Here is a 57671-nt window from a genome sequence, read left to right as displayed (position 1 = left end):
GTAGATGGTAGGAGAGCGTTCCGTAGGCCTGTGAAGGTGATTTGTAAAAATTGCTGGAGGTATCGGAAGTGCGAATGCTGACATGAGTAGCGATAAAGGAAGTGAAAAGCTTCCTCGCCGAAAACCCAAGGTTTCCTGTGCAACGTTAATCGACGCAGGGTGAGTCGGCCCCTAAGGTGAGGCAGAAATGCGTAGCTGATGGGAAACTGGTTAATATTCCAGTACCTTTACATAATGCGATGCGGGGACGAAGAAGGTTAGCTCAGCCAGGTGTTGGATGTCCTGGTTGAAGCGTGTAGACATGCTGCTTAGGCAAATCCGGGCGGCTAAGTTGAGACGTGATAACGGAACGCCCTTCGGGGCGCCAAGTGAGTAATACCATGCTTCCAGGAAAAGCCGCTAAGCTTCAGTTATGTAAGGACCGTACCGTAAACCGACACAGGTGGGTAGGATGAGAATTCTAAGGCGCTTGAGAGAACCCAGGAGAAGGAACTCGGCAAATTGACACCGTAACTTCGGGAGAAGGTGTGCCTTTAGTAAGTGAATCGTTTCGCACGAGGAGCTGAATGAGGTTGCAATAAAAAGATGGCTGCGACTGTTTAATAAAAACACAGCACTCTGCAAACACGAAAGTGGACGTATAGGGTGTGACGCCTGCCCGGTGCCGGAAGGTTAAATGATGGGGTGCAAGCTCTTGATTGAAGCCCCGGTAAACGGCGGCCGTAACTATAACGGTCCTAAGGTAGCGAAATTCCTTGTCGGGTAAGTTCCGACCTGCACGAATGGCGTAACGATGGCCATACTGTCTCCTCCTGGGACTCAGCGAAGTTGAAATGTTTGTGAAGATGCAATCTACCCGCGGCTAGACGGAAAGACCCCGTGCACCTTTACTGTAGCTTTACATTGGATTTTGACAATACTTGTGTAGGATAGGTGGGAGGCTATGAAGTATGCTCGCTAGAGCATATGGAGCCGACGTTGAAATACCACCCTGGTGTTGTTAGGATTCTAACCTAGGTCCATAAGCTGGATCGGGGACCGTGTATGGTGGGCAGTTTGACTGGGGCGGTCTCCTCCCAAAGAGTAACGGAGGAGTACGAAGGTACGCTAGGTACGGTCGGAAATCGTGCTGATAGTGCAATGGCATAAGCGTGCTTAACTGCGAGACTGACAAGTCGAGCAGGTGCGAAAGCAGGTCATAGTGATCCGGTGGTTCTGTATGGAAGGGCCATCGCTCAACGGATAAAAGGTACGCCGGGGATAACAGGCTGATTCCTCCCAAGAGTTCATATCGACGGGGGAGTTTGGCACCTCGATGTCGGCTCATCACATCCTGGGGCTGTAGCCGGTCCCAAGGGTATGGCTGTTCGCCATTTAAAGTGGTACGTGAGCTGGGTTTAAAACGTCGTGAGACAGTTTGGTCCCTATCTGCCGTGGGCGCTGGAAATTTGAGTGGGGCTGCTCCTAGTACGAGAGGACCGGAGTGGACATACCTCTGGTGTACCGGTTATGACGCCAGTCGTATTGCCGGGTAGCTAAGTATGGAAGAGATAACCGCTGAAAGCATCTAAGCGGGAAACTTGCCACAAGATTAGATTTCCCGGGGAGTAAATCCCCCTAAAGGCTCGTTGAAGACTACAACGTTGATAGGTCGGGTGTGGAAGCATAGTAATATGTTAAGCTAACCGATACTAATTGGCCGTGAGGCTTGATCCTATAATTTTGAGAATAATGAGAAATTCTTGTCACAGATAAAATCTACTAAAAGTTTTCTGTTTTAATGTATTTAAAACAAAAGAGTTATGCTTGGCGGCAATAGCGCTTCGGAACCACCTCTTCCCATTCCGAACAGAACCGTGAAACGAAGTAGCGCCGATGATAGTGTGTTTTCGCATGTGAAAGTAGGTCACCGCCAAGCTCAATTATCAAAATGGTTGGTATGGTTAAAGTACTATGAGACTAAAGCCATACTCAACATGCGTGTTAAAATAACACTCTCAAATCCGATACTGCTTAGTATCACTTCTTGTGTTGCGTATTATCAAAGATATATATGCACTTTCTAAATATCAATTGTGCCAATTCAATAATATTGATGTATTTATCTGATGTTATATGGTTTGGGAAGATTGATTCTGAATAAAAAATCAACTCTGAGAAAGAATGATAGTTGGCTGATGGTGATGTTTACAAGTACTGCATCCGAGGATGGATACGGATTGGGTTATTTCCATAGTTTGTTTATTGTGGGTTTTTTTGCAATAATCTGCTACTCATTCGTCAGTTGTTACAATTCCTGATTGTATATAATGTACATGGTTTGTTAAATAGGACGTGCTGGAATTACTGTAACTATTCAGCGTAGTTTTTCCCTTAAAAATGCCTCAAGTCTGATTGGTAGACTCATTTGATCTAAACGTACAGAAATAGCTATTAAAAGGGATTGGTTGGCATTTACGTTAGGTAAGCAGATTTGTTTTCATCAAAGCTGTTGCGTTAGCCATGCTAAGAAAGTGTTGGCAGTTTATCGGCATTTTTCTTTTCGATTAAAGCCACTAAATTCTTACCGGACTTGAACAGCTATCCCTGGTTTGAGCCACTTGCTGAGCTTATCAATTTGCGCATTGGTTAGTGCAATACAGCCATTGGTCCAATTGAACTGCTTATGAACCTTGTGATCTCCCTGCCCTAGCCCATGAATACCCAAATGACCACCCAGCGGCGTATCCTGAGGAGGAGTTCGTCCCGTTTCAATTGCATTGATAATGGATTGCCACGTTTCTTTAGTAATCCGGTTTTCTGCCAGAGCGAGATCAGCAGTCTCTCGATTTGGATAATCAAAGACAAAGAAGCGGTGATAACGGCTTGATTCTTTGATCCTGCCAATCCGGAAACTACCGAGTGGCGTTCTGTTATCGCCCATCATTCTGGCATTGCTGGCACCAAAGCGTCCGATCGCAATATTGTCAAAAATAACTTCTACCGCCTTTCCCTTCATGACCGATAAGGTCAAATTCTGGGTATCCACATTAATCCAGATATCGTTATGTGCGTTGACTGGATTGAAAGCTAACAAGCATAAAATCAATATAAGTAATCTGCTGTACATTGGAAAGAATGAGAAGATGGTTAAGGATAGCTTTTTTAATCTGGTAAATACAGTTGAATCACGTTACGATATTTTTGAAAATCGCGCAGTTCAGAGGCATCATTATTGTCTGATTATTTAATTTCGTTATGTGTTATGTGTCTGGCTATTCTTGTATGTGTTGAAGAATTGTCCCGGAAGATTACGCGATCGTCAATCTAGGCAGTATGCGTCGAGAGGTTTCGCTGGCTCTGCCGAATAATCTCCAGGCGGGAGATTATGTTATTTGTGCATGTGAGCTCCGTATTACAAAAAAAATAGATTCCACCGAAGCAGAGTATACTTTGCTTTGACGTTATTTACCGAGATGCAAGTCAAAGATGCCGCTTTCCTGATGAGTCAGGAATATGTGAAGTATAGAGATGAATTCCGTGGTGGTATATTGGCAAAAAAATTGCTGCCCATATTGTACGGCTACGACAGCAAGAAGCTGCCAAGCAAAGTATACAGCAGCTCCTTGGCATTTGAGTTGACGCGAATGTTATGCTACTGCTAAGAATGTGCTTGTACTTCTGCGAACCCAATTTGGACAACGCTTACCTTTTGGCCAGATTCTTTCGTCCATTTTGCCGAATCTATTTTCGTAGAGAGTGGAGTGCCAGAAGTCGTTAACGGGTGCTGATGGAACCAGAGGAAAATCCCGATCCTCCAAGATGACATCCATTACGGTATTACGGTAATGGTACAGGATATTTCTTGATTTTATTAATGGTTGACTCATTTAGCTTTCAGTTTATTTGCTTTGGATCAATGAATATGGAAAACAAAATTCAGCTAGCTATTCTAAGTACGAGAAATGTATTTGAACCTGGCAGTAGCTTCCACAGTCAGAAATTTCCTGTGATAAGCTGGTACAGCTGTCGGCTTTCCTGAAATTGAATGGAGGATTAAAAGATGCTTCGTTCTCGCCAGCACATTTGCATTCTTTTCTTAATGACAGTACTGTTGATCAAGTTCTTAACCGTGCCCGCTGCGAAAGGCAGTGATTCCTTTCCGCTGCAGCGTTTTCTTGATCTTGAAATTCAAGGTATTTCACTGAGCACACTGCCAGAAGATATTCCGGTCATACTGGAAGCAGCGGGCTATTTACAGTATGGGAATTCGACTTTCATTAGGGATACGCCGCTACCGGGGGGACGAAAATCGATTTACCGGATTGAACTGGAAGACACACCTGAGCATCGCAGTATTACCTACTTCCGGGGAGAAAGCGGTGGGAGAAATAAAAGTTCGGTAGAAAGGAACAGGCCTGTTCCTGACAATGAAGCGGTTTGGGCCAGAGCGATTTATGAACTGGTTTGTTTGCATGTGCCGGATGCAATTAGCAAAGCTCGTGCCTGCCAGCCGGTTGTTGACTGGGAAATTCGCTTCGGAGAGGGCAGCTTCTTGAGTATTTCTGATAATGCTGGCGCCCAGGTTGATGCAGCGGGCGCGAGCACAACCCTTGGGGTAACATATTTCAAAAAATAATCAGACAGTTCATGACAACAATTCATGGTTTTGTACCGGTAGCAGATGAACATGCAGAGATTCTCATTCTTGGCAGTATGCCGGGGGATGCATCCTTAACTGCGGGACAATATTATGCACATAAGCAGAATGCGTTCTGGCGGATCATGGCAGAACTGCTGTGTTTTGATCCTGCGATACCTTATGCGGCCAAGACCCAGGCGCTGCGATCAGCGCGTATTGCGTTATGGGATGTGCTCCATTCCTGTAAAAGAAGCGGCAGCCTGGATTCTATGATTGAGATTGGAACACAAATAGCCAACGATTTTTCGACCTTTTTCCGCGCACATCGCAATATCACGCATGTTTACTTTAACGGTACCAAAGCAGACACTTGCTTCAAGCAACTGGTCGCACCCAAGATCGAAAGCGGCATATTTCGTTACACTCGGTTGCCTTCAACCAGTCCGGCTAACGCCTCGATTCCTTTTGAGCGTAAGCTTGAGGCATGGCGAGTGATTCTTGAACCTATTCGCGCTGAAGCAACTCAAAATTCTGAGTGTGCTAATCTGAACATGGAAGGATATCGCTTGCGTTAAAGCGTTCCTCCCAAGAGTTATTTTTTCTGAATATTTGAATTTCATTTCTGCGATATTTGTAGACCATTGCTGCATTCACTTGGTAAGTTAGGTCGGAATTAGCATCTACGATAAATATTCCTGCTTGCCCTTGTCGCCGAGCCATTTCTCCAAAATATGTAGAGAGAATGGGCAGCCCTAATGCGCGATATTCATAGTATTTGATGGGGTCAATCGAAGCAGTCAGGTCGCTGCACTTAAAGGGGATCAGGCCGACCGAGAATGCTTGCATCAGTCCGATTGCAGTCACGTGATCGCATGCAGGGAACAATCTAATATTGCAGGGTAAAGGTTCTGGAACTGATGTATAGACAGGACCGATCAAGTGAATATTCAAGGATGAGTTGGCTTGTGCTAGTGCAAGTACAAACGGCCAGTCAAACCAGTGGCCAATTGTGCCGAGATAGCCTATAACCATGTCCTCGGACTGTTTCTTGATTGCATCAATGGGAGGAAGCGTTTCTACCGTACAAGCATTATGAACTACAGTCAGTTTTGAATGATAGGCGGAGAAGCGTTCTGCCAGAGTGGTCGAAGAAACCGAGATGCGTGAGACGCTATCGGCAATTCTTTGTTCCCGGCGCGCCATAGCAGCTCTCGATAGGCCTTGGTAAAAGGCCGGGAAATCATCCATGGCATCATAGAAAGAAGGTGTGGCAGGATACTGGGCGAGTACCTGTAGCGCCAGCTCAGAAGGTTTACCAATGCCTAGCAGTGTTCTGCCATGCTGCATGAATTGATCAATTGTTCGCAGAATGTCACGCCACAACAGCCAGCGAGAGATAAAGCTTGCTCCTGGCAATGGTTCGATCGGTAACAGATGAGGGCGAATGACCGTTAACCAATTCGGTATCTCTGCTTTCACCGTTTGGGGATTGGCAAAGATCCTTGTAGTCTTGACCCTTCTGAGATCCGTCCATTTGGGTAAGCGTGTTGGATAGGGGTCTACCCAAAGCACATTTCCTCCATGCTTGTGATGAAACCATTCAGCAAACTTGTGTGGGCGTTGCGCGAAGCTATTCCACGGCAAAGGGGAAAGATAGACCAGTTGCATTAGCTAAAATGCTCCCTCAGCACGTTCACAATGCGCTCAGCGGCATGACCATCTCCATAGGGAGAAGTACCTTTCACCATTGCTTGGTAGGCTGTTGTATCATCCAGAAGGCGTTGTGTTTCTTCCACGATCTGGCTGTAATGAGACCCTACCAGTTTTGCAACCCCTTGCTCGACTGCTTCGGGGCGTTCTGTTTCGTTGCGAAGCACCAGAATAGGCTTTCCCAAAGCTGGCGCTTCTTCCTGTACTCCTCCTGAATCTGTCAAGATTAGGAAAGATCGTTTTAGAGCCGCGACGAAATGGACATAATCCAGCGGTGCAGAGAGATGGATATTGGGCTTGTTTGCTAGAAGGCTATTAACAATATTGGTTACGTTAGGGTTTGGGTGGACGGGGAAAAGAAATTTAACTTTTGGATTATTCTGCGCAAGTGATTGTATGGCAAGGCAGATATTACGTAACGGTTCACCAAAATTTTCACGGCGGTGGGCGGTAATCAGCACAAGGCGTTTATTTGGATCAACCTGAGCAGGAAGTTCGATATTTTGAGCTGCCACCACCAGCAGTGCATCGATGACCGTGTTGCCAGTAATAAAAATATTTTCATCAGCCACGCCTTCACGTAACAGATTCTGGCGCGATCTCTCGGTTGGTACAAAGTGCCAATGCGCTAATTTTCCCGTAATGACACGATTAGCCTCTTCTGGAAAAGGATTGCTGATATTCCAGGTACGTAAACCTGCCTCGACATGACCAACCGGAATGCGATGATAAAAACAGGCCAATGCAACCGCCATTACTGTAGTGGTGTCTCCCTGTACTAATACAGCATCCGGTTTCTCAGCCAGCAATACGTCGTCCAAATCCAGCAGCAGTCGCGCAGTCAAGGTCGTCAACGCTTGATTGGGACGCATGATATTCAAATCGATATCGGGTTCAATACTAAAAAAATTCAACACCTGATCAAGCAGGTGACGGTGCTGCGCCGTTGCCAGAACGCGTAAATTAACCCATGGTTCATTCTTCAATGCCTGGATCACGGGAGCCATTTTGATAGCTTCGGGGCGGGTACCAACTACACAAAGTATTTTTTTTATCAAGATAGCCTCAAGGAAGACAGTAATTGCTTCCAATCATCAATAAAAGATTGAGCAGAAAATCTATCCCTAAGACTCACTGCGGCTGTTTTTGCGGCATGGTTATTATCGAAAACATTTTCAATACTCGTGGATAATTCTTCAATGTTGCCAAGCTTATATGTTAATAAAGATTCAAAACCATTCACCAAAAAGAGGTGCTCATTAATATTCGAGAGGAGGACGGGCATACCGGAAGATATTGCCTCGGCAGCGGACAGGCCATAAGATTCACCTCTGGATGGTGAAACAAATATCCCTCCAGCATCTCTTACCATCTCCAATAGTTGATTTGTAGATAAGAAAGGGACAGGTGGCAGCAAAATAACTTTAGAAGTAATCTGCCGATTTTCTATTTCTTGCTGAATATCTATTTCATTGGATTGAGGACCACACAGGATGATCATAAATTCATGAGGTCTTTTCTGCTCAAGAAGCAGAAAGGCGTCAAGTAGAGATAATGGGTCTTTAAGTTTATCCATACGACCAAAAAACAAGATGGGCTTTAGATTCCATTTGGGCCGCCTGGAATTAGAATCAACTCTAATGGAAGCAATATCCCAAGGCACAAAATTACGAAGCTCATTAATAGGAAATGTAGTATTACCCAATTCGTATCGTATCTTTTTGCCAAATATTTGGGATGGCACGATAATGCCTTCACACTCGCTGGGTAGGTTTTGCAAATATTGACGGTTCTCAGGGTATGAAGTATGACACTCCACTAGATACCGAAGTTTCTGCCGCTTACATATCTCGAAAGCTTGAGGACAATCGATACAGAAAATGAGATCATAATAAGACTCAAAGTCTTGTGATACGAAAACTCCAGCTTCAATTCCGTGAGCTTTTATAGCTTGCTGTAGAGAAAATAGGCCTGCGGAGTTATTTAGAAAAATAATATCTGCCATTACATCTGGGGCATAATTTTTAAAAGCAATCAGGCGATTCAATAACACTCGTTCGACACCACCAAAAGTAGCCCACGGATAAACAAAGCAAACCTTAACAGACATACAGCATCCTTATTTTTCGGCTTGTTTCTAGCTGAGCTTTTAGATGAGAAAAGCGAGTTTGCCAAGTTGAATGCTGCAAAAATGCTTCCAAGTGTTCATCATCTGGCATATCAATCGCCAGTAATTCATTTAAGCGAAGAAATATATCTTCACGACTTGAATATACTATCGCCGGGTAGTCTTTGATATGCTTAATGCCAGTAACTAATGTTGGAAGTCCAAAGTAAAGGTACTCGTAGATTTTAATCGGATCAACGGCGCTGGCTAGCCTTCCTTCACGGAACGGAATTATTCCGGCACTCCAGCAGCGAACATAGTTATGTAGCCCATTAGGGTGAATCTTTCCTATTAGAGTAATATTTTCAATTGATCTGACTCTGGCATTAACCCATTCGGGTTCGCCGTAACCGATGATTTCAAATTTAATTTCTTTATTTGATTCCGCCAATTCAAAAAGTAAATTCCAATCGAACCAAGCATCCGTTAAGTGACCAAAGTATCCGACAATTTTTTCAGTAGCCTTTAACGTGCCTGCAATACCACGCTTATCTAAACCGATAACTTCAGCGCAATAGCCATTTCCGATAATTTCGATATCTGTACGCAGATATGAGAATTTCTCGGATAAGGAAGGAGCGACGGCACATACAAAATCACTCTGGAGAATTAGATTATCTTCAACATCGCGTTTGTACCACGGTGCTTGCCCCACCCTGTGAAATTCCTCCCATTCATCCATAATGTCATAGACAATAGAAAAACCATGTTGCCGTAAAATGGGTACTAGATTAACAAGTAAGGGCGCTGGGAGTGTCAGTAAAAATAGAGAATCAAGGTTATTAGTAACTAATGAATTGGCGTTATCGATAAATTCAAACAAAGGGACTTGATGGATGTTTCTCCATACTTGACAACATCCTTTGGACAACTTTTCATCCCGTGTCCATTGCCAAGCAACATATAAGACGAAATAATCCTCTTCTGCGAAATATTTAGCTGCGTTAATAGGACGTTGGTTCACAAGCTCGTCGAACTCAAAGGCGCATGGTATCACCGCAATTTTTGTAGATTGATTTGCCATTTTCAACCAAGATGGACAATATTCCTCCCCACCGACAGATTGAGCGCTAGGTTGTTCAGCATAGCGGTACAAACTTGCGAGGTGCCGAGTAACGTACTTGTGGCGTAAGTTGTTTAGACGTTTTCTTAGAAATTCTGGTAACTTCCAATAAATCGATTTAATAATTTGGTATCGTTCGTGGGGTGATTTGAAGAACCTAGCAGCATGTTTTATCCATCTCAACGGACGAGTCAATCGCCACGATATGGATGTTGTTATCAAATCTAACTGTTTGCTATACTGGGTAATGATTTGATTAAGGCCGATGATTTTTCTGTCGCGCTCAGCAACGGCCTCGTTGAGGCCGATGATTTTTCTGTCGTGCTCAGCAACGGCTTCGCTGAGGTCGATGATTTTTCTGTTGCGCTCAGCTCCAGCTTGATTGAGGCTGGAGATCTGTTCGCTTTGCTCCACTATCATCTGATTAAGATTAGCAATTTGCTCGTCTTGTTCTAGCATCGTCTGATTAAGGCTAGCAATCTGCTTGTCTCGCTCCGCCACAGCTTGATTAAGAGTAACAATCTGACTTTCGGTATCTACCTGCTCAATGAGGCAATCCTTCAAAGCTAATCCCAAGTCGTCTATCCACCTAGGGTCGGCGTAGACCAAGAGAATCTGCTCTCCACCCCAAAGCGTATTTGGAAGAGTTCCGCAATTAACTACTCGCGACCAAACCAACCTGAATCCATTCTTTAACACTAATGGAATAGTCTCGGGCAGAAAGGAATAAAAATGCTCATCAATCCTTTCGAGTTCCCTGTAAGGCAGTATCAACGCAATCGCTTTTTTTGCATGATTAGCAATGGAGAGTAATACCTTATAGGGCTTGTGGAAATGCTCTAAGGTATTAGATGAGAAAACAATATCAAACGATTCGCCTTGGTCTGCGCTTGACAGTAACCAATCATCGTTGATGAAGCGAATAGCAGGATAGCGCTCGGTAGCTTGTTCTATGGCATTTGCAGAAAAATCAATACCCACAATCTGTTGAGGATCGATATAGCTGGCCCAGACATCAGTTCCATCTCCTTGCGCGCATCCCCAATCAGCAAGTGTCAGGGCTTCTCTTCTCAATTGCTCAATTAGCCATTTTGGTAAATGTTCAATGGCAGTTCTGGCAAAGAAGCGGGATTGTTCAGGTCCATTGCAGTGTTCCCAGTCATCTGTAAACCGACGATCCCAGTATAAATTGGAATTGATGGGCTCCTTAACTATCATTAGTTCACCATGATCAACTGTTCAATAGGGGGTTGGAAAAGGCCGAAAAAGCGCTCTTTGGCAAGTGAAGAAAAATAGTGTGCACCTTCAAAATATTCATAATAGTGGATATCGTTGTATTGGCGATTTTCAACAGCAGCAACCAGTAGATATTTTCCTGTGACTAATGGATTGATTAGTCTAAATGAAACACTGAAACGATCTTTCTCGGGTAGTTGTTTATGTTCGAAATCGCGAGTTGTCGAGACGATCAAGTCCGTTCCCTTTAGATCTTTAATGGAGAATGCGATGCTGAGATATTCGCGAGATATTTCTGCTGGCACAGATAAATCGATAAATATTTCGATTTCCTCTCCCCACGCATATATATTTTTTCGAGTGCCGTGTTTATCGCGCACAAATGCAGACAAAATGATGTTTTTGCAAGAACCCCAGTGTGTGACAGGGCGAGAATCCAGGGCTATTTCAGGCATTGGTTCGAACGCATTGAGAATTGCTATAGGGTTCTTTTCAGAGGTTATGTCCTGAACCAGATCCCTGGGTTTTGATGAACTGGTGTTTTGCTGTGCGGTGATTTCGCTTTGTAATGCTTCTTCGCTGGATTGCTCGTCCTTAAACATGAACGCCATATAGCGGCCGGTTACAGGAAAAACTTCTCCTTCTTCAACCATGCGGCCTTGATCTAGCCAGATTGCTCGGTTGCAGAGAGTACGAACAGAGGAAACATCATGGCTAACAAATAGAACGGTAGTACCCTGAGTGATGATATCCTTGATGCGACGCATGCACTTGGCTACAAAACGTGCGTCGCCTACTGCCAGTGCTTCGTCAACGATCAGGATTTCCGGATCGAGATGAATCGCAATAGAGAACGCTAATCGCGCATACATCCCACTGGAGTAGGTTTTTACAGGTTGATCAAGAAAATCTCCAAGCTCAGAAAAAGCTAATACTTCCGCCATTCTTTCTTCCATATCTTCCTTGGAGAAGCCAAGAATAGCTGCATTGAGTAATACGTTCTCTCGCCCTGTAAATTCGGTGTTAAAGCCAGCCCCAAGTTCGAGTATCGCTGCGATCCGCCCGCGTGTATCAACTACACCAGAGGTTGATGAAACAGTACCGCAAATTATTTGCAGTAAAGTCGATTTTCCGCTGCCATTTCGTCCGATGATGCCAACAGTTTCTCCTTTGGGAACAGTAAACGAGATATCGCGTAATGCCCAGAATTCACGGAAAAACTGCTTTTTTCCATATGCTAGCATTTGCAGTAGCCTGTCCCGGGGCTTATCGTAAATGTGGTAGCACTTACTCAGACCCTCGACTTTGAGGACTATCTCAGAGGACATCTGCAAATCCTTTGCGCGTTTTTTGGAACCAGGCAAAGCCTAGCCAGGCATTCGCTGCTGCAAGCACAGTATAGATAGCCCAGGCATGCCAATCCAATCCTTTGCCCCAGATCATCACGTCACGCGTTTGTTCAATAATGAGCGTTAACGGGCTGATCTGCATAATCAGGTGATATTCCTCTGGCAAAGCAGTGATAGGGTAGAAAATCGGGGATAGAAACATGAGCGCAGTCGTCATCACTCCAATAATTTGACTGACATCACGCAGATACACTCCCAGTGAAGCCAGGAACCAGCTCAGTCCCAGGGTCATCAGAAAAAAGGGAATCAATACCAGAGGGAACAGTAAAAGAGTCGCCTGTGGAATACCAAAAAATATCAAGTAAAAAGCCAGCCAGACAAACAGGCTGATCAACAGATGAAAAGCAGCAGAGCCCATGGCTACGACAGGGAGTATTTCCAGAGGGAACACCACTTTCTTAACATAGTTCACATTTCCTAGCACGAGTCCAGGTGCCCGGTTGATACATTCTGCAAACAGGTTATAAACCATGAGTCCGGCAAAAAGCACCAAGGCAAATTCCGTTCTGGAGTCGGTGCCACCTTCCCAGCGTGCTTTGAAGACCACACTGAATACAAAGGTATAAACAGTCAGCATCAGTACCGGATTAAAAAATGACCATAATAGCCCCATAATGGAACCACGATAGCGGCCAATGACTTCTCGTTTGATCAGATTATAAATCAAGCCCCGGTTGGTCTTGAGCGAGCGGAGTAGCGTGAAGGGAGAGATCGATCGTGCGGCGTGCGGATTCAAATTAAAGCTCCGGCTTACATAAGGGTTTTTCTAATCTTGCAAGGTGAATAAAGAGTTTCCAGGAGATTCAATTGCGCAGAAAGACGGAAGGAAGATCCTAAAAATGGCTCAATCTTGCTAATGATATATTAAATAATTGTGACAATAGTAGCATGTGCGCTTATTTTCCAGCAATGATGGTCATAGCACAGTTTTAATCTGCCACTCTCAATAGCAATCCTTTGAGGTAGGCGCCTTCCGGAAAGCTCAATAAGATGGGATGATCGGGAGTCGCCATCTGCTGATCGATAATGTGCGCGCTGACGCCTGCATCCAGAGCAGCCCCGGCAACGATTTTCTGAAACAGATCGTTACTGATGCCACTGGAGCAGGAATAGGTTGCCAATATTCCACCCGGTCTGAGCAATTTGAAACCGAGTAGATTGATATCCTTGTATCCGCGCGCTGCCTTGGCTGCAAATGCAGCGGTTGGCGCAAATTTGGGTGGATCGAGAATGATCAGATCGAATTGTCGATTCTGGTCGCGTAATTTGCGCAGCATTTGAAACACATCGGCACATTGCCACTGCAAGGAGTCTATATCCAGTCCGTTAAGCGTAAAATTACGTTGCGCGAGTGCTAACGCATTATCTGATGAATCAACAGACAGGATTGATTTGGCGCCTCCTTGGTTTGCGTATACAGAAAAGCCCCCGCTGTAGCAAAAACAGTTGAGTACTTCCTTGTCTTTTGCCAAAGTACGAATTTTTGCGCGATTATCCCGTTGGTCCAGATAGAACCCCGTTTTTTGTCCATGGGCGACATCCACTGCAAAATGCAAACCATATTCTTTAATCGTCAGATCATGTGGCAATTCACCCCATAACACCCCTGTGCGTTTGGTCAGGCCTCCTAATTCGCGTACCTCAGTATCGGAACGCTCGTAAATGCAGATTGGGTCACATAACGCCTTTAAGATGTCCAGCAGGGTTTCGCGCCAGCGTTCAACACCCATACTGCCTATCTGGATAACCAGCACGCGATCATAGCGATCAACCACCAAACCAGGCAAGCCGTCGGATTCTCCGTGCACCAGGCGAGAACCTGTACTCTGCTGCGACAAACCCAAATCTTTGCGAAGCGCTATTGCTTGAGTGAGCTTGCGGTAAAAGAATGCGTCGTCAATGCGCTCGTCTTGCTGCCAGGACCACACACGCGCTGCAATAGGTGCTTGGGAATGATAGGCGGCATGCGCAAGAAAGGCACCCTGGCTGGTGTATATCGGTACGGTGTCGCCATTGCTCGGGTAGCCTGCTACACGGTCAATCGCGCCTGAATAGACCCATGGGTGCCGACGCAACAGGGATTTTTCTTTTCCTGCCTTGAGGATGATTTTCTTCATGAAATTTTAGGTGGTGAGCTCAGCAATCAAATCATTTCTTTATTGGGTAGATCATCATCAGGTGCAACATCAGGAATGCGTGTAATGCAATCAAGCCATATTGTCGCTTCACTGTCGCTCGGGGCCCGATAATCTCCACGGGGCGAGAGTGAACCGCCCGATCCTACCTTGGGGGCATTGGGGATGCAGCTGCGCTTGAATTGGCTGATTTGGAAGAATCGATAGGCGAAAACCCGCAGCCAGTGCTTGATCTCACCAATGGTGTATTGGTTTCTCCGGTTCTCGGGGATGTTGGGCCAGCGGCCTTGTACACGGTTACGCCAGCTACAATAGGCCAGAAAAGCAATTTTTGTCGGCAGGTAGCCAAACCGTGTTGTGTAATACAAATTGAAATCCTGCAATTCATAGGGACCCATAATGGCTTCCGTGCGTTGAGAGGGTTGATTGCTATCTGCTGTTCCCGGAACTAACTCGGGGCTGATTTCCGTATCCAGGATTGCACGAAGCACACGGCTTGCTTCATTACCGAGCTGATCGGTGTCAGCAATCCAGCGAATCAGAAATTGAATCAGTGTCTTGGGCACGCTGGCATTGATGGCGTAGTGTGACATGTGGTCACCGACGCCATAAGTACACCAACCTAAAGCCAGCTCGCTCAGATCGCCGGTGCCAAGCACCAAGGCATGATGGTGATTTGCGAGGCGAAACAGGTGGTTGGTGCGTTCACCTGCTTGCACGTTTTCAAACGTGACATCATAGACCGGTTCGCCGTGGATGAAGGGATGGTCGAGATCGCGCAGCATTTGCTCGCAACTTGGCCGGATATCGATTTCATGCGCAGTGCAGCCTATCGCTTGCATCAGGTCCCTGGCATTGGCCAAGGTGTGTTCGCTGGTGGCAAATCCGGGCATAGTGTAGGCGAGAATGTGCGTATGCGGTAAGTGCAGGACATCCATCGCACGAGCTGCCACGATGAGCGCATGGGTGGAATCCAGCCCTCCTGAAATACCGATAACGATCTTCTGGATGCCCGTATGCTTCAGTCGCTTCACTAAACCCTGCACCTGGATATGGTAGGCCTCAAAACAATGCGCATCGCGTGTAGCGGGATCGGCGGGAACATAAGGAAAGCGATCATACTGGCGCTGACAAAGTAACTGAGTGCTCGTTGGGAAATGGATCTCAAAGGAAATTTCACGGAATGACCGGACTTCTTGTTGATGATGGTGCGCACTTTGACTGAAACTATTTTGCCGCATGCGTTCCTGAATCAGGCGATCCAGATCAAGATCAGCGAATATCAGTTGAGAGCCTTCCTGAAATCGGCTCGATTCAGCGAGGGGCGTGCCATTTTCATAAACCATGGCGTGGCCATCCCAGGCGAGATCAGTGGTCGATTCGCCAGTGCCGGCAGCTGTGTAAAGATACGCCGCGAGACAGCGTGCCGACTGATTGGCTACCAGGCTACGACGATAGGCATGTTTGCCGATCGTAATATTAGAGGCGGAGAGATTCAGCAGCAGGGTGGCACCTGCAAGAGCTGCGTGACATGAAGGGGGAACCGGCACCCAGAGATCCTCGCAGATTTCCGTAAAAAAGCTGAGGTGCGGCTGGTTTTTCGCTCGAAACAATAATTTTTCCCCGAACGGGATGGCGCTTTGGCCGCATAACGTGATGGTGTCGCAGCTGGCTGCAGCAGCAGGGGCAAACTGCCGCAACTCATAGAATTCCCGATAATTAGGAAGGAAGGTCTTGGGGACGATACCGAGAATACGGCCGCGATAAACAATAGCGGCACAATTGAAGAGGAGGTGATTCACCTGCAGCGGTAATCCGACGAGCGTAATGAGTTCAAGCTGCTTTGAAGCAGTCAATATTTTGTCGAGCGCATTGATTGCGCCCTCAAGCAAGGTCTGTTGATGGAATAAATCTTCACATGAGTAAGCTGTTAATCCCAGCTCCGGAAAAAGGGCGAGAATGGCATGCTGTTCAGCCGCTTGTGCCATCAGTGTGATGGTTGCAGAGGCGTTAAATAATGGATCAGCCACACGCACATCCGGTATGCCCACCGCGACACGTATAAAACCATGGCGATAGAGATTGAAAAATTCTGCGTCTGTTTGCATAAGCTAAGCAGTCGGTAGAAAGCGCATCGATAAATCGAGCGCTTTGACATCTTTGGTCAGACTGCCGACAGAGATTCTGTTTACCCCGGTTTCCGCAACCGCACGAACGTTTGCCAAGGTGATATTTCCTGAGGCTTCCAGAATCGCGCATGGGTTTGTCAGTTGTTGATTCAACGCGACCGCTTCATACAATCCTGCCGGATCAAAATTATCCAGCAGGATCATGGTTGCACCGGCAGTTAGCGCTTGTTGTAACTCATCCAGCGTTTCGACTTCAATTTGTATAAACACACCCGCAGGTGCGATCTCTTTTGCCTTTTGCAAGGCGAGCTTGATGCCTCCTGCAGCAATGATGTGATTTTCCTTGATGAGTATGCCATCATGCAGACCGAAGCGATGATTCTCGCCGCCGCCGCATTTCACCGCGTATTTCTGAGCGAAGCGTAACCCGGGTAGGGTTTTGCGCGTATCGACGATCATTGCGCCGGTACCTGAAACGGCATCCACATAGCGCCGGGTTTGGGTGGCGACCGCAGAAAGCAATTGCAGAAAATTCAACGCAGTCCGCTCCGCTGTCAACAAAGCCCGGGCGTTTCCGGTTATTTCACACAGTTTCTGATCAGCCTGAACGATCTCGCCATCCTGAACAAACCAGTTCAATTCAATGTTAAGTGAAAGTTGCCGGAAACATTCCTCAAACCAGGCAATACCACATATTACCGCTCGTTCTCTACTGATAACGCGGGCGAGCAACGTTTTATCAACGGGCACCAGCGATGCGGTCAAATCGCCTTTGCCGATATCTTCGGCCAATGCCAGAGTGACATTCTTCTTGATTTCTTCATGCCCTATCATGGATATTCAATCTTCACTATGCTTTTAATCGCTTCATTGTATAGCAATTGACTGGATCCTGATTCAGGCGATTCACATTCCTCATTTCTTCGTTCCAAAAATGAATGACCCGCTGCTATCTTTCCTTGGCTAAATAAAAATAAACCTGCTTCGAAAGGTGTCTATCTCTATGATAAGACAGGGTGTGGAAAATCCACACGGATGTATCGATTAGCAGTCTATTGCATGGAATGTAAGGTTATTTCTTACGTGTTTGCACGTATTTAATTGTTTTCTGTTTTCCGATAAATTGCCAATATGGTCAATAGCATCATGATGTAGGACCATAAATTATCTCTTTAATCATTTGATGTTGTTTTGCTTAAACGAGGAGGCTGCATGGAATCTACCGAACCATTTATCAAAAATACCAAGAAAAGCACATTGGTTATAAGCAGCAGATCTAATAATGAGCATTTGGAGGAAAATCGCTTCTGGCGTCTTGCCGCTGTATTTGCCTTGGCAATCGTCTTCGCCATTTTGGGAGCCGCCCCGGCAAGTTGGGCGGCGCAGGGGGCGAGAGTCTCTGACGATGGTGAACAGAGGCACCGCGATGGACAGGCGATTTTTCGTTTCGATACCTTCGGTGACGAGCAACTGTGGACAGACGTGCTACGAATGCACGAAGTCATTGTGACGGTCAATCCGGCAACCGCGTTAGCCGTTGGCCTCAAGGTCGATGTTGAGGCCTTGCCGCAGGAGATCGTTGCGGCGCTTCTGGCTGGCCAGATTGATCTGACAAACTCCGCGGTGACAGTGGAACTGCTGCGCCTGAACGCAGTCGTCGGCGTGAAGGGTAGCTTCGACGAAGCAGGTCAGCTTGCCAAGGTCGGTGTGACGTGTGCGCTGTGCCACTCGTCTGTCGACAATTCGTTTGCGCCGGGCATTGGCAAGCGGCTCGACGGATGGGCCAATACCGACCTGAATGTCGGTGCGATCGTCGCATTGTCGCCGGCGCTGGACGATGCAACCAAAACGGAGTTCAGTAACTGGGGGCCGGGTAAGTATGCTCCACGGCACCACTTCTTTGACGGAACCAACATCATTCCGCTCAATAGTCCCTCCAAGCCAATTGTCATTCCGCCGATCTATGGATTGGAGGGTGTTGGTTTCGAGACGTACACCGCGGATGGACCTATCTCCTATTGGAACAGTTATGTTGGCGTGGGGCAGATGGGCGGCCATGGGAACTTCAGCGATCCACGTATCGGCATTACCATCAAGCAGGCCCCGGATCTGGTCACATCGAAGCTGCCGGCCCTGCTGGACTATCAATTGAGCTTGCGGGCTCCAAAGGCTCCAGAAGGGAGTTTCGATCGAGCGGCTGCTCATCGGGGCAAGCGTCTGTTCCATAACGAAGCCGGCTGTACTACCTGCCATCAGTTGCCGAACTTCACTGACGTGCTGAGCGGCCCAGATCGGCGCGTGCCATTGCTGCATGATCCATCCGAAATTGGCAGGGACCCGACGTACGCCGCGAGATCTGCTACGGGAAAATACCGGACAACGCCACTGCGAGGGCTCCTGCAGCATCCGCCCTATTTTCATGACGGGAGTGCACCAGACCTCCCCGCCGTGGTCAATCATTATGACAACCACTTCAGACTGAATCTGACAACAACACAGAAAGCAGATCTCGTCGAATACCTCAAGTCGCTCTAACAGCGCATCAAGTTAGAGGACGGGCACCCGAACGGCGGCACCGCTCACACCGGACCGCTGTTATCGCTGGCAGCGTTGTGAAATACAACGCTCTCGTTGAAAGCCACCAGACGATGTACTGATTTCACTTGTTCTCTGCTAAGCCTGGAGGTGAGGATAGCGCGCGTAGTGATGTTCTCAGTGCCGAGGTTTGCTCAAGCCGTGCTATTTTCACTGCCTGATACTGGACGGAGGGTTCTCTTGCCTTCATGCAAATAGAGCGTTTATTCTACCTCTAGCCCGAATATTTCATAAATTGGCACGTGCCCCTCACTTGTCTTTTGATTAATAAGAAAGATTTTGCTCAGTCGGGTGTATGAATCACTACACCCCTCCTTCTCAAAACTTCCCTATTAATCAAAATCCTGCGTGATCATCACGCGAATTTATGAAATATTCGGGCTAGGTGCAACAGTGTTTTTTTGTTATTTCCAATTCAAAAATGAAACATGAAGTCTATTAAATCGTTGTTGATATTTGCGGCAATGCTGATGATAATCAGGCCAGCATTGAGTCAGTCAGAGACTGTCTATCTAGAAAAAAACAGTCAACGATGAGGCGGTATTTAACCGCTTTGCCTTGTGTGTTAACAAGTCGCATGACCGGGCAGCATTCGCGGCCTTGCGTAATGAGTTGGAGAAATTTTGCCATATCGTCGCTTCATTTAATAGTCTCAGCGGTTAAACATGAAATACTCAATTGAAGAAACCGGACCTGAAGCTGAGTATCAAACACTGATGCAGGCGGGGGAGCTCAAGCCGGATGCGAATCAAGTCAAAGCGGTGGCCTCATTGGAACGATTACACCGCGAGTTGATCGATTATCCCGAGATTGGCAGTCAGCGTCGTGGATTCTCGTTTAAAAATGGGTGGCTTGCTGGCTTCTTCCCTTGGTCAGGAAAGGATAAGCCCACCCCTAAGGGTATCTATCTCTATGGCGGAGTCGGGCGCGGCAAGTCGATGTTGATGGATCTCTTTTTCTCTGTGGCGCCTACGACATCCAAGCGGCGGGTACACTTCCATGAATTCATGTTAGATGTTCATGCGCGACTTAAGGAAGCGCATGATCTTGCTGCACAGAAACGGGCGCAGCGGGGTGGGCGTGCCAGCGATACCGATCCGATTTCCGCTATCGCACGGGGAATAGCCCGTGAAGCGACCCTACTCTGTTTTGACGAGCTGCAAGTCACGGATATCGGGGATGCCATGGTGCTGACGCGATTGTTCACGGCGCTGTTTGATCTAGGCGTGATAGTGGTGGTGACTTCCAACAGGCCGCCCGATGATCTTTACAAGCACGGTTTGAATCGCCAGCGTTTTCTGCCTTTCATTGAGCAGATCAAAGAAAGGCTTGAGGTCGTTCCGCTCGATGGACTGATTGATTATCGCTACCACCGTTTGAAGGGCGCTGAAACGTATTATTTCCCGATTAATGAGGAAACCACCGCTCAATTATCGGCAACCTTTTTCCGCCTGACTGATCGACGTGTGGAAGATCGGGCAAAGGTGCCCAGCGAAACGCTGAATGTGCAGGGGCGCACATTGTTTGTCCCCAAGGCGGCGCGTGGCGTAGCGGTTTTCTCGTTCAAACGGCTATGCGCGAACCCGCTGGGCTCAGCAGACTATCTCGCCATCGCCAGAACCTATCATACCGTCATCATGGTTGCGATCCCACAATTCAGCCAGGAAAATAGCGATCAAGCCAAACGTTTCATCACTTTTATCGATGCGCTCTACGAGCATAACGTCAAATTCTTATGCTCGGCCGCTGTGCCCCCTCAATCGCTTTATGCAGGAGGTACGGTCAGCTTTGAATTTGAACGCGCAATTTCCCGGTTGATGGAAATGCAGTCAGAGGACTATCTGACCAGAGGGCATGGCAGGATTGTTGGGGATTAAAAAACTCCCTGCAGTTAGCGAATCATCAATGCTCGCATCTAAGGGTTTACCATTGAATTTAGCATAGATAAGTGAGTGAATATTTTGGTGTGAGTTACGTGATCGTGATTCGGCTGGCTAAACAGGCAGGAAGGGTGAGGGAGGCGGGAATGTCAATTGTAAGGCCTGACCCCAGAATTTTTTTGTAGTGAGTGCAGCGAACGAAGAATGCGTCTGCGTTTACGGCATTGTTAGGGGGTGCCAAGAGTACCAATCTGATTCCTACTTAATTTATTGCAAGGGGTGCATATGCTGGCAATGTGTTTATCTGTAAGTAACGAAACATTTCGTATTGATTGATATATTTTTGGTTTTTTAACCCTTCCTTTGTAAAACTCAGTTCGCTTCAAATAAGGCATCGCCCGCTTATCATTGGTGCAAATAATATTACATCCCGACGCAAGCACTATTGCAATAAGGTGTGGATCATCAAAGTCCTTGTTTGGTTCTAATTCGGTAAGTTTAGCCTCATATGCATCAACATCTGTATCACAAATAGGAACCATCTTTCCTGCTCGCTCCAAAGAGGCAAAAAATTTTAAATACTTTTTTGCTGTCTTCATTTCATTTTTGTACTTAGTGCCGCCATAAACCAGCTTCCCTTTCCCGGTTACTACCCAATTTAGAGCGGGCTGGAAATTCTCGTGATTTTCATTGCTTGGATCAAAAAAGGCTCCAAATACATTTGCATCTAGCACGAAGCACATAATCAGAGGCCCAGCAATTCCATTTCTTCTTTCATGAAAAATTCGCGGTATGACTCCGGTTGATTGGAATCGAATTCTCCTGACTCATCTATTTCAATGCGTGTGACCTTATTGCCCGACTCGGTTCTTTCAAAAAACAAAACTTGTGATCTAGGCTTCTGCTCTGATTTTCTAAGCAATATCCTGTATCTATCGATTGCGTAATCGCTGTGGGTTTCTATTATAAATTTTTTATTTTCCAAGATTGCCATATCAAAAAATGCTTCCCCCAATGCTGCCTGGGCTTTTGGATGAAGGTGAACTTCGGGTTGTTGAATTGCAAACCAAGAATTCCTTGAACGTGAAAATATTTCCACGATGACTGGCAATGCTTGTGAGACACCATAGCCAACGCTGCTAACGCTTAAAGGATGCTCTCCAAGAATGACATCTAGCTCAAAGGGAGCTGTGGTTCCACGACTATAATTCTTGATCTCCACCCCTTTAAACAGTCCACTATTCCCTCCAACTTTTTGAATAAATTTTATAAATTTTTCTGAATCTTGTTTGCTATCTAATTTTTTCTTTATCAGATACGGCGTATGATCGCCTTCAGGTGAAAATTCTAGGCTGAATTCATCATATGTTTTTCTCGGTTTGGAGCGAATTGGAGCTAGCCAGGCTATATCATGAAAGAAAGAGGATACTTCAAATTGAACACGATCATTGTCGGAGCTTTCTGAGTCTAATATGTCTTCTATATATGAGATTATGACGATAGGAGGTGCCTGCCTTAAAAAAAACTTTGATTCTTTTAATATGGTGTAGCCAGTTGAATCTTCTTTGTACTCATCCACCCACGCATTGAATTCTGTGTCAATAAACTCTACGGCGCTTAAATTCCTTTGAATTTTACGATACTTATATCTAATGCTTTTCCCAACATATTTAACTAACACCTCCATTCCATTTCTATAACTAATAAGTGACGACAGTTTTGGTATGCCCTCATGCTCTGTAAATGTCATTATCAAGGCAATAAGAGAAGAATGATCTTCCTGCAGTGATTTTCTTGGTTTATTCTTTGAATTATTTTTTCGCCCAAGGCCTTGATCAAATACCAAACCTACCGAAAAATAGGATTTATCTAATGAACTAATGCTGACAACATCTCTAAATGTTCCAAATCCTACTTTTCTAAAATCGAATTCATTCTTTAACCAAAAATCAGGTGGTGATAGTAACTTGATCAAACCTAATATTGATGTTTTGCCAGTGCTGTTTTCTCCAACCAAAAAATTAACATCATCAATAGGTACTAACGTTTTAGAGAAACCTCGATAATTGTCTACATAGATAAAGTTCATTCTGTGATCCTATTTCCCCTAACAAGTAATTATATAGTTTCTGTATATCTAGCATATTCCAGAATAAGGAATAATAAAATTGCAGTATTAGCCCGATTTGCTAACTGTATATCATCAAAATGGAATGATATATAGTTCCGGAGATCATGACATTTGGGTTAGGGTCATGCCTTACATTTGACTTTTCTTACTTTTCCTTTCAGCCCATTTGACTATCTGGCTCACGATCGCCCAGCTCACATCAAAATACCTGCTTATCAATGTCGAATGATAGGCCCCTCATTGTGCTTTGTAGTTAAATGACCATGCTTCTATATCTTGTCAGGATGAACAATGCCCGCATTCACTAGCCTTTTCACCCACGCGCTACGTTTGCTGTGTACGCTTTGCAGTTTCACTAAGCTGTGGCGAAAATCATCTTCGCGTCCTGCCTGATTCAAAGCTTCGGAAAGATCTATCAACGCCTTTAGGGCCTGATCATAGGCAAGGCCGGAGCCACGTTGTAACGTTTTATCGATCATCGCCCATGCTGTTTTTGAATCGGCAGCCAATTGTTCCAAATATTGTTTGCGTTCTGCTTGACGTTTTGCATCCTCAGCTGCTTGCAGTTGTTGCTCGTGTCCAAGACGCTTGATTCTGGTGATATCGCGCGCAACATCGATTTCAGCCATGGTGCGACGCATTGGATTCTGAGAGTTTGGCAAGTGTTCTCGCTGCCAGCTCAAGAAACGCTGCTGTAACTTACGCTCAGCTTCCTGTCCTCGTTTTTCCAAAAGCAAACGCATAGTTGCACGCATATCATCTAACGACTGGGTTGCAATCCAGTTATTGATGTCGGGATCAATATTATTGCGGGCAGGTAAAGCTTGACTGGCTGTGGCGGCAGCGGCCAGCCAATCTGGGTCGATCAACAAGAAGGTAGTCAATGCAGTCTGTGCAGGTGTGAGCGATTGAAGGCCTGGAGGAATCGGAGGTTCGAGATCATTCTGACCTATCTCCCCATTACATACCCGAGCCAGCCAACCCAAGTAAAGTGGACGTGTATCACCGCGCATTAGCTCATCGCGTATCGGAAGTAAGCTAGCCATCCACCCTGGACCGTCCTCTTGGCTCCAGAAGCGTTCGTAGCGCCCGGAATCGTCGTTAAAATTCCATTGGAGTATCCAATGGTTAGATGTTTGGGTAACGACAAAGGCCTCAACATAAAATGATTGCGCATCTGTTTGGGAGAGTGCAGTAAATTGCTTCAGAGTTTCCGCATCCAATGAAGAAATTGGTAAACGTAGCATCAAACAGCACGACCCCCAGTTAGCCGAATAGACGTGCGCATCGAAATAGCGTTGCATCCAATTCAGCGGGTCGCCTTTTAGATCGCCCCAGTGATACTCATTAATGAAGCTTGTGGCGGTAATTGTGGCACGCGATGAACGACTGCGCAGCTCGGCTTGTTGCTGGGAGGTAAGCGGCTGGTCGACTCGACAGCCATAAATTCGTAATACTGGTATTCGCTCATGAGTATATGCTTGCTTGAGATTAATTTGCCCGTTGTTAATTTTGTCTATAAGCAATTACGCGGATTTAAGTTTTAGCGACGAAGAAGTTATTGCTCTCTATTTTTTTGGGGTCAGTAGTTACATGAGATCTTCAAAAGAATTAAATAGTAAGTAGGGGGCACGATTTTTCTATTGCCGTCCGTCCGCTATTACCTTTAATCGTCATAGTGAAAACGACAAGCAATAATGACCAGTTCGGTATCAGTTGCTCGATATACCAATCGATTTTTCTCATCAATACGTCTGGACCAGTAGCCTGATAATTCGCCCCGTAGCGGCTCGGGTTTGCCGATTCCGGTAAATGGGTCACTTACGGTCGCATTGATCAGCAGATTTATCCGCTTGAGCGTCTTTTTGTCCTGCTTTTGCCAATACAAATAAGCTTCCCATGCATCGGGAACAAATCGAATGGCGCGCACCGTCAATCAATGGGGTGGAGTGAATGCTCTTGCGCCTGCCCGGCTTTGTCTTGTGCAATTGCCCGTGCCAACGCGGCTGCATTGGCAGGATGACTGGTCAGATGCAAGGTTTCCATAATGCTATTGTAGCTATCCAGTGACATGACTACTGCATCACCTTCTGCATCACGACGGCTGATGATGGTTACATCTGCATCACGAACAACATCGTCTAATATGGATTTTAGTGCGTTACGCGCATAGGAATAGGTTACAACTTTCATAACTGATATTTGTTTAACTTGGCCAATAAATTGTACAAGTATAGCTGGAATAAATAACAAAGCAAATTAAGAAAAGAGCTATTCCGGTTGCTTGTCCTGCCGGTCTTGAGATTGCTGTGCTTGCCAGTCTATAGCCAATAAATCATAAATATTGATCCATTCTCCTTCCACTTTGAGCGCCAGGTCAGGATTGAAAACATAAGTCCGATTGAAGCGTGCCAATACGGAGTGATATGTGTTGTCAAATATGGAGTCCATATGATTAAGCAGCGAGTAGATTTGCATAGTATCGCTGTGTAAATTCTGCTGGTGATAGGTAACCCAATTTTTCCTGTTTGCGCTGCCGGTTATAAAAGATCTCCACATCGGGGTCAGGTCGCGAATCAAGAAAATAAGAGCGACGATTGGGGGGTGTTATTCGCAAGAACAAGAATTCTTGATCTTGGACCTAGACCCTTTCTGTGCTTTCTGTGGTATTCGTGCATTCGTGGTGAATGGCGTTGTTGATATGCTGGTCACAGGTGCAGAGTTGAAGTTCAATAACCAAGGTCAGCAGCCCTCTGGGTTTGGCGAGATACAGCATTTTGTTATGAATGGGGGGGCTGAGAATCCGGTAAAGAAAATGTTTCGAACACTGAAATGGAGTAATCGAGGAAAAGCTCGATTTTTCGCTTGAGATCTGCAGACATCGTGATCCGCTTTGAACGCAGATCTTCCGGGTCCGGATGCTCGACGAGGAAGCCGTGATCGATGGCAATCTGAATATATTTGACAGCGGTGCGCTGACTAATGTGTGGCATGAGCCGATGCAGCTCGGACTTGTAAAAAGTATCATTGCGCCTCAGCCACATTTGTGTGAAGAGATCATAGTAGTTCAGGTCGTGGAAGAGTTCATCTCCCAGAACTTCCATCCAATAGTGATCTGTACAGTTAATTAGCTGAATGAACTGACGGCGCCTGGTGTTTGGGTATTTCTTGGGTTTGGCCAAGGTTTTGATTTTTGTTTGCATTTTCGGAATCCACTCCTGTTAGTTCGGCATCATTCTATCGCTTGATTGCATGTAAATTTGCATGCATAATTGCTTCTGTTTGGGTGTTTCTGTAATTCAAGAATTAGCTAAAAAGGAGGCTATCGATCATGATTCATAAAATAGAGAAAATCTGGCTTCGTTACAAGGGCAGCTTGCGTCCAACCATTTCGGTTCTGCTTTATTGTCAATTGGCTTATTTTGGTGGAGCAGCACTTATTCTATCCCTGAACCCAGTCTTTATGATTATTGGCACACTCGCGATGGCTCACGGCATGGTGATTGCCGCTTATATGATCCACGATTGTGGGCACAATACCCTATTCAAGTCGCCGCGTCATAATGCCATGCTGGGAAAGGCGTTAAATTGGCTTACTGGCAGTTGTTACGGAACTTACGAAGATTTGCGCGCTAATCACATGCAGCACCACGTGAATAACGCCGATGTCATAACGCTTGACTACAGAGGTTATCTCGCGCACGCTCCAATTCAGCGCAAAATTGTGCAGGGATTGGAGTGGTTGTATATACCCGTTGTGGAGTTTCTCATGCATGGAGTACTCATGCTTGCGCCGTTCCTTTTTAAGGACAAAAAGAACCAGCGGTTGCGAGTCACCCTGATAATCATGATCAGATTCAGCTTGCTTCTCGCAGTGTTCCTCTATTCGCCAATGGCCTACATATGCTATGTCATCGCCTATACCATTTTCTTGACGATTTTGCGCTTCATGGATGCGCTTCAGCATAACTATGGCCTGATGCTGGCAACCGATCATCACTTCGACCTGGTAAAGCACAGGGGCGATCGGGATTATGAAGAGTCTCATACATTCAGCAACCTGATCTCAGTCAACCATCCGTGGCTAAATCTTCTTACGCTCAACTTCGGTTACCACAACGCCCATCATGCAAAGCCTACAGCTCCCTGGCACGAGCTGCCAAAGCTGCATAGAGAGCTGTATGGTGACCAGGGAGATTTCGTCATTCCGTTTGGTAAGCAGCTGTCGAGCTTCCATAAGGGGAGAGTGGCGCGAGTGTTCGGCGATGAGAGCGAGACGCGAGGGAGCCAGTTTGTACAACGTCTCCAAAACGGTTCCGCAGTAGGTACGAATGGCATATCTTTCTTAACCCCGCTGTAATCGAAAAGGGGAATGATATCAATCTTCTGAAGCAAGCATAGGGCGCAATTTTTATTGCGCCGAATTAAAAAAATACCGGTGCAATGCGCTTCGCTTATTGGCACCCTACAACTACTAAAAGATTAAGCGCGATACGATAGGTTTTAGTTATTGCAGTACCGATTTTTCTATAGCCAATAAATCATAAATATTGATCCATTCTCCTTCCACTTTGAGTGCCAAACCAGGATTGAAAATATAGGTTCCACGCATGATGCGGTAAAACAATTTGCGGTTGTAGCGATCGTCCTTGTTGATTTCGTTCTTCGCCAGAATACTGGACAGATAAGCCCGTTGTTTGCGCCGTTCAGGCAAAATGCTGTAGGGAATGTGCTGCACTGCATCGATAAAATCCTGGCTGGAGAAACCGGCAGGCCGGTAAAACGTTTTTTTCGTCATTACGCGACAAGACAGGGAGATCATTAGATTGAGCATGAAGAACTCCATGGTGTGCTGGTCGAGTTTGATCAAATGACCGTCGACCTGAATGCTCATGTTGGTGGGTTCGAGCTGCTCGTAGATATCGGCCAGTTTTTTTTTGGCATAGCTTTCGCTGCGAGCCGTTTGCGCAAGCGCGATTTGAAACGCGATTAGACCGTTGCTGTCGATTTTTTCAGTATCGGCGCCCAATTCAACCAGCGCCTTGATTACTTCGGTATTGCCCATCCAGGCAGCGACCATTAGCGGCGTTTGATTAAAAATATTGCGAAAATCCGGACCATATAGATCGACATGCTTGAGGACAGCGTCGGGTTTTTTAAAGCTGTAGGCGCTGTAGTGCTTTTGTTGCAGCATCTGCAAGCTTTTTTCAGGATGTTGTGCGGCTTTGAATCCGGCGTTCTGCAAGCTATCTATGATGTCTTGGTTTTCATAAACCAGGCCGTATTCGAGCAGAGTCATTCTGGCGTTCTTGTCAGCATGGTCAAAGGCTTTCTGTTTTAGACCGATCAGTGTTGCGTTGCTGATGATTTGCCAGTCCGGTGTTCTTTGTTTGAGAATTTCATTGCGTATACGCTCAGCTTGTTCCTGCTTGCCCTGGAGTTCGAGTTTATGCGCTTCTAGGCGCCAGGCATCCAGACTGGATTGCTGGCTGGCAAGCTGCAGACTTTCCTGGGCGTTGCGCAACCCCAGCAGATCCAGCAACGGCTGCCTGGGGTTGCTTTCAATCCAGTACAGGTTTTTAACCGCCCTGGTCAGCGCAACATACAACGCATTGATATAAAACTTGTAGATCTCCAGCGATTTGTCGGTTTTATCCTTGGCGCGAGCATATTTAATGTCCTGATCCAGATCAGCAGGGCTGACACCCTTACTGATTTCACGATAGCGGCTTTCTTCCTGGCTCAGGAAGTTGTAGAGGATGATGTTCTCATATTCCAGCCCCTTGGCTTCCTGAATGGTAAATATCAGCGGGGTGCTGAAATACTGTTGTGCTGCTGGTTTCTGCTCGGCTGTCATGACGATAATGGCGAACAGCGTAGAAGCTCTGGTTTTGCTGTCCAGTTCCTGGCGAACTGAAGCCGTATCCTGCAAAAATAACACTTGGCCCTGGTTGTGACCGTTGCTTTCAACCAGATAATGGCTTTCTTTGTCGATGGAGCCAAAGCGCTGGTTTTTAATTTTTAAAATCTTGTTGGCAATATCGGTAACTTGCGGTGAATTACGGTAGTTGGTGTTCAGAATCCGGATCAGTTCGTTGGATGGCTGAATATCATCCTGCCGATAAAACAGGCTTTTTACTTTCGACCAGGAAAAGAAGTTGGGATGAACGATCTGATTGGAGTCGCCGCACAGGATAAAATCCTGTGTTTGACGGAGCGATTTGATGATCAGGTAGAGCTGTATATTGGTTAAATCTTGTACTTCATCAACTACGACAAAATCGTAGCGTGGTTGTGAGTGTTGCAGGTACTGATGACTGACGATATTGCTATCATAAAGGTGTTCTTTCTGTAAGAAAGCCAGGTATTTTTCAAATACGTCATATACCAGCTCGCGTTCTTCGCTCAGAAAGATAGATTCTTTCACGCCCAGATTCAGATAATCTGCACGGCTTAACCAGCTTTTATCGGTGGCGGGCCCAGTGATAACGCCGCGAAACTCCTCGAACAGTTTATGTGCATCTTTCAATGGCCCCTGACGATAGCGGCTAAACCACTGCTGAAAGGCCTGAAAGGTGACAGGTTTGCCTTCCGGCACGCGAATACTCTCGAGAAACTCCTGGAACGATAAAAAATCAATCTGCTGATCAGGGTTATCGTAATGATGCGCGTAATACAAATCGCGGGAATTCTTGACCAAATAGGCAGACTGGGTTACATACAGCACATCCCCTACCGCCTGTTTCATTTTTTCCAGCGTCAGCGCTGTCTTGCCGCTGCCAGCCGAACCGATCACAATAAGCGGCGGCTGCAAATCATAAATTGATTGTTGGCGGTCATCAAAAGAGATGATTTTGTCCAGCAGATTAAACGACGTATGGTTGGGATTAAGATAAAACAGCTGTTTTTCGCTGATTTCATCAGGTTTGAGTATGAGCGGAATGTTATCTTCATTAATATGGCTGACCTGACGTAGAAAACGCGAATCCTGGTAAGCATGATTTTTGATAAATTCCAGAATCAGCGCATAATTTTCTTCTTGGTAACGATAAACCGAGAACAGCAACCGATCACGCTGATTAAGCTTGGCTCGATATAAATTATTGCCGACCTTTTTAACATCAGCCGATTTGAAGTTATCATCTTCCAGGTATTGTTGTAACTTGGCGAAACCCGGAATAGTTTTGGGGTTAAGCTCATTGTAAACAAGGATTTTCATAGAATGCTACAGATAATGGTTACGTGGTCGAAGTAGTTAAAAGAGGCCGAGTGTATAGGGAAGATCGTGAATCCAGATTCAAAGAACGACTTTTGTTGGGAGATGGGTGTAATTTACCGATACTCCAAAGAATACTTCATGAGAAGTTCTAAAGCCAAGAACTTTGAGAGATGGTCAGATGCAAGGCGCTTGGAGTACAGTAACCGAGGCATATCAAGTAAGATAGGCAAGGAGAGCGAGTGCTGCGTAATAGCACAGATGACCAACTGCCGCGGCTTTTCAGCAATCCGTTAAACGAGATCAGAGAAAGGGGTAATACATATCATGACGCACACACATGATCAAATTCTGCCGAAAGGTACGCAACTCGGTGTCTACGAAATTAAGGATACCTTAAAAATTGGCGCATTTGATATCACCTATCATGCCTGGAATCATCATCTTAAGGAGCGGGTCGATATCCAGGAGTATTTTCCTCACGATTTAGCCATGCGTGTAAATGATGGTCCTAGTGTTGAACCGAAATCTCTGGATGATAAAGAGAGTTTCGAATACGGGTTAAAGGCATTTTTGGATCAGGCTGAGCGTCTTACACAGATCGAACACCCCAATATTGTCGCTGCTGAGAATGTGTTGCGGCTCAATGGAACGGCTTACCTGATTATGGCTCGCCAGGAAGGCGTATCGCTTTCTAAGGTAATCCAGCCTCCTGCTTCACTGGCTGAAACGGAATTAAAATTCATTCTGGTATCGATTCTGAATGCGCTGCAGAAAATCCATGAATGCAAAATAGTGCATGGTGGTATCCAGCCGGCAGCGATTTTTCTGAGCGAGAATGGCGAACCGCTGCTGACTCATTTCGCTGCGGCACGCCTGGCGATTGCTGCGCGTACCTCTCAACTTGCCGATGAATTAGCTGCTGGCTATGCGCCCGTAGAACAATATGAACAGGCTAATCAATCCAGCCCTGCCACTGATTTTTATGCGCTGGGCGCAACGATGTACTATTGTATGACGCATCGCCAGCCCGATACCGCTCAGAGCCGGATAATGGCATTAAGCAGCGGTGAGCCCGATCCGATGACTTTACCCACCGACTCCGCGACACCCTATACCGCGGAATGGTTGCAAGCAATCAATTGGATGCTGCGGCCTGACTATAACGATCGACCGCAATCTGCGGCGGAGATTCTGGCGCTGCTTAAACCAGAGTATACCGGCGAGCAAGGCAAAGCTATTACTTCCCAGCAAAAAGCCACGGATGAGGCCATGCGTAGTTCGGTAGACAGACATTCCATAGTGGCTGGAGTCATGGCTGGGATCATCGCATTGATTGCTGTTGGCGTATGGTATGGTGAAAAAACTTCAGAATCATTAGATGATCAATCCGATACAGTCGCCGCGCAGCTTCCATCTGAGGATCGCACTGATGAAACCCCCACCATGCCAGAGGCACCAGAGGACCTATCTGTTGCTTTGGCCATTACCCAATCAAGCCAGCCAGAAAGTGATCAGATATCCGAAAACATACCTTCTCCAGCAAGCACGCCGGTTTCCGAACCAGTACCAGAGGATGTCACGATAACAACTGATCTGGAATCCGATAAAGACCTGCAGTTGGCCGCAACCGATTCTCCGCTACCTCAGCCTAAGTATCAGAATGTGTCAGATAAAACATTTGACGAGGTATTAATCAAATCGCACTTAGCGGCTGCTGAGAAAGCCATGAGAGCCGCGCGCTTCACTACACCGCAAAGAGATAATGCCTTTAAATACTACCAAATGGTGCTTGCCATCGACCCAGGCAATGCGGGCGCGCTTTCCGGGTTACAGAGAATAGTTGATCGTTATGTTCAATTTATCGCCAAAGCAAGCATTGAAGGCAGGCTCGATGAGGCCAGACTGTATCTGCAAAGGGCTGAGTCTGTCTTGCCAGATGATCCCAGATTACATCGCATTCGGGCAGAATTAGCGGTTGCTAAAGAGTAATTAATTAGATGTTCAAATTTGATTTAAAAGTTGATAAGGGCAGACTCTCTGTCTGTCCTACAATTCTGCATTACCATAGAGTTTCCTGAATGAGTTGATAATCATCTGGTGGTGGTTCAGTCTTGATTAACCTAATCAGGCTGCGTTTTGCAAACAGGTTAAGTGCTAACAGCCTCAGGATTTGTTGCAGAGATATTTTGACTGGATGACTCAATCTGATGAATGCCAAAAGAGAAGATACACATATGGCCTCCAGATTTGTATCATCACGGCATTTTTGCTGATACCTGGAGCCGCTTGATCTTGAGGTTTGAGTAAGGTAAGCCAAGTTTGACACACGCGTTATCAACCTTCCTGCGTTCCGTTACGTCGCAAACGCGGGAAGATTTCTCCTTAAATCAAGTCCAACTGGTAACTTCATCGTACTTTCCCTCAATGCATATTGCGACCAGGGAAAAGCCTGAGTGACCGATCAATGAATGAAGCATTCAGGGCATAAAGCGGATTCTTAAAGCCAAAAGTCATGTTTAGGGGCATGCCTGATCGCCTGTCAATAAAGATTACTCTTACGTGTTTGTACGTATTTTTTTAACCAGCATATTTCGATAATCTATTAAAGCATCATAGCGTAATAGAGAAAGTGTTTGTTTTTCCTCTACCTTCGTTCTTTCGGCATCTTCCTGTACCCGGTGAGCGCGCAGGATGTCAGATCACTGGTTGACAAAATTAAAAAGAGGAGGGTTTTCAGATGAATATTGCAACTCAAAAAATACTACTGTTGGCGTTGTTGACCACGTTGCTGTCTGCCTGCACCTCGAATGATATCTATCGCAGCAGATTCAGTAGCTGTGTAGTGACACCGCAGGAGTCGTGTGAATCTCATACCATTCAGTATCACAACAGGGCTACAGATCAGGAATATTTGCTCGGTTTTGTCGAGATGGATGATCAAGGGCAACTCCGTGACCGAGCGCAGATGCAGGCACTGCTTGACGAGCTTTACATCATGGCGGCCAGCCAGAGTTTACTGATCAATGTTTTTGTTCATGGCTGGCATCACGACGCCAAGCAGGGCGATGCTAATGTGGAGAATTTCAAGGCCAGCCTGGCAGAGCTGAGCCAGGTTGAAAGTAGCCTGCACTTGCATAAAACACCCCGCAAGGTGGTGGGAGTCTATGTCGGCTGGCGCGGGGAATCGATTGGCGTGCCCTTGCTGAACAACGTCACTTTCTGGGAGCGCAAGAATACGGCGCATGAGGTGGGGTATCTTGGCATGACCGAGCTGCTAGTGCGGCTGGAGGAGATCAGCAACGTCAAGAACACCCAGGAGCCGCCGGTGAAGAGCCGTCTGGTAGTGGTGGGTCATAGTTTTGGCGGCGCAGCGGTCTATAGCGCTACCGCCCAGATTCTTGCCAACCGTTTTGTCGACAGCCTCACCGGTAAAAACTATGTCGGTACCGCAAAGGGGTTCGGAGATCTTGTAGTTCTGCTTAATCCTGCTTTCGAGGCGCTTAAGTACGCGCCACTCTATGATTTAGCCCAGGCCCGTTGCAGCTATTTCGAAGATCAGCCTCCGCGTCTGGTGATACTGACCTCCGAATCTGACTATGCCACCAAATATTTCTTCCCTATTGGCCGGGTCTTCTCCACTTTTTTCGAGACCCACGGTATGATCGAACGCAACGACTGCGAGCGGCCGCTCACCTACAGCGAAGGTGCAGCAGATCGCCACACGGTTGGTCACTTTGAACCGTTGCAGAGCCATGAATTACTTCCTGCCAGCAATGAAAGGGAGGCGCCTTACCACACTGCAAGAAATATCTGGTCGCAGCAGCAACCAGGAGGCACGATGCAGTTCGGTAGCACCGAATTGGTGAGTTTGGATCGGACCGTTATCCGCAATCCTTACCTTAATGTGAAGGTTGATAAACAGCTGATTAAGAATCATAACGATGTGTTCCGTTTCGAAATCATGGAGTTTCTGCGCATGTTAATTGTCTTGTCCACTGGAGAGTAAAGCTTCACCTGAATCGTTGTAAGCCGCCGTATCAAACTGGCATCATCATCCAACGAGGCTGCTCGCGCTGCAGACGGCGAGCTGGGAGATTTCTTGTGCCTCTATTTGATGAACCGGAGTGTGCCATTGACGTCATTTCACAACACGGCGCGGATGCGCCCAACCACGATTGTTGAAGACATCGACAGACACTAAGAGTCCTTCGAAGTCGTTATTCAAGAGTTGATTGAATAACGAAGATTGACTGTGGTCCGTTTCGAGTAACAAGAAGCGGGAGATCGCATGTCATCCTATTTTTCTTGAATCGTCTTTACCCATAGCCCGAATATTTCATAAATTCGCGCGTGCCAATTTATGAAATATTCGGGATAGTTCTATCAATGCCAGACTGATATTCTTCTTGATTGCTTGATGCCATACCATGGGATACTCAATTTTCGATAAGCTATCTATCCCGTTAAGTGGATAGAATTCTTCAATTCATGATCCAAGCTGCATGAACTCATGATGCTTTCAGTAAATTTGCTTACTGGGCGTAACCGATTATTTTAGGAAGGTAATTGAATTCAACATGTCGAACGTCACGAATCTGATCATTTATAGTATTGGCACTATCCTGGGATTAATCATCGTGGGCGCTGTGGTCACGCTATTTATCCGCGACATCACTCAGAAACAGCATACGATATTGCGCAATTATCCCATTATTGGCCGATTGCGCTATTTTTTCGAGATCCAGGGAAAGTATTTTCGGCAATATTTGTTTTCCGGTGATCGAGCTGAATTACCCTTCAATCGTGCTACCCGGTCTTGGGTATATAAAAATGCCAAGAATAAGGGGGGAATTATCGGCTTTGGGTCGACTTATGACTTGCGGGAACCCGGTGCGATCATTTTCGTCAATGCGGCTTTTCCCATTCTGGAAGAAGATCAGTTACCAACGCCTTCGCTATTAATTGGTGAAGGTTATTGCCGGCACCCTTTTGAAGCCAAATCGATTATCAATATCAGTGGCATGAGTTATGGCGCCATTTCCGCGCCAGCGGTGCGTGCCTTGTCACTGGGTGCGGCCAAGGCCGGGTGCTGGCTCAATACCGGAGAGGGTGGGCTTTCACCCTATCATAAAGAAGGCAGGTGCGATGTGATCATGCAAATCGGTACCGCCAAATATGGCATCCGGGATGAAAACGGCAATTTTTCTCCCGCGCGTGCCAAGGAAATTGCGTCATTCGTCAAGGCCTTTGAGATCAAGCTTTCACAGGGCGCCAAGCCAGGCAAGGGGGGCGTACTACTTGGTCCCAAGGTGCATCCTGAGATTGCGGCTATTCGCGGTATTCCTGCTTTTCAGGATTCTATCAGCCCCAATCGCCATTATGATATTGGCAACATCGATGAGCTGCTCGATAAAATTGCCTATATCCGCGATTTAACCGGACGTCCGGTAGGTGTCAAGACGGCCATTGGCGGCTGGCGCTTTATCAATGAGCTTTGCGATACCATTCATCAGCGTGGGTTAGAGTACGCGCCTGATTTTCTGACCATCGATGGTGGAGAAGGTGGCAGCGGCGCCGCGCCTCAAACACTCGTCGATCATGCGGGTCTGCCGATTGCAGAGGCGTTGCCGCGCGTGGTGGACGCACTCATTGAATCCGATTTGAAGAAACGGATACGTGTCATTGCGGCAGGTAAACTGGTAACCTCGGCGCATGGCGCGTGGGCATTATGCGCCGGTGCAGATTTTGTCAATTCGGCACGCGGTTTTATGTTTTCGTTGGGTTGTATTCAGGCGATGCGCTGCCACCTGAATACCTGCCCAACAGGCGTGACAACGCATAATCCACGGTTGCAACATGGCCTGGTCGTTGAGGAGAAATATTTGCGCGTCGCTAACTATGCGACGAATGTTAATAAGGAAATTGGCATGATCGCGCATTCTTGTGGACTCAGGCACGCCCGTGAGTTCCGACGTGAACATGTGCGAATCGTAGAAACCGCAGGAAAGAGCATCGCATTGAATATGCTGTATCCTTATCCTGAAGTGCGTAGGGAGTTTAATAAAGAAGTTCTCAAGGGTTAAGGGTTGAAATTTCGGCCTGTTCCCATATAGTAAGGTCAATCCACATTCTCATCAGGAGCTTTTATGCGTCTCGATAAACTTACTACAAAATTCCAGCAGGCATTGGGCGAAGCACAAAGCATGGCGCTGGGCAAGGATCATCCGTACATTGAACCCCAGCATTTGTTGCTTGCGCTACTGCAACAAGATGATGGCGGAACTTCTTCGTTGCTGCAACGCTCAGGTGTTAACGTTGGTCCGCTGCGCGAGGCGCTGACGAAAAGTATCGAACGTATGCCCAAAGTTGAAGGAGCGGGCGGAGAAATCAATATCTCGCGTGACCTTAATAACCTGCTCAATTTAACCGATAAGGAAGCACAAAAACGTGGCGATCAGTTTATTGCCTCGGAAATGTTCCTGCTTGCGGCGCTCGGGGATAAGGGCGAGACCGGACAACTACTAAAGCAACATGGCGCTGACCGTAATGCTTTGGAGCAGGCGATCAAATCAGTACGGGGTGGCGAGAATGTGTCCAGTGCAGAAGCGGAAGGCAGCCGTGAAGCATTGAAAAAATATACCCTTGATTTAACCGAACGCGCACGCATGGGTAAGCTGGATCCCGTGATCGGACGGGATGATGAAATTCGGCGAACCATTCAGGTATTGCAGCGGCGTACCAAGAATAATCCGGTGCTGATTGGTGAACCGGGAGTAGGCAAAACCGCTATCGTAGAAGGGTTGGCTCAGCGCATCGTTAACGGGGAAGTACCTGATACGTTGAAAAATAAGCGCGTATTGTCACTCGATATGGCGGCATTGCTGGCTGGTGCGAAATATCGGGGCGAATTTGAAGAGCGGCTGAAAGCAGTCCTCAAGGAACTGGCCCAAGATGAGGGCCGTACCATCGTATTCATTGATGAGCTGCATACCATGGTAGGTGCGGGAAAGGCCGAAGGCGCTATGGATGCGGGCAATATGCTCAAACCGGCGCTGGCCAGGGGAGAACTGCACTGCGTCGGGGCGACCACATTGGATGAATATCGCAAGTATGTCGAAAAGGATGCCGCATTAGAGCGCCGTTTCCAGAAAGTGCTGGTTGATGAGCCATCGGTTGAGGCGACCATTGCCATCTTGCGCGGCTTGCAAGAGCGGTACGAGCTCCATCATGGCGTGGACATTACCGATCCTGCTATTGTGGCAGCTGCAGAGTTATCTCATCGGTACATTACCGATCGTTTTCTGCCAGATAAAGCCATCGATTTGATTGATGAGGCGGCTGCACGCATTCGCATGGAGCGGGATTCCAAACCTGAGGTAATGGATAAGCTTGATCGTCGGCTGATTCAGCTCAAGATCGAACGTGAGGCGATGAAAAAAGAAAAAGATGAAGCCTCGCATAGACGCCTTGCGCTGCTGGAAGAAGAGATTAAGAAACTTGAGCGGGAGTACGCCGATCTTGAAGAAATTCTCAAGGCAGAAAAATCACGTGCGCAGGGCTCGCAACAGATCAAGGAAGAATTGGAAAAGCTCAGAAAAGAAGTGGAAGCCGCGACGCGCAAAGGAGACTGGCAAAAGGTCTCTGAATTGCAATACGGCCGTATCCCTCAGCTGGAAGCGCAGCTTGCTGAGCAAATCCAGCAGGCCGAGGCTACAGTTCAAGTTAAAGATGCAAATAAACCGAAATTGTTCCGTACTCAGGTAGGTGCTGAGGAAATTGCCGAGGTGGTTTCCCGTGCAACAGGCATACCAGTGGCCAAGATGATGCAAGGTGAACGCGAGAAGTTGTTGTTAATGGAGCAAAAATTGCACGAACGGGTGGTGGGGCAAGATGAGGCGGCACGCTTGGTATCGGATGCCATCCGTCGGTCACGTTCAGGATTGTCTGATCCTAATCGACCCTATGGTTCTTTTTTGTTTCTGGGACCCACTGGTGTTGGTAAAACAGAATTATGCAAGGCATTGGCTGCATTCTTGTTTGATTCCGAAGAGCACTTGATTCGTGTCGATATGTCGGAGTTCATGGAAAAGCATTCGGTGGCACGTTTGATAGGTGCTCCTCCGGGTTATGTCGGTTATGAGGAGGGCGGCTATCTTACTGAAATGGTGCGAAGAAAACCTTACTCGGTGATTCTGCTCGATGAGGTGGAAAAAGCCCATCCAGATGTATTTAATGTTTTACTGCAGGTGCTTGATGATGGCCGCATGACAGACGGGCAGGGGCGTACGGTAGATTTTAAAAACACGGTGATTGTCATGACTTCCAATTTGGGTTCGCAAATGATTCAGCAAATGAGCGGAGATGATTACCAAGTCATCAAGCTTGCGGTGATGGGAGAAGTCAAGGCGTATTTTCGCCCTGAATTTATTAACCGGATTGATGAAGTCGTTGTATTTCACGCGCTGGATGAAAGGCATATTAAATCGATTGCCCAGATTCAATTACGGAACCTGGAAGCGCGATTGGCGAAAATGGAAATCAAGCTCGAAGTCTCTGATGCTGCCTTAGCGGAGCTTGCGCAGGCTGGCTTTGATCCTGTGTTCGGCGCGCGCCCATTGAAACGCGCTATCCAATCACAAATCGAGAATCCGCTCGCGAAAGAGCTGTTACAAGGCAATTTTGCCGCTAAAGATACGATCAGGGTGGATTGTGTAAATAGCGTTCTGACATTTTCCAAGTCTGCATGAGTTTATAAAAGAAAGCTAAGCGATAATTCATGTGATAGATAGTTTCAGGTAGAATATTGTTTTTTTATAAGTAGATCCTACTATGTTGAAAGGTAGTCTGGTCGCGATTGTTACACCCATGTTTGAGGATGGCGCTCTGGATCTGGCAAGATTTTGTGCGCTGATCGATTTTCATATTGCGCAAAAAACAGATGCTATAGTGATCGTTGGCACGACGGGTGAATCTCCTACAGTGGATTTTGATGAGCACAATTTGCTGATACGAACTGCGGTATCACATGCTGCCGGCCGGATACCGATCATCGCTGGTACAGGTGCAAATTCCACCAGAGAAGCCATAGATCTGACCATTTATGCCAAAGATGCGGGTGCAGATGCTTGTTTGTCTGTGGTTCCCTACTATAACAAGCCCACTCAAGAAGGACTCTATCAGCATTTCAAGGCGGTGGCAGAAGCAGTTGATATTCCGACGATTTTGTATAACGTACCCGGTAGAACGGTTGCTGATATTTCCAACGATACCGTTCTTCGACTCGCACAAATTCCTAATATCATTGGAATAAAAGATGCGACAGGTAACATTGCGCGTGGTTGTGATTTATTACATCGTGTACCTCTGGATTTCTGCGTATATAGCGGGGATGACGCAAGTGCGCTTGCGCTGCTGCTGTTAGGAGGTCATGGCGTCATTTCAGTGACTGCAAATGTTGCGCCGAAATTAATGCACGAAATGTGTACCGCAGCATTTGCAGGAGAATTGATTACTGCTCGTACCATTAACAATAAACTGCTCAAGCTGCATATGGATTTATTCATTGAAGCGAACCCAATCCCAGTAAAGTGGGCTGTTACCCAAATGGGTTTGATAGGGTCGGGCATTCGGTTACCTCTAACGCCGCTCCCAAGTCAATTCCATCAATTGATCAGAGATGCCATGAAACAAGCTGAGGTCCTGATTTAAAGGTTTGTGATGTCGAGAACAAAACACCAAAGAACAATCATATTAAGTATAGTATGGGTGTTGATGGTTTCTGGTTGTAATTTATTGCCTGAGAGTAAAAAAATAGATTATAAATCGGCGGGTAAAATACCCCCATTGGAAATACCGCCTGATCTGACGGCACCATCAACAGATAATCGTTATGCGGTACCTGACATTCCCTCTTCAGGAAGTGCAACATTTTCTACCTATAACAAAGAACGTGAGGAGCAACCGCGAACCTACAGTAGCGCTATATTGCCGGTAGCAAAAGATGCTGCTTATATTGCTAGATCGGGTACCCAACGGTGGTTAGTGATTCATCAAGCTCCCGAAGATGTTTGGCCAATAGTCAAAGAGTTCTGGCAGGATTTGGGATTCCTAATCAAGATTGAAGCGCCTGATGTGGGAATTATGGAGACGGACTGGGCTGAGAATCGTGCAAAAATTCCACAGGATATCATTCGTAGCGTTCTTTCAACTTTTCTCGATAGCTTGTACTCAACTTCGGAACGTGACAAATTTCGTACGCGACTAGAACGAAGCGAATCAGGCGCAACCGAAATTTACATCAGTCATCGGGGTATGGATGAAGTGCTTGCGGACAGAAGTACACAACGTACTATTTGGCAACCACGTCCTGCTGATCCTGATTTGGAGGCTGAAATGCTTGCGCGGTTGATGATGCGCTTTGGTGCAGAAGAAGGACTTGCCAGACAAGAAGTGGCTGCTGCAACCAATGGCGCCGCTGTCGTTAAAGAGCAGGCTTATATGGATAAAGCAAGAGGGGGAGTGCTAATCATTAGTGAAACATTTGATCGGGCATGGCGTCGAGTAGGATTGGCGCTTGATCGTGTGGGTTTTACTGTTGAAGATCGAGATAGATCAAGTGGGGTTTATTTTGTTCGTTATGCTGATCCTGATTTCGAAAGCCGAAAGGCTGGTGAAGGCGAAGGGATACTTTCTAAACTCGCTTTCTGGCGAAGTGATACTAACTCAAAAGCGGAACGATATCGTATTCAGGTAAGTGAAGTCGGTGCTAACAGCGAGGTTAAGGTGTTGAATCAGGATGGTATATCTGAAGAATCGGGGGCAACTAATCGAATTCTTGGTTTATTATATGAGCAGCTTAAATAGCCTGGCCGATATAGTATGGAATGAAATAAGCAGAGTCGGCTGATGCGGGGAGCGCTGGAAATAAAAAAACCGCCTGGCTAGGCGGTTTTTTTATAGATCTACGGTTATTATTGGATTATTAATGACCGGGTTTGCTGGTGCCACCATATGGACGTGGATCACCACCTTCTTTCAGGCAATTTCCGTTAGCATCTAATCCATGAGGGCAATCTAACTTTTCACCGCGCATGATTCTATCGTAGTTTTCTTTTTCTTGTTCAGGTAATGCTTGACTTGGTCTGCCACATCCTGTCAGTGTTATGGCTGCTAAAACGGCGGCGATCAGAAAAAATCTCATTATATTGATTCCTTATTAAAATTTGTAACTAACAACAACTTGTGACAGATTCAGTATATAACGAAAATACTTAATTGCTCAAGCATCAGTTTACAAAATTTTTACAACTCTCGAAGGCATTCAGGAATGAAGCAAATGATGTCTTTCCGAATTAGCAAAGATCTATTTCGGGAAATCGTTCAATGCAATACCCAAGGTATCAGCAATGCCTTTGCCATAGATTGGATCGGCCTTGAGGCAGTTCTTGATATGACGAATTTGGATCTCGCGCGGAATACCTCCTATGGAACGTGCGGTGTTCTCGAATAAGATCCGTTGTTGTGCTGGAGTCATCAAGCGGAACAGGGCACCTGGCTGAGAATAATAGTCAGTATCTTCGCGGTGATTCCAGTGATCGGCTGCACCTTCCAGATTGAGCGGGGGTTCTGCAAAGTCAGGTTGTTCCTGCCATTCACCCAAACTATTAGGTTCATAGCCCTGGGTACCACCAAAGTTACCATCTACTCGCATGGCGCCGTCACGGTGATAGCTGTGCACTGGGCAACGTGATTGGTTGACCGGAATTTGATTATGGTTGACACCTAACCGGTAGCGTTGGGCATCACCGTAAGAGAATAGACGACCCTGCAGCATTTTGTCTGGCGAGAAGCCAATGCCTGGTACGATATTGGCGGGATTGAAGGCAGCCTGCTCGACCTCGGCGAAATAGTTTGCTGGATTGCGATTCAGTTCCAGCATACCGACTTCGATGAGTGGATAATCGCTGTGGGGCCATACTTTCGTGAGGTCAAAAGGATTGTGCGGTACTTTGGTCGCATCCATCTCAGGCATAATTTGGATACAAAATTTCCATTTCGGAAAATCACCGCGTTCGATGGCTGCGTAGAGATCGCGTTGATGGCTTTCGCGATCTTTGCCGATAAGCGTTTCTGCTTCGGCATCAGTCAGATTTTTGATGCCCTGCATGCATTTCATATGGAATTTGACCCAGTAACGCTCGTTATCAGCATTGATAAGACTGAAAGTATGACTGCCGAAACCGTGCATGTTCCGGTAGGTTGCTGGAATGCCACGATCACTCATGACGATGGTAATCTGATGCAGTGCTTCTGGCAGCAGTGTCCAGAAATCCCAATTATTTTTTGCGCTGCGGAGATGGGTGCAAGGGTCGCGCTTCACGGCATGATTCAAATCGGGGAATTTTAGCGGATCACGTAGAAAAAATACGGGTGTGTTATTGCCGACCAGATCCCAGTTGCCTTCTTCGGTATAGAACTTAACGGCAAAGCCACGAATATCGCGCTCCGCATCCGCTGCGCCCCGTTCACCCGCTACCGTAGAAAAACGAACGAACACATCGGTTTTTTTACCTACCTGGGAGAAAATGTTGGCACGTGTGTATGGGGTAATATCGTGCATGACAGTGAAGGTGCCGTAGGCTCCCGAACCTTTAGCATGCATGCGCCGTTCAGGAATGACTTCGCGATCAAAGTGAGCGAGTTTCTCCAGAAACCAGACATCCTGGATCAGCATCGGGCCTCGTGGCCCTGCTGTCATTACATTCTGGTTGTCGACAACCGGGCAACCTGCACTGGTAGTCAATTTCTTTTTGTCACTCATAGCTTACTCCTTCTCGGTTATGGATCAAGGTGTTACTTCTAAAAGTTGACTTGGAAGCTATTGGCCAGCACCTGAAATAATATATTAAGGTTTTGCTAATTTCATCAGCAAAACCTTAAGTATTCTAAGAAATGGGTAATAATTGACTCATGATTCTCTAAAACCTCTATTTGATAGATATATTTACTGCCAGATCGCCGCTAGTGCGCTTATTTCGTGGTGAGCCGGCGGTTGATTTCCCATAATGCTTCTTCTGGTACCCCTTCCTGAATAGCAGGAAATAAGTGCTGCTCCTCATAACGAATATGCATGCCGAGCAGATCCGAAAGCTCCCGACTTTTCACAGCCAGCGCTGTTTCCTGCTCAATGTGTTTTCTCAACTGATCCACGACTTGCTGGATATTGACATGTTGTTTTAAGGTTTCAGTGATTTCCAGACGGTCTGTCGATGAATATTGTGAAAAAATGGGCAGGAGAATTTCCTCCTCTTGACGGAAATGGGTTTGAAGGCTGGCATCCCAGAAAGTAATAAAATCACTGACAATCTGGTGAAGTAATGTTCTATCGGAATGGGCAGAGGCTATGCGCAGATTTCTCGCTTGAACAAGAACGTGATGATGATCATGAGACAAAGGGTAAAGGCTGTTATGACGTTTCATGGAAGATCATTCATATCATGAATTATTGTTTAACATATCAATACAGAAGGAAACGTGTGCATGATGATGAGTCAGAAATATTATGAAATAAATGAAAAATTATTGATGCATCAGGATTGAATTACGTATTTACACGTATTTACTCACTTTCTCATTTCAGATTAACTAACCCGAATATTTCATAAATTGGCACGTGCCCTCACTTGTCTTTTGATTAATAAGAAAGATTTTGCTCAGTCGGGTGTATGAATCACTACGCCACTCCTTCTCAAAACTTCCCTATTAATCAAAATCCTGCGTGATCATCACGCGAATTTATGAAATATTCGGGCTAATGATCGTAGTTTTATGGGAATTTGGACGGACGACTGTAATTGTTCATACAGATTATTTAATCAAAGGAGTTATACCATGAGCTATGGCGATATTGTTGGACGTTTGTTGAACGTGATGACGAATGAGGGGCATTCAAGACTTGAAAATGTGGCCAATTCTTCTCAACCTACAAGTAAGTGGTTGGGTTTGATTGAAAAATTCCTGCATTCTAAGCAGGCGGGTAACGTAACAGGTGGCCAATTAGGCGGCTTGGGGGCGCTGGCAGGCGCTCTGCTAAGTGGTGGAGCTGCTGCAGCAAAAGGTGCGCTAGGCGGAAGTGCGCTATCCATGCTCGGTGCTCTGGCAATCAATGCACTTCAGAAAAAATATGCTCCTCAATCTTCTGATTTGCAGGAGAGGGAACTTGCTGATTCCTTGCCTAAGGAGCAAGTAGAAACGATGACTTCTGCAGCAACAGAAAAACTCATACTACGGGCGATGATCAGTGCAGCCAAAGCAGACGGGCAACTTGACCAGTCAGAAATGAACAAACTTATGGGCAAAGTGGGTGAAGACGGGATTACGGATGAAGAACGTCAATTTATTCGTGATGAATTAAATCAGCCTCTGGATCTAAACAAGCTGGTTTCTAATGTACCTAATCAAATTGTCGCCACTCAGGTTTATGCAGCTTCATTATTCGCAATTGATATAGACACGAATGCGGAAAGAGATTATTTACTTCAATTGGCGCAAGCACTTCATCTGGACTCAGGCGCCGTTAAAAGACTTCATGAGATGACAGGTTCACCTATGGTTTGATTCCATTTGTGCGTTAGATACCCGGGAGTACTGGGATCAACTGCTGGCGACAGGTTCGGTACTGAGGGTAATGGTTTATGTGGGTGGGCATATTTCTGGAGCGCACTACAATCCTGCGGTAACATTGGTTGTCTTGATGCGTGGCAAGTGTTCAGTTGCTGAGGTGCCAGCGTACATGATCACTCAGGTTGCAGGAGCTGCTGCAGCGGCATGTACTGCGCAATTTCTGGTAGGTTCGGGTAGACAGCATTAGTTTTCAATATGCTGAATCCGGATGACAAATAGAAAGAGAAACCCGGCTGCTCAATAGGCTTGTTGGTAGAGATGTGTGAGCAGCATGTTTCTACTTTGCATTCCAGTCCTAAATCAGAACTTACTTCGTAGTTTCTTCCTCCCCCGTAGAAAAGCCTGATGTCAGGGAATATATTTATTATTATGGTCTCGTCGTTTTCTCTTGATTCCAAGAAAGCACCCTTTGATCCAGCCACTGCTCGATTTTTTTCAGGAGTTCATCGCGTAAGGGTTGCGATGAGAACAGATGCTCGTGGTGGCTTAGTTCCGGTAGCGGCAGCAGTGCATTGTCGGGATGGTTCTGCTGGGTAACACGAGCAAAATCTTCATTCCCCCAGGCAGGGGTGATCGGATCGCGGCCCGAGTAGATCAGGTAATAAGGGATAGCGAATGTGTTCATGTGGCGGCGAAAGCGAACGACTTCCGCTTCGATTCCTTTGACATAGCGCAGCAGATTGCGGCGGATAAACCAGCCATCCGCGCGGATTTCTGCCTTTTCCGCTTCACTATCGCTAAGATAATCCACCACCCAATCCGGTGTGACCGGCGTAAATAGTGTGCGCAGGCCAGGCCAGGACAAAACCTCAAATAGGCCATCAAGCAATGGCACAGTGATCAGGGACATGAGCTGATTCACGATCAACAATGGCAAAGGTTCATTCTGCGGATTCAGGAAATGTTCCTCGGCATGAAACGATAGCTTGATGAACGGATTTGCCAGCCAGCCGCGCCAGCCCGGAACTTCGCTGACGGAGAAAGCCGGTCCGAGTAAGACGATTCCCTGTACCCGCATTGCTGAATCGTGCGTATTCTCAGTGGAGAGCAAATAAGATGCGGCAATCAGAGCGCCCAGGCTATGAGAAACAATGAAGACCGGTTTGTTCGGTTTTTCTTCTTTATCTTGCTCATTGCAAAGGAGGATCAAATGCCGCAACGCCTGACTTAGACCTTGTCGCATCGGCTCCAGATCATGCAATCGAGTTTGCGCCAGGTAGGCATCACCGACTTCCTGTCTGGCAGCGCCTGCAGTCAAGGCCTGATCCGCCTGTTGCAGCATCGGATTGGACAGGCCATGTGCATAGAGATCGAAGCCTGCCACGATGAAACGTTGAGCGAAATAGCGGGCGATTTCACCATAACGCCCGATATATTCATTCATGCCGTGGACGAGGAGCACGCAGGCCGATGCATGAATCGGCTCGGCGGGTCGCATCAGCCGCAGGATCAGCGGATTGGCATCATTTGCCTGATTGATCGGGATTTCCTCACCCCAGCGAGGGTAGGGCTGGGTGACGAACTGCCGATGGACGCAGCCCGGTAGTATTATCAAAAGCAAAAATAGGAACACCCACGGAGTGAGGGAGCACTTGTTGCGGTAGGCCATTACATCGTGCGCTTGAGCAGCGGCCTAAGTTCTTGCAAAGATCGTGTATTGAGCACGTTCTTCTTCTCCAACCAGCCGCGCCGCGCCTGTCCGACACCGAAGCGTAGATTATCGAAATCCAGCACGCTATGCGCATCTGAATTGATGCTGATCAGAACGCCTTCCCCCTTGGCTGCCTGGCAGTATGTGTCGAGCAAGTCCAGTCGCTCGGGATGAGCATTGAGCTCCAGGTAACAGCCGCGCTCCTTGGCTTTGCGGATGATACGCAGCATATCGACATTGTAGGGTTCGCGCTTGTCGATGAGCCGACCACTGGGGTGAGCCAGCAGCGTGAAATGAGGATGATCCATCGCTCTCAGAATACGCTCGGTCTGCCGGGCGCGGGACAAGCCAAAGCGGCTGTGCACTGCGCCGACGACCAGATCCAGCTTTCCTAGTACCCAGTCTGGCAGATCCAGGCTGCCATCTTCCAGAATATCGACTTCAATCCCCTTGAGCAGCGTGATGCCTTTCAATTGCTCGTTAAGTCGGTCAATTTCATCGATCTGTTTGGTGAGCTGTACCGAATCGAGGCCGCGAGCGATAGTAAGCCGGCTTGAATGCTCGGTAATGGCGAGATATTCGAAACTACGCTGTAGTAGCGCAGCCTGGGCCATTTCTTTGAGGGTATCATGACCGTCGCTTGCCTTGCTGTGAGCATGCAGATCACCCTTTAGATCACTGAGTTCGATAAGTCTGGGTAAATATCCATGCCGGGCGGCCTCAATTTCACCGCGATCTTCACGCAACTCCGGAGGAATGAACGGTAATCCTACTGCCTGATAGACGGATTCCTCCGTTTCACCGGCGATGCGAGCCTGCCCCTTGAAGACGCCATATTCATTGATCTTGAGCCCTCGCTCCTGACCCAGGCGGCGTATGGCGATGTTATGCGCCTTGCTGCCGGTGAAATAATGCAGGGCTGCGCCGTAGCTCTCAGGGTTGACTACACGTGTATCCACTTGCAGTTTGCACTTGAGCACTACGCTGCTACGCGTCGGGCCGTGAGAGAGGACTTCAGCTATTTCGTCATAGCCGCAAAAGCGCGCCATGACCGGGCTATCTGAGATAGCAGTGATCAAAATATCGATATCGCCTACCGTTTCTCGTGCGCGCCGGTAGCTGCCTGCTATCACTACTTGCTGAACTCGGGGAGTTGTACGCAGCCAGGCTGCCAGCGGCTCGGCGTACTGGGCAGCAACGGCCAGTTTGAAACGGCTGGTGTTGCTCGCGTGAATGGCCAGGGCATCGGCAATGTGCATCTCGGTTTTTTCACCGAAGCCGGGCAGGGCCTGGATACGGTGATCGCGCACGGCGCGTTGCAATTGCGCCATCGTATGGATATCCAGCTCGTGATACAGCGCGCTTACTCGTTTCGGTCCCAGCCCGGGGATTTTCAGTAATTCCGTGATGGTCGACGGCAGTTGCTTGTGCAGTTTATCCAGCATAACGCAGTGACCGGTCTCGACGATTTCCCGTATCTTATGGGCAAGATCATCACCAATGCCAGGAAGTCTGGTCAGGTCATCGTCTTTTTCTACCATCGTTCGCACATCTTTACCCAATTCCTGCAAGGTGCGGGCAGCATTGCGGTAAGCGCGCACGCGAAACACGTTAGCACTATCGATTTCCAGCAAATCAGCGATCTCTTCGAAGATGGCTGCGATATCAGCATTATGGATGGGCATGGTGACTCCTTCATTTTTGGAATGGGAGTAGGGGAAGTTACTTATGTGATTGATAAGTAACTTACATGATCATAGTATACTCATCATACTTCAAAATTCGGCATCAATACCTTCTCCCGCTGGAGGTTGTCAATGCCAAATTTTAAAGTGTGATGAGTATAACTGACATTGGACTTCGACGAGCTCAGGTCAAACAGCGTGACAACCGTTAGTCTGAACGGTCTACTCGTTTGACGCTTGGGTCATATCGATTTCTGATGGATCAGCGCGCTCCCGCGTCAGTAAACCAGCGAAGCGTCGCCGCATGTTCTCCAGGTGAGAGCCTTCCCAGTAGATGCGCTGGCAATTGACGCATTGACGGAAAACTTGATAGTAACGTTTTGTCTTGGGTTCAAGCTGATCCAATATGCTCGTCTTGTCGACGGAGGCGAGCACACCATTACAAACCAGGCAGCGTGCAAAAGGGTGAATCAACCTGCATAGATCGAAGCGGTGGATGACTTCATCGATCTGACTGCCGGCATCGATTGCGCGCACCCAATAACCATGCTGAATCTGTTTGGCATGTAGAAGGCGGCGGTCCCGGGTCAGCACGATGCGCTGCTCGCTGACTGCGATTTTTACAATAGTGGGATCCTGATAGTCGTTGCGATAGAGGCTGTCGAAACCCAATAAGCGCATGAATCTGGCGAGCTTTCCCAGATTGACATCCAGCACGAAGCGTGGCTCCGGTGAAATTTTTTCGCGCAGCCTGAGCAAAGGGCCAATGTTCAGTCTTTTGAAAACCGGATAGACAGCGACACGGTCGCCTGCCTGGAGTCGATAATTGAATTTTACCGCTTGGCCATTGACGATAATCAATTCTACTTCGGTATGAGGCACACCAAATGCCTCGATCGGGTCCTTGATTGCTGGATGACCACTGAAACGATAGTGCATCGTTTGCTGCCGTTGCTCGGGAGAAAGAAAATCATTCAGCTCGGCATAGAAACGAAATTCAGCTACATTATCTGGTGGCACGTTTCCTGCTCCTCGCTGATTGTCATGTGGCAAGCTGTCAGAAAATCCGGACCGACCGATTACCGATCATTCATTGCATCGATGCCGATTTACAGCTGGAGCGTATCATGTTACCCCGAATATTTCATAAATTCGCGTGATGATCACGCAGGATATTGATTAATAGGGAAGTTTTGAGAAAGAGGGGTGTAGTGATTCATACACCCGACTGAGCAAAATCTTTCCTATTAATCAAAAGACAAGTGAGGGTACGTGCCAATTTATGAAATATTCGGGTTACCTCAGACAAAATCAAAAAGGATAATAGAACCAAGCGAGTCCAATGATAGGTAAGGGTAAATAGCCTAAAAATGCTGGGATCGGTAACCCTATCTAAGCGTTGATGGATACTGTCAACAGTCAATAACCTGCATATTTTTGTACAAAGTGGAGAGTAGAGATTGATCAGATTAATGTTGTTGAGTGAAGCGCGCGGATTGTTTTGTTCACTTGAAGCGATCCAGTCATGACCGCCATGATTTTCCAGCTGCTAGGAGGTGTCGGCCTGTTTCTAATGGGCGTGGTGCTGCTCACTGACGGGCTCAAGGCATTAGCCGGTGATGCGCTGAACCGCGCCTTGGTGCGCTTCACTGGCACACCTTACAAGGCTTTTGCTTCTGGGACGCTGGTGACCGTGATGGTACAGTCTTCCAGTGCGACGACCATGACGCTGATTGGTTTCGTTAGCGCGGGATTGCTTACCTTCCCGCAGGCAGTGGGCGTGGTGCTGGGAGCAAGCCTGGGAGCCACTGGGACCAGCTGGGTCGTTTCGATGCTGGGTTTGAAAGTGAGTTTGGGTTTTTACGCGTTGCCACTGGTAGGCATCGGTGCGCTTTTACGGTTACTCTCCCATGGACGCTGGCGCTCGCTGGGTCTGGCTCTGGCAGGTTTCGGCCTGATTTTCATAGGCATCGATCATTTGCAGAACAGCATGCAGAATATGGCGGGGATCTTCGATCTGGCTGCGCTGCCATCGACAGGGATGATCAGCCATCTGGTAACGGTGGTGATCGGTACCCTCATGACGGTCGTGATGCAGTCTTCGAGCGCAGTGGTGGCGACGACCTTGACTGCCCTGCATGCCAATGCGGTTAATTTTGACCAGGCAGCATCGCTCGTTATCGGCGCAGCGATCGGCACGACTGTTACCAGCGCATTGGCGGCCAGTGGCGGCAGCGTTTCCGCCAAACGTACTGCGCTTGCGCATATCGCATTCAACCTGGTTACCGGCGTCATGGCCCTGCTGTTATTGCCAGTCTTTTTATGGGGGCTGACATTCGCGCAACAGCAGATGGGTTTGGAACCGGGAGCAGTGAGTTTGGCTGCGTTCCATACTGCGTTCATTACCTTGGGCGTGGCGATTTTTCTGCCTTTTAACCGTGCTTTTGCGCGCTCGATTGAGCGGCTGCTGCCTGAGCAGGGGCCGCGGCTTACCCGTCACCTGGACGATACGTTGTTACAGGCTCCGGCAGTAGCGCTGGAATCCACGCGTCGTACCTTGATCGTCACCACGCTTGAGACGATCAGCCAACTGAATCAGTTGTTGAGCAGTGCGGTGGCGCGTGTCAGCGAGCCACAGCGGGTTGAAGTCAAGAGTGCTTTAAAAACGACGCAACACTTCTTTGCAAAGATTCCACCGATTGCAGATGACGAGCCGCTATCCCGCTCGCGAATAGCCCAATTGCACGCGATTGATCATTTGGCACGTTTGCTTACCCGCTTGAACCTGTCTGCCGCCACACGCAAGGTGATGGCCCAGCCAGCTCTGCAGGGTGCGCTGACCCGGTGTCAAAAGGTGCTGACGTTAGCACGCCAGGGATTACTCGATCGGGTATCGTTCGAGTGGCTGATGCAGATGGAACACCAAGCGCAGGTCCTGGCAGAGTTACGTCGCGACGAGCGTCTGGCTATCCTGCGCCAGACAGCCCACGGAAAACAGAGTCCGTTCGATGCGCTGGAGGCATTGGATGCCATTCGCTGGCTGGAGCGCGTAACCTATCATACCTGGCGTCTATGCCATTATCTGACTGAAGAGGGGACCGAAAACGGCGATATGGAACCGCCAGATTCCTTGGACGAGTGAAGCCCGGAGTTCGATTGCAACGAGCGAGGAATATTTCATGAGCGAACTGTTTGCCTGGCTCGGCATTGCGCTGTGCCTGGGCCAATCAGCGGTATTTTCTGGCCTGAATCTGGCCGTGTTCAGCCTAAGCCGTCTGCGTCTGGAAGTTGCAGCAGAAAGTGGTGACGTGGGTGCCCAAAGTGTCCTGGCCTTACGGCAAGACGCCAATTTCACCTTGACCACTATCTTGTTGGGGAATGTTGCGATCAACGTATTGCTAACCTTACTGGCCGATTCGGTGCTGACTGGCTTCAGTGCTTTCCTGTTTTCCACGGTGGTTATTACCTTTGGCGGTGAAATTATTCCACAGGCCTATTTCTCACGCCACGCGCTGTCGGTTACGGCGCGGTTTGTGCCGATGCTGCGTTTCTACCGGGTAATACTATGGCCGGTGGCCTGGCCCTCAAGCAAACTGCTCGATGCCTGGGTGGGTCCGGAAGGAACGCCCTGGCTGCGCGAGCATGAGATCATACAGATGCTGGAACAACATGCTCGTGGTGGCGGTACTGAAATCAGCCATGTTGAGGCTGTCGGCGCCATCAATTTCCTGGCCCTGGATGATCTGCCGGTTGGCCAGGAAGGAGAACTGCTCGATCCGCAAAGCGTGATCCGTCTGGCGTTTCGTGATGGCCGACCCGTGTTCCCGGAAATCACGCGTAGTGTGGAAGATCCGTTTCTGCAGCGCATCGCGGTCTGCGACAAGAAGTGGCTGGTGCTGGTGGATGAAGCCGATGAACCGCGCTTAGTGGTGAGTGCGGCTGCGTTGCTGCGAGCTGCGCTGTTCGACCCCGCGCCTTTTGATCCTGTGCAGTTGTGCCATCGTCCTCTGGTCGTGCGCGACCCGCACTTGCCTCTCGGACAGACGCTGACCCGGTTGATCGTGCGTCCGGAGCGACCGGGTGACGATGTCATCGACGAAGACCTGATCCTGGTGTGGGAGAAGGAAAGACGCCGCATCATTACCGGTTCCGATTTGCTGGGCCGGTTGTTACGCCGGATTGCGCTGCAGGTACCAGAATTTCATCCATCCAATAGGATCGATTGAATCAAACATGAGTGGAATCAGGAATCGAGAATGATTACTCAATCAACAAATCATTTTGATCGCTTCATTCCAGGGATTTTGAAAACCGAATTTTGAAGTACGATGAGTATAAAAATTGTATGCATTTGCATTATTGCCTGCTTACTTGTTGTTTCTTAATATCATCATGCGACAAACCTGAATTGGTTTGATCTGTTGCGCCACTCTGTTTCAGGTATCGAGTAGAAAGTGAGTTGGCGGCAGAAAATGGAATTGGCTAATGGGCTGATCCCATTTTTCTGCTGCGAGTCGTTGCAGTAGTCGTGCCGGGAATCTCCAATGAATTCCTTCTATTTGAGGAGAAACATCATGAGAACTTTCAAGAGACAGTTTGCCATGGTTGCTGGAATCCTTGTTACATTCCTCTTATTACTCCCTGTAGCACTCGCGGGCTCAAACGGTTTAACGCAAGACGCCAGAGAAATGAGGTGTATTGTCAGGGAACCAGGTTCGGCAAGGTTCCTGCGAAACGATTCCGTCGATAAGAAGGCAATTGGGGAAGCTGCAGTGAATGCCCATCTCTTGCGGGGAACCAAAGTGATTGACCCGTGTTTGACAGGGCAGGTGCGGAATATTCCGGCGGCAGTTTATGCCGCTCTGGCCGAAAAACATCCTGAAAAATTCCAGCCGCTTGAGGCTAGAGATCAAAGCGTCGTGCCGCTTAAAAAAGCAGCTGCGGGCGTAACGCCAGCGTATCATTATGTCTGGCTTGATGAGACAGTTCCACCCCTTGGCTTTATCCCCTCCGCTATCACCAACGATGGCCGCGTTTACGGCACCACTTTTACCTTCAACGAGTCAGATGGAACATTTATCAGCTATATCGCTGTTTTCGAACATGGAAACCTGACTATCTTGCAGGAGGGTACCGCCAGTACGGCCAACCAAGGCGGCATGATCGGCGGGTCGGTGCTGACTGATGCCGAAAATTTTTTCGGTCAGGCTGCGCTGTTTCGCGGGAACGAAGTGGAGCTGATTCCGCGGCTTTCGGGAGAAATTACTAGTTTTGTGTCGGAAATCAACGACTCAGGCATGGCCCTGGTTTTTTTCTGTGGATGAGAACTTCAATACCACAGCGGTTCTTTACGACAAAGGGAAAGTAACACCACTGGATTTCGGGCCAGATATCTCGTCGGCCTTCTCCCTTGGAATGAACAACCAGGGAATCATTTCCGGTAATACGTTTATCGAGGGGCTCGGCTTTCGAGGTTTCCGCTTCGACCCCCGCACCGGATTGGCCACGCTGCTTCACCCGCTGCCGACTGAGCCCCACTCCTTGGTCGTGGGTATCAACAACCGTGGCGACGTCCTCGGCTATTCGATCTTTTTTAGTGATATCGAGCGTGGCATCGAGCGTATCGGCGTATGGGATAAAGAAGGAGTATTTCATACTTACTTTGTAGAAGGAACCCCTGAATTTCCCACTCTCAGCAATGATCTGAAGTTCAATGACAATAATCTGATCGTGATCACGCAGGTGTGGAGCCCGACTAGTGAGAGTGGCAACAGCTATCTTGTTCCCAGCCCGAGCGTGCGTTTGAACCTGGCTGATTTGGTGGTGGACATGCCTCCTGAGCATGGCTCTCTTAGGTATGTCCAAGCTATAAACAATCATGGGAATATCATCGGCTCCTCCGTGGGCCCTGACTTTCTCACATCATTTAACTTCCTTCTGGAGCGCACAGGCGCTGGCAACGAATAAAGTCGTAGGCGCAATAGCCAAGCGTAGAGTGCAATACCTGGCCAGCTCTGAAAAAAGGCTGACCAGGTATTTGCACGTATTTTTTAACCCGTGGATTTCAATAATCCATTGAAGCATAAAAGGAGTGTTTATTTTTGCTACACGCCAATCCAAGGCGGGAATTGAATGACTAATCAGGAGGAAATGATATGGCTCAATTGCGGGGATCCGAATTTACCTCGTTTACTCTGGACAATATGGGGCGCTTTCTCTGCAACACATTACAGGAAGCCCTTGACAGCGCAGCGCAGACTATTGCCGGACGGCGGCGCGACTTTGATGTAATTATCATTGGCGGCGGCACTTTCGGCGCAGTCATGGGAGAGCATCTTTTCCTTACTGACGCTACCCGCAGCCGCCGCATTCTGGTGCTGGAGGCTGGACCGCTCGTGTTACCTGAGCATGTGCAGAACATGCCATTCATGGGGGGAGGGCCCGATTTTCGTGTGCCGTGGATGAATCATCCGGCGCTCAATTACGCTGGGCTGATCTTTGCTGTCGGAGGACGTTCGATGACGTGGGGCGGATGGTCGCCCGAGATGCTGGATGAGGAGATGGCGGCATGGCCGCCAGCGGTACAAACGGCACTGCGACCGCCCCCTTCCGCTGAAGGGTATTTTGCCCAGGCGAGCAGGCAAATCGGCGTGAAAGAGACCAACGACTTCATCTACGGGCCGCTCCACGTTGCGCTGCGTAAGCAACTCCACGCCGGGCTCAGCACACCGGGCAATGAAACCGGATTAACTTTAGCTCAACTCCTTGAACATCCTGCGGTGCGCTATCCCGATCCTGGTGAACCCCCACTCACCGCCGCGCTGCTGCGTGACTGGTTGGGTTTGCCCAGCTCCGATACAACGCCTGAGGCAATCCTGCATGAGCTTTTCAAGCTGGAAGCACCGCTTGCGGTACAGTCGACTACCCTCCCTGGGTTCTTTCCAACCAATAAATTCAGCGCTATTCCCGGTCTTATCAGCGCAGCACGGTTGGCAAACAAAGAGGCGGATGGCGTCGGGCCGGTGGCAGACGCGCGCAAGCGACTGATGATCGTACCAAATTGCCATGTACAGGAACTCATTACCCAGACCCAATCGGATAACTGGGTACGCGTAATCGGTGTGCGTGTCTGGCAAAATGGCGCTTCCCAGGACATCATGCTCGCGCCGCCGCAAGGTAGCCGGCAGGCCGTGGCAGTGATCGCACTCGGCACGGTGGAAACGACCCGCATTGCGCTCACCACTTTTCAGCAGTCGCTGGCGGGACGCGCTGCCCAGCGCATGGGGACCAATCTCATTGCCCATCTGCGCAGCAATCTCACCATACGTGTGCCACGCGCAGCGATCGCGGCCAACCTGCCGCCCATGACGATTCCAAGCCTTCAATCTTCGGCATTGCTGGTTAAAGGTAAGGCTTCCAACAACAAAACCTTTCACTTCCAGATTACCGCCTCAGGACTGGGCAAACTGGGCACCGAATCCGAGGCCGAGCTTTTCAAGAAAATCCCGGATCTGGAACTGATCGAGGCCATGCGCCGTGCGAATGATGATACAGTCGTCATGACCATTCGCGGCATCGGCGAAATGACGCCTCGCAATCCTGACAGCTTCATTGACCTCTCGACGCTGGAAACCGATTTTGACCGTCCCAAGGCTGTGGTTCATCTCGGTAACGCCAAGGCCGCCCCACAGCAGTTTCCTGGCAGTGCGCAGACCAACAATGACCGCGTTACCTGGGATGCGATGGATGCGGTCGCGGATAAGATCGCGCTCATCTTCGCCGGCGATGAGCCATTCGAGATTCTCCCTAACGCTGGCAGCGCTATTCCAGTCCCCGCCGGTACCCAGGCGCAGCGACTTGCGATACTTGCCGCGTTCAGGAACACATCCAGAACCTACCGAGATGATCTCGGCACAACCCATCACGATGCAGGCACGATGCGCATGGGCGATAACGTTGCTGATGCTGTGACCAACGACTTTGGCCGCATCCACGATACGACCAACTGCTACATTGCCAGCCCCGCGCTTTTTCCTTCCCTGGGCTCGCCCAACCCGATGCTCACAGGTGTTGCGCTTGGCCGCCGTGCGGCTGATCTGCTTAATACCAGTGTGCTCTCTGGTCCCGATCCGATCATAAGTCCCCAGGACGAAACGGGTTTCCGGCCTCTCTTCGACGGGACGGCGGCAACATTCAAAAACTGGAGTCTTGCGGGGCCGGGTGGCGGTGGCATGCTCCACCTTAATGGGGAGATGGTCAGCTATGGCAGTGGCGCGTTGCGGTTGTTTTATTACTCCCGGGAAGCTTTCGGCGACTTCACGCTGCGTCTCCAGTTTCGCATCTTCGACGCGGCAAACCACAATAGCGGCGTGTTCGTCCGCTTCCCACGCCCGACGCTGGGCCTTTCTGCGGCTCTTCAGGCACGCATCGCACAGCAACCGTCGCCCGAACCTTCCTTTGACGCGGCCAATGCTGCCTGGAAGCCTGTGGTCGCCGGTTTCGAGGTTCAGATCGATGATAATGCCCGCGGAGATTCTGGCAAAGATTTCTACGGTATTAGACCTGAGCCGGATGGTTTGTTCAAAAACCGCACTGGCACAATCTACAAGATTCAGGCTGGAGACCGCGTATGGCACTTGAATTTCAATGAGCCCACTGTGCAGAATTACGTGCCCGGCCCCGCACTCATCCCCAATATCTGGTTCGAATACGAAATCACTGTGCAAGGCAATGACTATACCGTATTCCTTACTAACCTCCAGACCGGGGAACGGAAACAGACGACGGCATTCCATAACACCGATACGATTCGCGGCCTGTCGCCCGGGTCGAGTCACCCGAAGGAACTTCCCCTTCAGGTGCTCACAGAACCGTACGTGAACCTCTCGATTCATACGGCTCTTCCTATCCAGTCAATTTACTACCATAAAACAATCGCCAATGAGCAAACAAGTCAGGTTGACGTTGGGCTACATCCAGCAACCAGCATTCTGCTCGCCGCCGGTGTCCACGAAAACGTTTAAATTTCCGTGCAGCCCATAATACAAGCTTGTAATTCAGGTGTTTCCAAATCGGATTTAACGCCGAACGATAAAATCTACCATAATAGGCTATCCATCCCTGGATTGGTGCATTGAACATCCTCGCCAGATCATACAAACTTTTGCTACTTTTGTTCTGCAATGACCAGCTCCGCACCTCTTGCCGTATCGCTTTGGCTGCTTTGTTGCTAATGGCCGGCAGAAAGCCGGTGAACAGACCTTTTCCATCCTTGCGTTCCGCTCCTCGTGGCCTGAATGTATAGCCCAGAAAATCGAATGCAACTGTCGGATATTTTCCCGTGCATTGATAGTTCTTA

45 protein-coding genes and 2 rRNA genes (1 of these 47 running past the window's edge) are annotated in these 57671 nt (G+C 47.8%); 21 read left to right on the top strand and 26 right to left on the bottom strand.

Going from position 1 to position 57671, the window contains the following annotated elements; genetic code table 11:
* A 23S ribosomal RNA gene (locus BLW34_RS07690) occupies window positions 1–1716 on the top strand (it extends 1209 nt beyond the left edge of the window).
* A gap of 89 nt (window positions 1717–1805) precedes the next feature.
* Window positions 1806–1918, top strand: a 5S ribosomal RNA gene (gene rrf, locus BLW34_RS07685).
* Window positions 1919–2563: 645 nt separating this feature from the next.
* Here rrf and BLW34_RS07680 read toward each other — a convergent pair.
* Window positions 2564–3088, bottom strand: a complete 525-nt coding sequence (locus BLW34_RS07680) for a L,D-transpeptidase (protein ID WP_256203666.1) — start codon at window positions 3086–3088, stop codon at window positions 2564–2566.
* Window positions 3089–3315: 227 nt separating this feature from the next.
* On the opposite strand from BLW34_RS07680, the gene BLW34_RS16880 reads away from it, so the two are divergent.
* From BLW34_RS16880 to BLW34_RS07660, 3 genes are all read left to right on the top strand, one after another.
* Window positions 3316–3441, top strand: coding sequence for a hypothetical protein (locus tag BLW34_RS16880; RefSeq protein WP_090577829.1), 126 nt, complete (start codon window positions 3316–3318; stop codon window positions 3439–3441).
* A gap of 601 nt (window positions 3442–4042) precedes the next feature.
* The gene (locus tag BLW34_RS07665) at window positions 4043–4618 is read left to right on the top strand and encodes a hypothetical protein (RefSeq protein WP_090577822.1); all 576 of its coding nucleotides are present in this window, start codon (window positions 4043–4045) and stop codon (window positions 4616–4618) included.
* An 11-nt stretch (window positions 4619–4629) separates the two neighbouring features.
* A complete protein-coding gene (locus BLW34_RS07660) occupies window positions 4630–5196 on the top strand; it encodes a DNA-deoxyinosine glycosylase (RefSeq protein WP_090577818.1) in 567 nt (188 codons plus the stop codon).
* Here BLW34_RS07660 and BLW34_RS07655 read toward each other — a convergent pair.
* The 9 genes from BLW34_RS07655 to nadC form a co-directional block, all read right to left on the bottom strand.
* Window positions 5162–6289 carry a glycosyltransferase family protein gene (locus BLW34_RS07655; RefSeq protein ID WP_090577815.1) on the bottom strand — a complete coding sequence of 376 codons (1128 nt, stop codon included), beginning with the start codon at window positions 6287–6289 and terminating at the stop codon, window positions 5162–5164. The two genes, BLW34_RS07660 and BLW34_RS07655, sit on opposite strands and share 35 nt — an antisense overlap.
* Window positions 6289–7389 carry a non-hydrolyzing UDP-N-acetylglucosamine 2-epimerase gene (gene wecB / locus BLW34_RS07650; protein ID WP_090577811.1) on the bottom strand — a complete coding sequence of 367 codons (1101 nt, stop codon included), beginning with the start codon at window positions 7387–7389 and terminating at the stop codon, window positions 6289–6291. The genes BLW34_RS07655 and wecB overlap by 1 nt, the downstream gene beginning before the upstream one ends.
* Window positions 7386–8441, bottom strand: a complete 1056-nt coding sequence (locus tag BLW34_RS07645) for a glycosyltransferase family 4 protein (protein WP_090577808.1) — start codon at window positions 8439–8441, stop codon at window positions 7386–7388. The genes wecB and BLW34_RS07645 overlap by 4 nt, the downstream gene beginning before the upstream one ends.
* Complete coding sequence (locus BLW34_RS07640; RefSeq protein WP_090577805.1) at window positions 8431–10779, bottom strand: methyltransferase domain-containing protein; 2349 nt, start codon at window positions 10777–10779, stop codon at window positions 8431–8433. The genes BLW34_RS07645 and BLW34_RS07640 overlap by 11 nt, the downstream gene beginning before the upstream one ends.
* The gene (locus BLW34_RS07635) at window positions 10779–12125 is read right to left on the bottom strand and encodes an ABC transporter ATP-binding protein (protein ID WP_090577802.1); all 1347 of its coding nucleotides are present in this window, start codon (window positions 12123–12125) and stop codon (window positions 10779–10781) included. The genes BLW34_RS07640 and BLW34_RS07635 overlap by 1 nt, the downstream gene beginning before the upstream one ends.
* Window positions 12115–12942 (bottom strand): ABC transporter permease, encoded by an 828-nt coding sequence (locus tag BLW34_RS07630; RefSeq protein WP_090543480.1) that lies wholly within the window; start codon window positions 12940–12942, stop codon window positions 12115–12117. The genes BLW34_RS07635 and BLW34_RS07630 overlap by 11 nt, the downstream gene beginning before the upstream one ends.
* A 193-nt stretch (window positions 12943–13135) precedes the next feature.
* Window positions 13136–14323, bottom strand: coding sequence for a class I SAM-dependent rRNA methyltransferase (locus BLW34_RS07625; protein ID WP_090577801.1), 1188 nt, complete (start codon window positions 14321–14323; stop codon window positions 13136–13138).
* A 26-nt stretch (window positions 14324–14349) separates the two neighbouring features.
* Entirely contained in the window at window positions 14350–16449 is a 2100-nt protein-coding gene (locus tag BLW34_RS07620; RefSeq protein WP_090577798.1) for an NAD(+) synthase, read from the bottom strand.
* Window positions 16450–16452: 3 nt separating this feature from the next.
* The gene (gene nadC, locus BLW34_RS07615; protein WP_090577796.1) at window positions 16453–17304 is read right to left on the bottom strand and encodes a carboxylating nicotinate-nucleotide diphosphorylase; all 852 of its coding nucleotides are present in this window, start codon (window positions 17302–17304) and stop codon (window positions 16453–16455) included.
* 378 nt (window positions 17305–17682) lie between these two features.
* Here nadC and BLW34_RS07610 point away from each other — a divergent pair, with 378 nt between their 5' ends.
* Window positions 17683–19005: a hypothetical protein gene (locus tag BLW34_RS07610; RefSeq protein WP_090577793.1), complete on the top strand. Its 1323-nt coding sequence runs from the start codon at window positions 17683–17685 to the stop codon at window positions 19003–19005.
* A 537-nt stretch (window positions 19006–19542) separates the two neighbouring features.
* On the opposite strand, the gene BLW34_RS16085 is transcribed toward BLW34_RS07610, so the two are convergent.
* A complete protein-coding gene (locus tag BLW34_RS16085) occupies window positions 19543–19695 on the bottom strand; it encodes a hypothetical protein (protein WP_177165983.1) in 153 nt (50 codons plus the stop codon).
* A gap of 35 nt (window positions 19696–19730) precedes the next feature.
* Here BLW34_RS16085 and zapE point away from each other — a divergent pair, with 35 nt between their 5' ends.
* Window positions 19731–20942, top strand: coding sequence for a cell division protein ZapE (gene zapE, locus BLW34_RS07605; protein ID WP_090577790.1), 1212 nt, complete (start codon window positions 19731–19733; stop codon window positions 20940–20942).
* A gap of 230 nt (window positions 20943–21172) precedes the next feature.
* Here zapE and BLW34_RS07600 read toward each other — a convergent pair whose 3' ends face one another.
* The 7 genes from BLW34_RS07600 to BLW34_RS07570 all read right to left on the bottom strand — a co-directional run bounded on the left by BLW34_RS07600 (window position 21173) and on the right by BLW34_RS07570 (window position 26279).
* Window positions 21173–21679, bottom strand: coding sequence for a type II toxin-antitoxin system VapC family toxin (locus BLW34_RS07600; protein ID WP_143037885.1), 507 nt, complete (start codon window positions 21677–21679; stop codon window positions 21173–21175).
* Between the two features lie 11 nt (window positions 21680–21690).
* A complete protein-coding gene (locus BLW34_RS07595; RefSeq protein WP_090577784.1) occupies window positions 21691–23034 on the bottom strand; it encodes an AAA family ATPase in 1344 nt (447 codons plus the stop codon).
* A gap of 311 nt (window positions 23035–23345) precedes the next feature.
* Window positions 23346–24602 carry a hypothetical protein gene (locus tag BLW34_RS07590; protein ID WP_218138804.1) on the bottom strand — a complete coding sequence of 419 codons (1257 nt, stop codon included), beginning with the start codon at window positions 24600–24602 and terminating at the stop codon, window positions 23346–23348.
* Between the two features lie 140 nt (window positions 24603–24742).
* On the bottom strand, window positions 24743–25006 hold the full coding sequence (locus BLW34_RS07585; RefSeq protein ID WP_090577781.1) for a Txe/YoeB family addiction module toxin: 264 nt from the start codon (window positions 25004–25006) through the stop codon (window positions 24743–24745).
* Window positions 25007–25008: 2 nt separating this feature from the next.
* Entirely contained in the window at window positions 25009–25269 is a 261-nt protein-coding gene (locus BLW34_RS07580) for a type II toxin-antitoxin system Phd/YefM family antitoxin (protein ID WP_090542244.1), read from the bottom strand.
* A gap of 78 nt (window positions 25270–25347) precedes the next feature.
* Complete coding sequence (locus BLW34_RS07575; RefSeq protein ID WP_143037884.1) at window positions 25348–25527, bottom strand: hypothetical protein; 180 nt, start codon at window positions 25525–25527, stop codon at window positions 25348–25350.
* A gap of 329 nt (window positions 25528–25856) precedes the next feature.
* Window positions 25857–26279: a MarR family transcriptional regulator gene (locus BLW34_RS07570; RefSeq protein ID WP_256203665.1), complete on the bottom strand. Its 423-nt coding sequence runs from the start codon at window positions 26277–26279 to the stop codon at window positions 25857–25859.
* Between the two features lie 128 nt (window positions 26280–26407).
* Between BLW34_RS07570 and BLW34_RS07565 the strand changes: the two genes are divergently transcribed.
* Window positions 26408–27436 (top strand): fatty acid desaturase family protein, encoded by a 1029-nt coding sequence (locus BLW34_RS07565; protein ID WP_090577696.1) that lies wholly within the window; start codon window positions 26408–26410, stop codon window positions 27434–27436.
* A 147-nt stretch (window positions 27437–27583) separates the two neighbouring features.
* Here the strand turns inward: BLW34_RS07565 and BLW34_RS07560 are convergent, their stop codons facing one another.
* The gene (locus tag BLW34_RS07560) at window positions 27584–30295 is read right to left on the bottom strand and encodes a UvrD-helicase domain-containing protein (protein ID WP_090577693.1); all 2712 of its coding nucleotides are present in this window, start codon (window positions 30293–30295) and stop codon (window positions 27584–27586) included.
* 324 nt (window positions 30296–30619) lie between these two features.
* Between BLW34_RS07560 and BLW34_RS07555 the strand changes: the two genes are divergently transcribed.
* The 6 genes from BLW34_RS07555 to bamC all read left to right on the top strand — a co-directional run bounded on the left by BLW34_RS07555 (window position 30620) and on the right by bamC (window position 41158).
* Window positions 30620–32284, top strand: coding sequence for a protein kinase domain-containing protein (locus BLW34_RS07555; RefSeq protein WP_090577690.1), 1665 nt, complete (start codon window positions 30620–30622; stop codon window positions 32282–32284).
* Window positions 32285–33032: 748 nt separating this feature from the next.
* Window positions 33033–34301 (top strand): esterase, encoded by a 1269-nt coding sequence (locus BLW34_RS07545; RefSeq protein ID WP_090577684.1) that lies wholly within the window; start codon window positions 33033–33035, stop codon window positions 34299–34301.
* A 571-nt stretch (window positions 34302–34872) separates the two neighbouring features.
* Window positions 34873–36378 (top strand): FMN-binding glutamate synthase family protein, encoded by a 1506-nt coding sequence (locus BLW34_RS07540; protein ID WP_090577681.1) that lies wholly within the window; start codon window positions 34873–34875, stop codon window positions 36376–36378.
* A gap of 63 nt (window positions 36379–36441) precedes the next feature.
* The gene (clpB, locus tag BLW34_RS07535; protein WP_090577679.1) at window positions 36442–39042 is read left to right on the top strand and encodes an ATP-dependent chaperone ClpB; all 2601 of its coding nucleotides are present in this window, start codon (window positions 36442–36444) and stop codon (window positions 39040–39042) included.
* An 82-nt stretch (window positions 39043–39124) separates the two neighbouring features.
* The gene (gene dapA / locus BLW34_RS07530) at window positions 39125–40003 is read left to right on the top strand and encodes a 4-hydroxy-tetrahydrodipicolinate synthase (RefSeq protein WP_090577677.1); all 879 of its coding nucleotides are present in this window, start codon (window positions 39125–39127) and stop codon (window positions 40001–40003) included.
* 9 nt (window positions 40004–40012) lie between these two features.
* Window positions 40013–41158, top strand: a complete 1146-nt coding sequence (gene bamC / locus BLW34_RS07525; RefSeq protein WP_090577676.1) for an outer membrane protein assembly factor BamC — start codon at window positions 40013–40015, stop codon at window positions 41156–41158.
* Window positions 41159–41276: 118 nt separating this feature from the next.
* On the opposite strand, the gene BLW34_RS07520 is transcribed toward bamC, so the two are convergent.
* The 3 genes from BLW34_RS07520 to BLW34_RS07510 form a co-directional block, all read right to left on the bottom strand.
* A complete protein-coding gene (locus BLW34_RS07520; RefSeq protein WP_090577674.1) occupies window positions 41277–41495 on the bottom strand; it encodes a hypothetical protein in 219 nt (72 codons plus the stop codon).
* 162 nt (window positions 41496–41657) lie between these two features.
* Window positions 41658–43115 (bottom strand): catalase, encoded by a 1458-nt coding sequence (locus BLW34_RS07515; RefSeq protein ID WP_090577672.1) that lies wholly within the window; start codon window positions 43113–43115, stop codon window positions 41658–41660.
* A gap of 209 nt (window positions 43116–43324) precedes the next feature.
* Window positions 43325–43774 (bottom strand): hemerythrin domain-containing protein, encoded by a 450-nt coding sequence (locus BLW34_RS07510; RefSeq protein ID WP_090577670.1) that lies wholly within the window; start codon window positions 43772–43774, stop codon window positions 43325–43327.
* A gap of 411 nt (window positions 43775–44185) precedes the next feature.
* Here BLW34_RS07510 and BLW34_RS07505 point away from each other — a divergent pair, with 411 nt between their 5' ends.
* On the top strand, window positions 44186–44911 hold the full coding sequence (locus BLW34_RS07505; protein WP_090577668.1) for a tellurite resistance TerB family protein: 726 nt from the start codon (window positions 44186–44188) through the stop codon (window positions 44909–44911).
* Window positions 44912–44915: 4 nt separating this feature from the next.
* The gene (locus BLW34_RS07500) at window positions 44916–45164 is read left to right on the top strand and encodes an aquaporin (protein WP_371263923.1); all 249 of its coding nucleotides are present in this window, start codon (window positions 44916–44918) and stop codon (window positions 45162–45164) included.
* A 180-nt stretch (window positions 45165–45344) separates the two neighbouring features.
* Here BLW34_RS07500 and BLW34_RS07495 read toward each other — a convergent pair whose 3' ends face one another.
* The 3 genes from BLW34_RS07495 to BLW34_RS07485 form a co-directional block, all read right to left on the bottom strand.
* The gene (locus BLW34_RS07495) at window positions 45345–46538 is read right to left on the bottom strand and encodes an alpha/beta fold hydrolase (RefSeq protein ID WP_256203664.1); all 1194 of its coding nucleotides are present in this window, start codon (window positions 46536–46538) and stop codon (window positions 45345–45347) included.
* Window positions 46539–46585: 47 nt separating this feature from the next.
* The gene (gene polX / locus BLW34_RS07490; protein WP_090577662.1) at window positions 46586–48313 is read right to left on the bottom strand and encodes a DNA polymerase/3'-5' exonuclease PolX; all 1728 of its coding nucleotides are present in this window, start codon (window positions 48311–48313) and stop codon (window positions 46586–46588) included.
* Between the two features lie 222 nt (window positions 48314–48535).
* On the bottom strand, window positions 48536–49333 hold the full coding sequence (locus BLW34_RS07485; protein WP_090577660.1) for a Mut7-C RNAse domain-containing protein: 798 nt from the start codon (window positions 49331–49333) through the stop codon (window positions 48536–48538).
* A 505-nt stretch (window positions 49334–49838) separates the two neighbouring features.
* Between BLW34_RS07485 and BLW34_RS07480 the strand changes: the two genes are divergently transcribed.
* The 5 genes from BLW34_RS07480 (at window position 49839) to BLW34_RS07460 (ending at window position 57336) form a co-directional block, all read left to right on the top strand.
* The gene (locus BLW34_RS07480; RefSeq protein ID WP_090577659.1) at window positions 49839–51455 is read left to right on the top strand and encodes a Na/Pi cotransporter family protein; all 1617 of its coding nucleotides are present in this window, start codon (window positions 49839–49841) and stop codon (window positions 51453–51455) included.
* 37 nt (window positions 51456–51492) lie between these two features.
* Entirely contained in the window at window positions 51493–52539 is a 1047-nt protein-coding gene (locus BLW34_RS07475) for a DUF21 domain-containing protein (protein WP_090577657.1), read from the top strand.
* Window positions 52540–52887: 348 nt separating this feature from the next.
* A complete protein-coding gene (locus BLW34_RS07470) occupies window positions 52888–53637 on the top strand; it encodes a hypothetical protein (RefSeq protein WP_090577655.1) in 750 nt (249 codons plus the stop codon).
* Window positions 53630–54280: a hypothetical protein gene (locus BLW34_RS07465; protein WP_090577653.1), complete on the top strand. Its 651-nt coding sequence runs from the start codon at window positions 53630–53632 to the stop codon at window positions 54278–54280. The genes BLW34_RS07470 and BLW34_RS07465 overlap by 8 nt, the downstream gene beginning before the upstream one ends.
* Window positions 54281–54468: 188 nt before the next feature.
* A complete protein-coding gene (locus tag BLW34_RS07460) occupies window positions 54469–57336 on the top strand; it encodes a 3-keto-alpha-glucoside-1,2-lyase-like domain-containing protein (protein ID WP_090577651.1) in 2868 nt (955 codons plus the stop codon).
* On the opposite strand, the gene BLW34_RS07455 is transcribed toward BLW34_RS07460, so the two are convergent.
* The coding region (locus BLW34_RS07455; protein WP_305728579.1) for a group II intron maturase-specific domain-containing protein at window positions 57218–57671 on the bottom strand (454 nt) is incomplete at its 5' end. The two genes, BLW34_RS07460 and BLW34_RS07455, sit on opposite strands and share 119 nt — an antisense overlap.

This window comes from Nitrosomonas sp. Nm58 (assembly GCF_900107335.1).
Lineage (GTDB): Bacteria > Pseudomonadota > Gammaproteobacteria > Burkholderiales > Nitrosomonadaceae > Nitrosomonas.
The sequence above is the reverse complement of the archived record's forward strand: the minus strand, read 5'-3'. Positions and strand labels throughout refer to the sequence as shown.

Excerpts from the sequence above, each read along its gene's own strand:
- BLW34_RS16880 (WP_090577829.1), top strand. The coding sequence starts at position 3,316 with ATGCGTCGAGAGGTTTCGCTGGCTCTGCCGAATAATCTCCAGGCGGGA.
- BLW34_RS07665 (WP_090577822.1), top strand. The coding sequence starts at position 4,043 with ATGCTTCGTTCTCGCCAGCACATTTGCATTCTTTTCTTAATGACAGTA.
- BLW34_RS07660 (WP_090577818.1), top strand. The coding sequence starts at position 4,630 with ATGACAACAATTCATGGTTTTGTACCGGTAGCAGATGAACATGCAGAG.
- BLW34_RS07655 (WP_090577815.1), bottom strand. The coding sequence starts at position 6,289 with ATGCAACTGGTCTATCTTTCCCCTTTGCCGTGGAATAGCTTCGCGCAA.
- BLW34_RS07645 (WP_090577808.1), bottom strand. The coding sequence starts at position 8,441 with ATGTCTGTTAAGGTTTGCTTTGTTTATCCGTGGGCTACTTTTGGTGGT.
- BLW34_RS07640 (WP_090577805.1), bottom strand. The coding sequence starts at position 10,779 with ATGATAGTTAAGGAGCCCATCAATTCCAATTTATACTGGGATCGTCGG.
- BLW34_RS07635 (WP_090577802.1), bottom strand. The coding sequence starts at position 12,125 with ATGTCCTCTGAGATAGTCCTCAAAGTCGAGGGTCTGAGTAAGTGCTAC.
- BLW34_RS07625 (WP_090577801.1), bottom strand. The coding sequence starts at position 14,323 with ATGAAGAAAATCATCCTCAAGGCAGGAAAAGAAAAATCCCTGTTGCGT.
- BLW34_RS07620 (WP_090577798.1), bottom strand. The coding sequence starts at position 16,449 with ATGCAAACAGACGCAGAATTTTTCAATCTCTATCGCCATGGTTTTATA.
- nadC (WP_090577796.1), bottom strand. The coding sequence starts at position 17,304 with ATGATAGGGCATGAAGAAATCAAGAAGAATGTCACTCTGGCATTGGCC.
- BLW34_RS07610 (WP_090577793.1), top strand. The coding sequence starts at position 17,683 with ATGGAATCTACCGAACCATTTATCAAAAATACCAAGAAAAGCACATTG.
- BLW34_RS16085 (WP_177165983.1), bottom strand. The coding sequence starts at position 19,695 with ATGGCAAAATTTCTCCAACTCATTACGCAAGGCCGCGAATGCTGCCCG.
- zapE (WP_090577790.1), top strand. The coding sequence starts at position 19,731 with ATGAAATACTCAATTGAAGAAACCGGACCTGAAGCTGAGTATCAAACA.
- BLW34_RS07595 (WP_090577784.1), bottom strand. The coding sequence starts at position 23,034 with ATGAACTTTATCTATGTAGACAATTATCGAGGTTTCTCTAAAACGTTA.
- BLW34_RS07580 (WP_090542244.1), bottom strand. The coding sequence starts at position 25,269 with ATGAAAGTTGTAACCTATTCCTATGCGCGTAACGCACTAAAATCCATA.
- BLW34_RS07575 (WP_143037884.1), bottom strand. The coding sequence starts at position 25,527 with ATGGACTCCATATTTGACAACACATATCACTCCGTATTGGCACGCTTC.
- BLW34_RS07570 (WP_256203665.1), bottom strand. The coding sequence starts at position 26,279 with ATGCAAACAAAAATCAAAACCTTGGCCAAACCCAAGAAATACCCAAAC.
- BLW34_RS07565 (WP_090577696.1), top strand. The coding sequence starts at position 26,408 with ATGATTCATAAAATAGAGAAAATCTGGCTTCGTTACAAGGGCAGCTTG.
- BLW34_RS07560 (WP_090577693.1), bottom strand. The coding sequence starts at position 30,295 with ATGAAAATCCTTGTTTACAATGAGCTTAACCCCAAAACTATTCCGGGT.
- BLW34_RS07555 (WP_090577690.1), top strand. The coding sequence starts at position 30,620 with ATGACGCACACACATGATCAAATTCTGCCGAAAGGTACGCAACTCGGT.
- BLW34_RS07545 (WP_090577684.1), top strand. The coding sequence starts at position 33,033 with ATGAATATTGCAACTCAAAAAATACTACTGTTGGCGTTGTTGACCACG.
- BLW34_RS07540 (WP_090577681.1), top strand. The coding sequence starts at position 34,873 with ATGTCGAACGTCACGAATCTGATCATTTATAGTATTGGCACTATCCTG.
- clpB (WP_090577679.1), top strand. The coding sequence starts at position 36,442 with ATGCGTCTCGATAAACTTACTACAAAATTCCAGCAGGCATTGGGCGAA.
- dapA (WP_090577677.1), top strand. The coding sequence starts at position 39,125 with ATGTTGAAAGGTAGTCTGGTCGCGATTGTTACACCCATGTTTGAGGAT.
- bamC (WP_090577676.1), top strand. The coding sequence starts at position 40,013 with ATGTCGAGAACAAAACACCAAAGAACAATCATATTAAGTATAGTATGG.
- BLW34_RS07520 (WP_090577674.1), bottom strand. The coding sequence starts at position 41,495 with ATGAGATTTTTTCTGATCGCCGCCGTTTTAGCAGCCATAACACTGACA.
- BLW34_RS07515 (WP_090577672.1), bottom strand. The coding sequence starts at position 43,115 with ATGAGTGACAAAAAGAAATTGACTACCAGTGCAGGTTGCCCGGTTGTC.
- BLW34_RS07510 (WP_090577670.1), bottom strand. The coding sequence starts at position 43,774 with ATGAAACGTCATAACAGCCTTTACCCTTTGTCTCATGATCATCATCAC.
- BLW34_RS07505 (WP_090577668.1), top strand. The coding sequence starts at position 44,186 with ATGAGCTATGGCGATATTGTTGGACGTTTGTTGAACGTGATGACGAAT.
- polX (WP_090577662.1), bottom strand. The coding sequence starts at position 48,313 with ATGCCCATCCATAATGCTGATATCGCAGCCATCTTCGAAGAGATCGCT.
- BLW34_RS07480 (WP_090577659.1), top strand. The coding sequence starts at position 49,839 with ATGACCGCCATGATTTTCCAGCTGCTAGGAGGTGTCGGCCTGTTTCTA.
- BLW34_RS07475 (WP_090577657.1), top strand. The coding sequence starts at position 51,493 with ATGAGCGAACTGTTTGCCTGGCTCGGCATTGCGCTGTGCCTGGGCCAA.
- BLW34_RS07470 (WP_090577655.1), top strand. The coding sequence starts at position 52,888 with ATGAGAACTTTCAAGAGACAGTTTGCCATGGTTGCTGGAATCCTTGTT.
- BLW34_RS07460 (WP_090577651.1), top strand. The coding sequence starts at position 54,469 with ATGGCTCAATTGCGGGGATCCGAATTTACCTCGTTTACTCTGGACAAT.